The 57,671-nt window shown below is 70.0% G+C and carries 40 protein-coding genes (2 of these 40 cut by a window edge); 24 read left to right on the top strand and 16 right to left on the bottom strand.

Annotated features, from left to right (window positions below; all coding sequences use genetic code 11):
- The 3 genes in view from ABZ477_RS17680 to ABZ477_RS17670 are tightly spaced (at most 22 nt apart) and all read right to left on the bottom strand, a layout consistent with a single transcriptional unit that may run on beyond the window.
- A protein-coding gene (locus ABZ477_RS17680; RefSeq protein ID WP_360135878.1) for a hypothetical protein crosses the window boundary here: on the bottom strand, window positions 1–2,733 show its beginning. The gene continues 3,534 nt to the left of window position 1, outside the view; 2,733 of the gene's 6,267 nt are visible here — the first part of the coding sequence; it begins with the start codon at window positions 2,731–2,733; its stop codon lies beyond the left edge, outside the window.
- Between the two features lie 22 nt (window positions 2,734–2,755).
- A complete protein-coding gene (locus ABZ477_RS17675) occupies window positions 2,756–5,941 on the bottom strand; it encodes a hypothetical protein (RefSeq protein ID WP_360135876.1) in 3,186 nt (1,061 codons plus the stop codon).
- Window positions 5,934–14,555 carry a DUF6603 domain-containing protein gene (locus tag ABZ477_RS17670; RefSeq protein ID WP_360135874.1) on the bottom strand — a complete coding sequence of 2,874 codons (8,622 nt, stop codon included), beginning with the start codon at window positions 14,553–14,555 and terminating at the stop codon, window positions 5,934–5,936. The genes ABZ477_RS17675 and ABZ477_RS17670 overlap by 8 nt, the downstream gene beginning before the upstream one ends.
- 215 nt (window positions 14,556–14,770) lie before the next feature.
- Between ABZ477_RS17670 and ABZ477_RS17665 the strand changes: the two genes are divergently transcribed.
- From ABZ477_RS17665 to ABZ477_RS17645, 5 genes are all read left to right on the top strand, one after another.
- Window positions 14,771–16,519, top strand: coding sequence for a hypothetical protein (locus ABZ477_RS17665; RefSeq protein WP_360135872.1), 1,749 nt, complete (start codon window positions 14,771–14,773; stop codon window positions 16,517–16,519).
- 11 nt (window positions 16,520–16,530) lie between these two features.
- The gene (locus ABZ477_RS17660; RefSeq protein WP_360135870.1) at window positions 16,531–16,797 is read left to right on the top strand and encodes a hypothetical protein; all 267 of its coding nucleotides are present in this window, start codon (window positions 16,531–16,533) and stop codon (window positions 16,795–16,797) included.
- A 137-nt stretch (window positions 16,798–16,934) separates the two neighbouring features.
- Window positions 16,935–18,647 (top strand): response regulator transcription factor, encoded by a 1,713-nt coding sequence (locus ABZ477_RS17655; RefSeq protein WP_360135868.1) that lies wholly within the window; start codon window positions 16,935–16,937, stop codon window positions 18,645–18,647.
- A 20-nt stretch (window positions 18,648–18,667) separates the two neighbouring features.
- Complete coding sequence (locus ABZ477_RS17650; protein ID WP_360135866.1) at window positions 18,668–19,132, top strand: SRPBCC family protein; 465 nt, start codon at window positions 18,668–18,670, stop codon at window positions 19,130–19,132.
- Window positions 19,129–19,542, top strand: coding sequence for an ester cyclase (locus ABZ477_RS17645; protein WP_360135864.1), 414 nt, complete (start codon window positions 19,129–19,131; stop codon window positions 19,540–19,542). The genes ABZ477_RS17650 and ABZ477_RS17645 overlap by 4 nt, the downstream gene beginning before the upstream one ends.
- 72 nt (window positions 19,543–19,614) lie before the next feature.
- Here the strand turns inward: ABZ477_RS17645 and ABZ477_RS17640 are convergent, their stop codons facing one another.
- The 4 genes from ABZ477_RS17640 to ABZ477_RS17625 all read right to left on the bottom strand — a co-directional run bounded on the left by ABZ477_RS17640 (window position 19,615) and on the right by ABZ477_RS17625 (window position 22,759).
- On the bottom strand, window positions 19,615–19,884 hold the full coding sequence (locus ABZ477_RS17640) for a hypothetical protein (protein WP_360135862.1): 270 nt from the start codon (window positions 19,882–19,884) through the stop codon (window positions 19,615–19,617).
- 88 nt (window positions 19,885–19,972) lie between these two features.
- Complete coding sequence (locus ABZ477_RS17635; protein ID WP_360135860.1) at window positions 19,973–20,728, bottom strand: hypothetical protein; 756 nt, start codon at window positions 20,726–20,728, stop codon at window positions 19,973–19,975.
- Between the two features lie 56 nt (window positions 20,729–20,784).
- Complete coding sequence (locus ABZ477_RS17630; protein ID WP_360135858.1) at window positions 20,785–22,092, bottom strand: HAMP domain-containing sensor histidine kinase; 1,308 nt, start codon at window positions 22,090–22,092, stop codon at window positions 20,785–20,787.
- The gene (locus tag ABZ477_RS17625) at window positions 22,082–22,759 is read right to left on the bottom strand and encodes a response regulator transcription factor (RefSeq protein ID WP_360135942.1); all 678 of its coding nucleotides are present in this window, start codon (window positions 22,757–22,759) and stop codon (window positions 22,082–22,084) included. Before ABZ477_RS17625 ends, ABZ477_RS17630 begins: the two co-directional genes overlap by 11 nt.
- A 202-nt stretch (window positions 22,760–22,961) precedes the next feature.
- On the opposite strand from ABZ477_RS17625, the gene ABZ477_RS17620 reads away from it, so the two are divergent.
- The 5 genes from ABZ477_RS17620 to ABZ477_RS17600 all read left to right on the top strand — a co-directional run bounded on the left by ABZ477_RS17620 (window position 22,962) and on the right by ABZ477_RS17600 (window position 30,397).
- The gene (locus tag ABZ477_RS17620; RefSeq protein ID WP_360135856.1) at window positions 22,962–24,254 is read left to right on the top strand and encodes a hypothetical protein; all 1,293 of its coding nucleotides are present in this window, start codon (window positions 22,962–22,964) and stop codon (window positions 24,252–24,254) included.
- Window positions 24,255–24,474: 220 nt separating this feature from the next.
- Complete coding sequence (locus tag ABZ477_RS17615; protein ID WP_360135854.1) at window positions 24,475–25,308, top strand: SRPBCC family protein; 834 nt, start codon at window positions 24,475–24,477, stop codon at window positions 25,306–25,308.
- Window positions 25,309–25,525: 217 nt separating this feature from the next.
- Window positions 25,526–26,563, top strand: coding sequence for a Gfo/Idh/MocA family oxidoreductase (locus tag ABZ477_RS17610; RefSeq protein WP_360135852.1), 1,038 nt, complete (start codon window positions 25,526–25,528; stop codon window positions 26,561–26,563).
- A 230-nt stretch (window positions 26,564–26,793) separates the two neighbouring features.
- Window positions 26,794–27,183 carry an ester cyclase gene (locus tag ABZ477_RS17605; RefSeq protein WP_360135850.1) on the top strand — a complete coding sequence of 130 codons (390 nt, stop codon included), beginning with the start codon at window positions 26,794–26,796 and terminating at the stop codon, window positions 27,181–27,183.
- Between the two features lie 178 nt (window positions 27,184–27,361).
- Complete coding sequence (locus tag ABZ477_RS17600) at window positions 27,362–30,397, top strand: peptidoglycan DD-metalloendopeptidase family protein (protein ID WP_360135848.1); 3,036 nt, start codon at window positions 27,362–27,364, stop codon at window positions 30,395–30,397.
- Window positions 30,398–30,462: 65 nt separating this feature from the next.
- On the opposite strand, the gene ABZ477_RS17595 is transcribed toward ABZ477_RS17600, so the two are convergent.
- Window positions 30,463–31,911 (bottom strand): hypothetical protein, encoded by a 1,449-nt coding sequence (locus ABZ477_RS17595; protein ID WP_360135846.1) that lies wholly within the window; start codon window positions 31,909–31,911, stop codon window positions 30,463–30,465.
- A gap of 83 nt (window positions 31,912–31,994) precedes the next feature.
- Window positions 31,995–32,282: a hypothetical protein gene (locus tag ABZ477_RS17590; RefSeq protein ID WP_360135844.1), complete on the bottom strand. Its 288-nt coding sequence runs from the start codon at window positions 32,280–32,282 to the stop codon at window positions 31,995–31,997.
- Between the two features lie 156 nt (window positions 32,283–32,438).
- Here ABZ477_RS17590 and ABZ477_RS17585 point away from each other — a divergent pair, with 156 nt between their 5' ends.
- Window positions 32,439–34,901 carry a LuxR C-terminal-related transcriptional regulator gene (locus tag ABZ477_RS17585; RefSeq protein ID WP_360135842.1) on the top strand — a complete coding sequence of 821 codons (2,463 nt, stop codon included), beginning with the start codon at window positions 32,439–32,441 and terminating at the stop codon, window positions 34,899–34,901.
- Here ABZ477_RS17585 and ABZ477_RS17580 read toward each other — a convergent pair.
- The 5 genes from ABZ477_RS17580 to ABZ477_RS17560 form a co-directional block, all read right to left on the bottom strand.
- On the bottom strand, window positions 34,871–36,007 hold the full coding sequence (locus tag ABZ477_RS17580; RefSeq protein WP_360135840.1) for a Gfo/Idh/MocA family oxidoreductase: 1,137 nt from the start codon (window positions 36,005–36,007) through the stop codon (window positions 34,871–34,873). The genes ABZ477_RS17585 and ABZ477_RS17580 overlap by 31 nt on opposite strands.
- Window positions 36,004–36,789 (bottom strand): ThuA domain-containing protein, encoded by a 786-nt coding sequence (locus ABZ477_RS17575; RefSeq protein WP_360135838.1) that lies wholly within the window; start codon window positions 36,787–36,789, stop codon window positions 36,004–36,006. Before ABZ477_RS17575 ends, ABZ477_RS17580 begins: the two co-directional genes overlap by 4 nt.
- A 71-nt stretch (window positions 36,790–36,860) precedes the next feature.
- On the bottom strand, window positions 36,861–37,730 hold the full coding sequence (locus ABZ477_RS17570) for a metal-dependent hydrolase (protein ID WP_360135836.1): 870 nt from the start codon (window positions 37,728–37,730) through the stop codon (window positions 36,861–36,863).
- A gap of 25 nt (window positions 37,731–37,755) precedes the next feature.
- The gene (locus ABZ477_RS17565) at window positions 37,756–38,103 is read right to left on the bottom strand and encodes a hypothetical protein (RefSeq protein WP_360135834.1); all 348 of its coding nucleotides are present in this window, start codon (window positions 38,101–38,103) and stop codon (window positions 37,756–37,758) included.
- A gap of 173 nt (window positions 38,104–38,276) precedes the next feature.
- Window positions 38,277–39,584 (bottom strand): D-alanyl-D-alanine carboxypeptidase, encoded by a 1,308-nt coding sequence (locus ABZ477_RS17560; protein WP_360135832.1) that lies wholly within the window; start codon window positions 39,582–39,584, stop codon window positions 38,277–38,279.
- Between the two features lie 255 nt (window positions 39,585–39,839).
- Here ABZ477_RS17560 and ABZ477_RS17555 point away from each other — a divergent pair, with 255 nt between their 5' ends.
- Window positions 39,840–40,565, top strand: coding sequence for an alpha/beta hydrolase (locus ABZ477_RS17555; RefSeq protein WP_360135830.1), 726 nt, complete (start codon window positions 39,840–39,842; stop codon window positions 40,563–40,565).
- Window positions 40,566–40,691: 126 nt separating this feature from the next.
- On the opposite strand, the gene ABZ477_RS17550 is transcribed toward ABZ477_RS17555, so the two are convergent.
- On the bottom strand, window positions 40,692–41,303 hold the full coding sequence (locus ABZ477_RS17550; RefSeq protein ID WP_360135828.1) for a TetR/AcrR family transcriptional regulator: 612 nt from the start codon (window positions 41,301–41,303) through the stop codon (window positions 40,692–40,694).
- A 328-nt stretch (window positions 41,304–41,631) separates the two neighbouring features.
- Here ABZ477_RS17550 and ABZ477_RS17545 point away from each other — a divergent pair, with 328 nt between their 5' ends.
- The 12 genes from ABZ477_RS17545 to ABZ477_RS17490 all read left to right on the top strand — a co-directional run bounded on the left by ABZ477_RS17545 (window position 41,632) and on the right by ABZ477_RS17490 (window position 56,969).
- Window positions 41,632–43,476: a phosphoenolpyruvate carboxykinase (GTP) gene (locus ABZ477_RS17545; protein ID WP_360135826.1), complete on the top strand. Its 1,845-nt coding sequence runs from the start codon at window positions 41,632–41,634 to the stop codon at window positions 43,474–43,476.
- A gap of 112 nt (window positions 43,477–43,588) precedes the next feature.
- The gene (locus ABZ477_RS17540; protein ID WP_360135824.1) at window positions 43,589–44,014 is read left to right on the top strand and encodes a hypothetical protein; all 426 of its coding nucleotides are present in this window, start codon (window positions 43,589–43,591) and stop codon (window positions 44,012–44,014) included.
- Between the two features lie 194 nt (window positions 44,015–44,208).
- Entirely contained in the window at window positions 44,209–45,057 is an 849-nt protein-coding gene (locus ABZ477_RS17535; protein WP_360135822.1) for a sugar phosphate isomerase/epimerase family protein, read from the top strand.
- A gap of 45 nt (window positions 45,058–45,102) precedes the next feature.
- Window positions 45,103–46,278, top strand: coding sequence for a Gfo/Idh/MocA family oxidoreductase (locus ABZ477_RS17530; protein WP_360135820.1), 1,176 nt, complete (start codon window positions 45,103–45,105; stop codon window positions 46,276–46,278).
- On the top strand, window positions 46,275–47,408 hold the full coding sequence (locus ABZ477_RS17525; RefSeq protein ID WP_360135818.1) for a Gfo/Idh/MocA family oxidoreductase: 1,134 nt from the start codon (window positions 46,275–46,277) through the stop codon (window positions 47,406–47,408). The genes ABZ477_RS17530 and ABZ477_RS17525 overlap by 4 nt, the downstream gene beginning before the upstream one ends.
- Window positions 47,405–48,262 carry a sugar phosphate isomerase/epimerase gene (locus tag ABZ477_RS17520; RefSeq protein WP_360135816.1) on the top strand — a complete coding sequence of 286 codons (858 nt, stop codon included), beginning with the start codon at window positions 47,405–47,407 and terminating at the stop codon, window positions 48,260–48,262. The genes ABZ477_RS17525 and ABZ477_RS17520 overlap by 4 nt, the downstream gene beginning before the upstream one ends.
- A gap of 254 nt (window positions 48,263–48,516) precedes the next feature.
- The gene (uxaC, locus tag ABZ477_RS17515) at window positions 48,517–49,920 is read left to right on the top strand and encodes a glucuronate isomerase (protein WP_360135814.1); all 1,404 of its coding nucleotides are present in this window, start codon (window positions 48,517–48,519) and stop codon (window positions 49,918–49,920) included.
- The gene (locus ABZ477_RS17510) at window positions 49,917–51,305 is read left to right on the top strand and encodes a mannitol dehydrogenase family protein (RefSeq protein WP_360135812.1); all 1,389 of its coding nucleotides are present in this window, start codon (window positions 49,917–49,919) and stop codon (window positions 51,303–51,305) included. The genes uxaC and ABZ477_RS17510 overlap by 4 nt, the downstream gene beginning before the upstream one ends.
- A 74-nt stretch (window positions 51,306–51,379) precedes the next feature.
- Window positions 51,380–52,768, top strand: coding sequence for an MFS transporter (locus ABZ477_RS17505; protein ID WP_360135810.1), 1,389 nt, complete (start codon window positions 51,380–51,382; stop codon window positions 52,766–52,768).
- 30 nt (window positions 52,769–52,798) lie between these two features.
- A complete protein-coding gene (uidA, locus tag ABZ477_RS17500; protein WP_360135808.1) occupies window positions 52,799–54,610 on the top strand; it encodes a beta-glucuronidase in 1,812 nt (603 codons plus the stop codon).
- 9 nt (window positions 54,611–54,619) lie between these two features.
- On the top strand, window positions 54,620–55,858 hold the full coding sequence (gene manD, locus ABZ477_RS17495) for a D-mannonate dehydratase ManD (RefSeq protein WP_360135806.1): 1,239 nt from the start codon (window positions 54,620–54,622) through the stop codon (window positions 55,856–55,858).
- Window positions 55,859–55,928: 70 nt separating this feature from the next.
- Window positions 55,929–56,969: a LacI family DNA-binding transcriptional regulator gene (locus ABZ477_RS17490; RefSeq protein WP_360135804.1), complete on the top strand. Its 1,041-nt coding sequence runs from the start codon at window positions 55,929–55,931 to the stop codon at window positions 56,967–56,969.
- Between the two features lie 33 nt (window positions 56,970–57,002).
- On the opposite strand, the gene ABZ477_RS17485 is transcribed toward ABZ477_RS17490, so the two are convergent.
- Window positions 57,003–57,671: the end of a phospholipase D-like domain-containing protein gene (locus ABZ477_RS17485; protein ID WP_360135802.1), read on the bottom strand. The gene runs 1,014 nt beyond the window's last position; the window shows 669 of its 1,683 coding nt (coding positions 1,015–1,683); its start codon lies off the right edge, out of view; it ends in the stop codon at window positions 57,003–57,005.

The raw sequence follows: 57,671 nt of genomic DNA, 5'->3' as shown, positions 1-57,671 counted from the left end.
GTAGGCGTGCTTCACCGAGGGACCGCCCGATTCGCCCCTGCGGATCGCCGTCCAGTCGGCGTGCAGCTGCCGGAACAGCCCGAGGACGGTGTCGTCGAACCGCTGCTGACGAGCCCGCTCGCTCGCAGCGGCGGCCTCGGATCCGGAGTCGCGCAGGTCGGTCCGGAAGCGACTGAGGGCCGTCGCAGGAAGCACGCCGTAGGGCTGATCGTCGACCCGGATCGCAGGTCGCGATCCGCGCGCCGACACGTCGGCGAGCGCGAACGTGCGCAGCCGCTCGCGCGCGTCGCGGGTGATGAGTCCCGAGGTCAGCTCCTCGAGGGCATGACCGATCGTCCCCGGATAGAGAGCACGATTCGCGACCTCGGCGTCGCTCGCGTCGGTGCCGTCAGCGCCCTCGATGTGAGCGAGGACGTCCTCATCGATCCCGAGCGCGGTGGCGAGACGGCTGCCGTCCGACCCGCTCGAGATGAGGGGCGCGCCTCGTTCGATGGGGTACGCGCGGTCGGGATCATCCGTGCTCGAGAACCCCGCCCGGTCGTCTTCGGTGTTGTTCGTCGGCGTCCCGATCGGGAGGATCGACAGCCCGTCGCCGGTGTAGTGGTGCGCATCGAGCAGTGCGGTGAGCCGCGTGTCGCCGTCGTCCGCATCGCCGCCGGAGAGTCCGACCACGAGCAGTTCGTCGAACCCCTCCTCGGCTTCCTGCGCCGTGATCGTCAGCCGCAACGCCATGCCCTTGTCGACTGCGTCGTCGAAGTCCGTCATCCAGCGGATCGAGTCGGGCACGACCAGGAGACCGTCATCATCGAGGCTGAACGTGTCGCCCTTCGGGTCGACGCCGAGCTTGAGGTCCTGGGGTATCGGCCGTCCCGCCGTCACCTTCCCCGCCGTTCCTGCCCTGACCGTGAAGACGGCGAACCGGTCGGGGAGCACAGTCGACGACGCCGCGCGGGTCCACGTGCCCGCGCGTGTGCCGATCTCGGGAGCGGTCGGCTCGGGCGGGGCTTCGACCGGGATCTTCGAGACGCCTCTCGCGAGCTCGTGGAGCGACCGCGGCCACTCGCGGGGGACGTTGCCGAATACGCGGGCGAGGGCCTCCACGGTCGCGGACTGCGTCTCCAGCCGTGGAGCGAGGGTCGTGATGGCGCGCGCGGGCAGGGCGTCCGCGGCCTCGACCGCCGACCGCACCTGCTCGATGGCCTTGGCCACCGCGTTGATCTGTCGGTCGGTCAGCGTGCGGGCGGGGAGGGGCGGACGAAGACGGATGGGCCGTTCCCCGGGAGGAGTGCGCCCGGGCTCGAGTTCGGCGAGGCGCTTCTCGAGGACGGTGATTGCGTCGCCGATGCGAACGGCGGCGTCTGCGCCCGGTGTCGGCCCGGCCTCGTCGGGCTCGACGGGAGCCGTGACGCGCGCGATCCATGCCGCGCGGCGCGTGCTGCGACCGACGCAGAGCGCCCGCCATGCTCCCTTGCGCAGCTCCTCCGCCGCCCCTGCCGCGGCGGTCTCCGTCCAGAAGGCCGACCCCGCCGTCTTCTCAGCCTCGGTGAGGCCGTCTTCGTGGCTGTCGACGGCGAGAGCTTCGGGATAGATCCGCACGAGAAGCTGATGTACGGTCTTCGTCTGTTCGGTCAGGGCGAACACCGTGGTCGCGAGTCGGTCGGGCACGCGGATGTCGAGGTCCGGGCGGTCGCTCGGCGTGGTCTCGATCTCCGCCCGCAGCCGGGGGGCGCCGGGGCGTGCGGCGACCGCGTCGATCCTCGCGAGGAGTTCCGCCTTGAGGGACCCGGGCAGCACGGCGATGCCGGCCGCGGCCGAGATAAGGTCGGCCCCGATCGCGCCGGACCGCGCCGACAGCCCCGCGACGATCGTCTCCGCGGCTTCTGCGGCGGCGATCAGCTCGGCGCGGTCGAGCTGCACGATCCGTTCGGCGCCCAGGGCCTGCGCGCTTGTGCCGTCGTCGAGGATGATCCGGTGCTTCGGGCTCCGCGTCGTCGTGGGATCCGGCCCAGGCCGCCCGGCGTCGACCGGCAGGGCTTCGCGCCGACGCGGGAGATCCGGACGCAGCTCGCGGCCGCGCGGGGTGAGTCCTCGCTCACGGGCTGCCTGGGCCCCTGTTCGCAGTCCGAGCTCCGCGATCAGCCGGAGCGCCGGTCGCACTCGGCGATCGATCAGCGTGAGGAGCGCGTCGATCGCGGCCGCGTGCGCGTCGAACTGCCCGAGATACTTCTCGCGCTGGTAGTCGGACCTCAGACCGGAGAGCGCCGCCCGCGCAGTCCCGAGCCCTTCCCGCACGGCCGGCACGAGCGCGGCGAGTCGGCGCTGCTGCTCCGGTGTGGCAGACGTGATCGGCTGGTCGAGGGACGACCGCGTCCCCGCCAGAGCTTCGCCGAGAGCGGCGAGATCCGATTCGATCGCCTCGTAGAGCGGCTGCTCCTCCTGCAGCTTGACTTCAGCCTTCTGCTTGACGTTGCCCAGGAGGACCGTGTGGTACTCCCGACCGCTCAGTCGCCGCAGGAGCGCATCGATCCGTGCGAGCAGGTCGAGCAGGCCGACCACGTGATCGGTGGGATCGGACACCTCGACGGTCGTGAACCGCGTCTCGATCCTCACCGGGATCAGAACCGCCGGCACCGCGGTGTCGAAGGCCGACGCGACGGACTCGAGTGCCGTGACGGCGGCGTCGGCGGCAGGATCGCGGGTCAGTGTCGACCAGTCGACGGTGTTGGCGGTCATCGCGGATGTCTCGCGTTTCGCATCAGTCGATCGGGAGCATGTCGGTGGCGTGCCGAGCGAGCCACACCGGGTTCTGACAGAGGATCGAAGCCATGTGCGCAGAGGTCAGGCCCCACGGGGTGAGGTCGGGGGTCGTCGGCGTCAGGCCGGCGTTCTCGGTGACGAGCACTTGCGCCGGGAGGGCCGCTGCATCCGCGTGCAGATGCTTCCAGTTCAGGGCGTTCCAGTCGGGGAGCTCGGGCTGCTCGGTCGTGGGATCCTCGTCGAGATCGAGTCCGAAGCGCAGCTGCCCGGGTCGCTCCATGAAGCAGAAGAAGTAGCCCGCGTCGTCCGGACCCTCGCCGGCTGCGTCTTCGGCCGTCAGTTCGAAGCCGAAGAGCGAGATGTCGGGGTCGAGCTTTCCATGGATGACCGGATACTTGACGACACCGTCCTTCCGAAGCGTGCGCTTGCGGCTCGACCCGGTGCCCGAGTATTCGCCTTCCTGCGCGAAGACGACGGTGTCGGGGAACTTGACGAGCAGCTCGGCTCGGACCACCAGCACGAGCAGGCCCGAGAGCTGCGGGGAGTTCGCCCCGAGGTCGTGCTCCCACTCATGGATCTTGGGGATGTCGGGCGGCCGGTCGGTGCCGGCATCCGCCGCGTCGAAGAACCGCGCGAAGTAGGTGCCGCGCTGGTCGGTCGGGAACTCGTTCCACAGGAGCTCTCGGGCGAACTCGGTGCTGACTCCGGCGAGCATCGATTCGATGAAGCGCGCATTCGGCACCATGAGGGCGATCGACTCTTCGGGGAGGTTCGCGATGTTGGGGATGATGTAGTCCTGTCCCAGCTGCCGCAGAGGCTCGAAGAGCGGATCGTCGAACTCCGGATGGGCCATCGCCGGGCTGAGCCTGCGGGTTTCGTCGAATCCGGCCCGGAGATCGCCGACTCCGCCGATCACCGTGGCGACCTTCGCCAGCAGGGCCACGCGCGGTCGAAGCTGCGCGAGGACCTGATCCGCGAGCCCTGCGGGGGCGGTGAGGGCGATCGGGGGTTCCGGCAGCAGCCGGGACGAGGCGAAGGTCGTGAAGCTCGACATGGCGACGGCGAAGTCGGCCGCCATGTGCAGACCTGCACTCGGAGCGACGGTCGCACGTTCCGAGCCCTCCGGTGCGATCACCGTTCCGAGATGGCTCTTGCCGTCGATCGTGGTCCCGTAGTACTCGGCGAAGGTCGGCGCGTCGATCTCGAGCACCGTCGGGTCGTCACCCGTGCCGACGATGAGGCTCTTCAGTCGACTGACGGCGACGCCGTCCACGTCGTGCGCGAGAAGATCCTCGACCTCCGCGCGCAGCGCGTGATTCGCAGCCTCGCTCTCGGGGTACACCTCGTCCAGGCGAGCACCGAGCGCCGCGCCGAGGGCCTCGAGTGCGGTGGCCGTCGTCGCTGAGGAGAGGGTACCCGCGCCTCGTCGGGCTTCGACCTCCTCACCTACCAGTACGGGGAAGACGTCTCTGCCTCGCGGGAGCTGCGCGGCGACCGCGTCGACGGCCGACTGCACGTCGCTCTGGTCGACGGCGAGCGCGGGATCCGGGGCGGGGGGCGCGGTGGATACTGCGCTGCCGGGCTCGTCGTTGAGTCGCGTGATCAAGTGCGCGGTGAGGCCCGTCTGATCCAGAACGAGGGACTTCTTCAACGGCGTCGCGGGTCGCAGCAGCGGGCTCGCCGGCCGCGTGATGCGGCGGAAGGCAGGCGCCTGCGCCGCGGCGGGCACGCGGCTCGCGTCCACCTCGCCCCGGATCGTGATGTCTCCGGTCGCGCGGGCGCGCAGCGCGGCCTGAGCGCCGGCCGTCAGGCCCAGGAGGCGGTCGACGCTCGAGTGCGCGACGTGCTTCGCGAAGACGCGCTCGTCGGCGGTCAGCGCGAGTTCGGCTTCGCGAAGCCGCTGGTTCACTGCGTTGAGCTCCTCGACCTGCGCCCAGGCACGTTCCATGTACTCCTCGTCGCGCTGGCGCACGATCTCCGCGCCCAGACCCGCCGCCGCCCGGTTGCGCGGGTCGAGATTGAGCTCGGCCACCCACCGGGTCGCACCCGTCGCGTCCGCGACCTTGCGCAGTCCGGCGTGCTTGCGCGCGTACGCCGGCGGAGTGACGATCGGGTCTTCGTCGTCCTCGATCCCCGTGACGCGGAAGTCGACCGCGAGGTCGATGACCTCCTCCACCTGGTCGGCCACGTCCGTCCCCGGCGACGACGGGTATTCGACCCGGCTGTCGAAGTCGACGGGCGCCAGGGCTCCTTCGAACGCGACCGTCGTGCCTTCGTCCACCTCGAGGCCCGCTCCGGGATCGGAGATGTCGAGCTCGCGCGTGCCGAAGCCCTCCGCTTCGATCCGGAACGCCTTCGGCCGTCGCGCGAGCACTTCGAAGTCGGCGAGTTCGCCGGTGCGGAAGCTCCAGTCGTGCAGCACGGGGAAGCGGCGCGGCTGACCTTGGCCCCACGAGGGCTGTTGCGCCGGGACCCCGACCGACGGGAAGGGCTCGCGCAGGCCGGCGAGCCGGCCGGTCTCCATCGCCGGTACGACGAAGGCGTGATATCCCGTGTGCAGATCCAGACGCCGCGGCGACAGGAGCCGCGACAGCGCGAGGTTCGGCGCCGCGTCCACATGAGCATTGAGCAGGTCGCCGGGGTCTCCCAGACCCAGGTCGCCCTGGGTCTGGACATGGGCCCATGCCCACGTCTCGGTGACGGGTGGCAGCGGCGCAGTGACGGCGACGGTCAGGATCGCCAGCTCACCGGGGACGCGGGTCAGCGTGTACTCGCCGTCGGCGAGGACGAACAGCGCGATCCACGGGCGGAGCTTGTGAGCCGTCGTCGCGTGGGCGGGCGTGTACCGCCACGGGAACTCCTCGTCGTAGAACTCCACGTACGCCAGCTCACCCGGGGTCGCGTTCACGCTGCCGGGCACCGGCATCGACCGCAGCACGGCGTCGGGAGTGAAGCCCTTGATGTCTCCGGGGCCGACGAGCGACACCTCCTGCGTCACCGTGACAGGCGCGAGCGGCGGCGCTCCGGGGACGGGCATCGAGCTCACCGCGACCGACGCCGTCATCGTGGCGCGATCCTTCGGGCCTTCGGCCGGGTTCGCACCGAGGTGATCAGGCTGATCGATGCGAACGGCGATCCCGCGTCGGGACCACGGCAGGAACGTGTACTCAGGCAGCTCAGCCAATCTGCACTCCCGGAACGATCTGGAAGCGGCGCCCGTCCGACGGGAGCGCCGCCATCAGCTGCTCCGCGTCGGTGCGCGACAGGAGCACGGCGTCGTCGGCCGGCTGGCCGTTCGTCGCGAGCGGGACGAGCACGTCCTTGGTGGTGACGGCGTACAGCGGCTCGCCGACGACCGCGGAGCGCACCTTGCCGCGTTCGGCGAGCTTCGCCTGCGCGCGTGCGGCTGCCGACGCGCCGATCGCGCCGCCGGAGACGAGCGCCGAGAAGTCCAGCGGAGGAGTCCCGGCGACGCGCTCGGGCATCGGCGCGTCCGGATCGGGATCGTCGATGACGATCATCTCGTAGCTCTGCGCGTGGTGGAGCGCGAAGTCGGCCTCGAGCGTCCTCCCGGCCGTCGCCTGGATGCCGTTGGGGCGGTCTTCGAAGGCGGGCGCCTTCAGGAGGTCGGGGCTGGTTCCCGATGACCCGGCGAAGGTCGACGGTGAGAACGGTGCCGTGACATCGTCGAACGGGGCATCGAACGGGGGGTTCAGCGGGTCGTCCAGGCGGCCGAAGAAGAGATCCGTGATCTCGACCCGCTTGACGTCGCTGGGGGGCGTCTTGCCGACGAGCCCGATGTCGGTCTCCAGCGGGATGAGATTCTGCCGGGCCGACAGCATCCCTCCGGCATCCACGACGAGCTTGCCGCTGGGCAGCGGGAGCAGCGTCACCCCCGCGGATGCCGACGCCGAGAGCGCGGCGGTCCAGTTCAGGGGATCGCGGAACTGGTCGAGCACCTTCCCGAGCACCGGCTCGGCGGGGATGAGGGTCTCGTGGGCTTCCCCGAACGTCGCCTCGACTTCGATGCTGACCGTGAAGAACAGGATCTTGAAGCTCGCCTTGCCGTGGGCGTACCAGGGCGTCGGTCCGCGCAGCACGAGGTCGAGGCTGATCGAGCAGATGTCGGCGCCGCCGGCGGTCACCGCGAGCTTGCCCCACATGTGCGCGTCGATGAGGAAGGGGACGAACTGCACGAGCACGTCGAACCCGAAGTCCCCGCTGATCGAGAAGCCGTCGACGCCGGCGAAGAACTCGAGCCGCGCTCCGAACTGGATCGTGTTGCTCGTCACGGCGAAATAGAGCGACAGTGTCAGACGCGGGTTGTCCTTCAGCAGCGACAAGCTGAGACGGCGCATCGCGGGCAGCTTGAGGTGGGATGCGGGCGTGTAGCTCGGGTGGAATCCTCCTACCGAGACGACGAGGTCGGGCTTGGCCCCCCAGCAGAGCCTGATCGCGATATCGCCTTCGAGGCTCAGCTTGAAGTCGGCGTAGCCGATGAACGAGTCGTAGATCGCCGCATCGAAGTAGAGGAGGGATGCCGCGACGTCGATGCCGCCGATGAAGGCGACCTTGAGATCGACCACCGCTTCGTCGGGTGTGGGGAGTGCGAGCCGCAGAACGCCCAGGAGAGCGACGTTCGGCTGCGGGGCGATCTCGAGGATGATTCCGACCTTGAGCGTCACGAGCGCCGGGTTCATCCACTGGATCATCGCCATGGGCGCGATCAGGAAGTGCCCCTCCTGGGCGGGGAACGACTCTTCGAGATCGCGGACGATGACGTCGATGCGGTTGATGATGTCGGTGGGGAAGAGGATCGAATCGGCCGTGCCGGTGCGCAGGCCGTCTCTGATCCGGTCGACGTCCATGCCGCGGTTGAGGCCGAGGAGACCCCCCGCACCGGAGAAGAAGAATCCGTACCCGAGCGGGATCGGCACGGGCAGCGTCACCGTGATGAGCATGAGAAGCGAGAACCCGGGCGACCCGTCGGGGTTCTTCGTCGTGATGATGCCGATCGCGGTCAGAGCGAACTTCTGGAGCACGGCGATCTCGAGCGCGCCGACGTACCGGCCGCGAGGCTCGTCGACGAGGAGGAACCCGCCCAGCCGGATGGTCGAGGCATCCAGCGAGAATCCGAAGCCGTCCGGCGGCTTGAACGAGAGCACGGCGCCCGAGTCGGTGATCGTGACCCGCAGCCCCACGCGGTCCACGACGACGGCGATGGGCCCGAGCTCGGCGTTCCCCGAGAGCGCGGCGACGATGTCGGTCCGGTCGCCGAAGACGGCGGCGAGGTACAGCTCGCGCAGGAAGATCACGTCGAGGATGTTGAGGTTGAGCGGGAACGTCAGCTCGATGCCGTTGTCGAGATCCCCGGGCCCTCCGTGCACCTCGAGGCGCCCGTCGCGATAGGCGATCGCGGTGGTGAAGCCGCCGGAGAGCTCCTGTGGGATGAGCTTCGCGACGAAGAAGTCGCCGTCTCCTCCGTTGACCCGGATCGCGGTGTCGATGAGCTCGATCGCTCCGCCGAGGCTGTCGACCTCGAACCGGGCACTCCCGGTCGCGGCATCCCAGAAGGAGAACTCCCCGAAGAACAGCGCGCTCACACCGCCGAGCTGCACGACGTCGTCCTCGTCGCCGAACAGCGGGGTGTCCTCGTCTGCGCCCGCGATGCGCAGTCCGACGCCGACGACGTCGAGACCGGGCGCCGGCGCGACCGGCAGGGCGGGGTCGGCCGACGGTCCGACGACCCACGCGGTGACCCCCGCGGCGTCTCCGATCCAGTCATGGTCGCCGAAGAGCAGCGTCACCGAGACGTCGCCCGCGAAGCGCATCGAGCCCTTCAGTCTGATGCCGAGCCTGCCGGCGTCTTCGGCGAAGCCGAGCTTGAGGTCGTCGCTGACGTCGATCTCGATCCCGCCGAGTGCGGTCTTGAGCGCACCGAGCCCGATCACCGGCGGCTCAGGGAAGACGGCGACGATCTGGAGCGCCCCGTCGGCGCTCGTGACGAGCCCGGCCCCGTTCAGGATCTCCTGCGCGTTCGGCCCGCCCGCCCACAGGTCGGTGCGCAACAGCGACTCGACCTGCGGGATCACGAAGCGAGTGGTCAGCGGGAGCAGCCAGGATCCCGCGAGTCGCAATCCGCCTTCAGGCGTGAGGGTGAGGGCGGGTGCCGGCACGAGGACGACTTCGACTTCGCTCGCGGCCGCCGGCCCCAGCGGAAGGATGCGGAACCCGAGCCGGTCGCCGGCGAGGGTGAACTCGACTTCGGGCGCGAACCACTCGAGCGGCTCGCCGACGTCGACCTTCGCGCGGACAAGGCCCTCGAACTCTTCGAGATAGCCGATGCGCACCTCGGTGATCGTGACAGGTCCGGTGTCCAGCCCCGTGACGGTGACGAGCACTTGGGGATGCCCCGACGCCGACCAGCCGAGCTCGGCGCCCAGTTCGCACCCGTCGAAGAGGTCCATCTCCCACCGCAGGCGGTTCTGCACCCGTTCGATCCGATGCCCGGCGGGCAGCTCGATCGCCCCGGGGTTCGCCCCGCTGCCGAAGAGACCCTGGACAAGGCCGATGACGAATCCCGGATCGGCGATGTGGGATTCGAGCCACCCGATGTCGAGCATGTTCCGCAGCTGCGCCGCCTGCGCGGCGTCGGTGAACCCGCTCCCGGCCGGGTCGTAGATGCCGAGCGCTTCGGCGATCTCGAGTGCGACATCGAGGATCGGATGCGGTGGCGTGAGCGCATCGACGATCTCCTGCAGCACTTTCGGGACGAGCGCGGTGACGGCGGTGCCGAGCAGCTCGCCGAGGCCCGTGACGGTCGGCAGGAGCTGGATCGGAGCGACATTGTCGGGGGTCACGACGAGCCGGACGCCTGTCGAGTCGACGCCGAAGGCGATCGTGAGGTCGCCCCACTCACCGGGCAGCGTCAGGTCGAGCGTGATCGTGCCGGTCGGGGCCGCGCGCACGTCCCTGGGAAGCGGGCCCGTCGTCGTCAGGTCGACGCCGAGCGCCACGGTCGCGCTCACGGTGTCGGAGTCGTCGCCGAACGTGCCCTCGAGCTGCGCATGCAGCGGCGCGCTTCCGGATGCCGTCAGGAGGAAGCCGCCCGGAAGGCCCAGTCCGTCGGCGGCGTCGAGGCCGAGCGCACCGGCGATCGTGCGCAGCAGGTCGTTGATCCTCGCCCCGTCGAGGAGACCCTCCGGCGTGCCGAGGGCGGCAGGGCTGCGCAGCCATCCGACGGGGTCGCGGATGAGGGCGCTGACCGGAAGCACGGCTCCGGCTCCCGACGTGAGATCGCCGAGAACGGCGCTCACGACAGCGGACACGGCGAGGTCGGGGACCAGCTCGAGCAGCCGTGCCCGCAGGCCGACGGCGTCGAACGGCCGCAGCGCGATCGGCGCGGTGAGCCACTGCGGCGCCGACACGGTGATCGAGGTGTCGGCCGCGCGGCGCAGCGTCACCGGCCCGCTGATGAGCGAGACATCGAGCGTGGATGCCAACGTGCGGGTGTCGAAGTCGAGGCGACCGCCGATCCGGAACGGTCCGGCCAGCGCGATGTCCTGGGTGGTCTCCAGCCGTACGACCATGGTCACGTCGTCGAGGGTCACCCGCAGGGGCAGCTCGGGCAGGCCGATCGACAGCGCGCCGGGATCGAGGCCGCCCAGATCGGTGCCCGTCGTGTCGGGGTCGCCGAGCATGTCGCGCACGACGGCGAGGAGCGCCGCGCGGCGTTCCGTGAGGATCCGGCTGGGGACGCTCGCGAGATCGGCGAGCCCCTGGATCGATGCCCGAGGTCCCTCGGTCGTCGAGATGACGGCACCTGCGGCTTCCAGGAGCTCGAACGCCACGCGGGCGGCAGAGTTCGTCGCGAGGGCTCCGTCGAGCTCGGCGAGCACGGCGTCGAGGGCGTCTCGAAGCCCGTCCTCGCCGAGGCCGATCGCCTCCATGGCAGGCGTCGGTTCGACCGATGCGTCCAGCAGTCGCACCCAGGGACGGATGCCGAGACCCCCGGTCGCCGACGATGCCGCCGCGCCGGCCGCCGCCGGAGTGATGGTGACCCCCGCCTCGACGGCGCGCACGCGGGCCGTGACCGCTCCGTCGGGGAGAGTGCCGTCGCCGACGAGCCACCCATCGCGCCGGAACGTCGTCGTGCCGAGGCTGAGAGCCGTTGCGGGCCGCGCCGGCTCCGCGGCATCCGGAACCAGACGCACCCGAGCGAGGTCGACGCGCGCGTCTGCCGCGAGGAGGATCGGCTCGTCGCCGCTGCCTGCCTCGGGTTGCGGCGTCGTGAGGCCGAGACGGATCCCGAACGCGACGTGGGTCGGCGGATCCGACGCGGTGAGCGCGGAGACCGTCGATCCGGCGAGGAGGCCCAGAACGTCTCCGCTGAGCTGCGAGCCGATCGCGAATCGGGGGACGACGTCGACGAAGCCGTCCGCGACGCCGGCGAACCAGCTGGGACGCACGGGTCCGCCCAGCGGGCCGGCCGCGCCGTCGAGCAGCGCCCTCAGCCAGGCGACGGTCGCCCCGATCGCGCTGCCTTCGATCGAGGCCGAGACGGAACCCGCGAGCCGCACGGCATCGGAGGCGACCGCGTCGACCAGCGGGGTCAGATCCGAGCCGGCGTGCGGTGTTCCGAGCGTGATGAGCTCGGAGATCCGTTCCGAATCCGCGGCGGCGAGCCTGCGTGCGACGACACCTGCGGTCGAGTGGCCGAGGAGCCGCACCCGTTGACCGGTGAGGGACTGGATGCGCTGCACGACCGTCCGCAGCTGATCGATCTCGCTGACGGACGCGCCCGTGCTGAGGTCGGCGGTGTAGACGCCGGCGACGGACACGATCCGGGTGAGATCGACGTCGGAGGGGTCGGGGACGGCGCGCAGATCGAAGTGACGACCGCTCACCGGCGCCGCCCCGGTGATGGCCTCGATGAGGTCGTCGAAGATCGTGTGGTCCGCGAACGGCGGCGACACGAGGAGCACGGGCCCGCTGCCGCCTGCCAGGCGGGTCACGACTTGGCTGATGACGGCCGGATCCCGGGGCAGCAGGGGATGCGGTGCGCTGACGGTGGCTCCGTGCGTCCAGCCGGCGGGCAGCTGCGACGACAGCGGCACGAGGCCGTCGCCGGCGGTGAGCCAGTCGGCGAGGTCGTCGAATCCCTGGGAAAGCGCGTCGAGGTTCCGGCCGCGCAGGAGGGTCCCGAGCTGGGGCCGGAACGTCGATGCGAACGAGAGCATCTCCGTGAGCTTCGAGCCCTCGCTCACCGCGTCGGCGAGGCGGCCGACTGCGGCGATCCACTCCGCCGGCGGACCCGCGGGGTCGAGCCACACCAGGCCGTCGACCGCGCTCACGCCCTGCGCGGGCTCTCCGGTGGCGCTGACGATCGGGATCGACCACGGGTCTTCGTACGTTCCGTTGCCGGTGATCGACCGAAGCCCCAGGATTGCGTCCCCGTCGAGCGCGAAGCCGGAAGGGAGCAGCCGCCCGATCAGCTGGAGCGCAATGCTGCTGAAGGGGGTGCCGTCCGCCGAGATGGCGGTGAACAGGTGCCGGAGCTGCGCCCGCAGGGCGGAGGCGGGGTCGTCCAGCAGCTGCTCGAACCGACCCGCCCCTGTGAACAGGTCGCCCAGCGCGGGCCAGTCGGCGCTCAGCTCCGGCAGGTCGCGATGGAGCCCGAGGAGGGCGGTGAGCACGTACGCGGACTCGCCGGCCCAGCCTCGCAGCGCCGAGCTGAGGAGCCGGCCGAGCACCTCGATCGCCTCGGAGCCGAGCCCGAGGTCGGGCTCGAGTCCGGGCAGGGAGAAGTCGTACGGGCCGAATGTCTGCCCGTCCGCGGTCACAGTGATGTCGGGGACGGTCACATTCCACGTCGGCTGTTCCCCGGGTCGCCAACTCGCGGTGGCCGTGGTCGGGCCTGCCGCCAACTCGAGCCCCGACAGGTCGAGCGGTCCGTCGGGGGTGACGGTGATCCCGAGCTGCGACCGGCCGACGAGAGACACCGTTCCTGAGCCGGTCTCGGGCAACTCGATCGCGAGCAGTTCGACGAGGAGTCCCCCGTTGAAGACGCCCTGCGACGCGCCGGCCATGAGGCCGAGCCGGAGTCGCTGCATCCCCTCCGGATCGGAATCGACGCGCGCATTCCATGCGGCGAGCGAGAGGCTGGCGGCGCCTGCGGTCGCGATCGGGGTCACCCACGGGTCGCCGGGCAGCCCTGTGCCCGTGACGGCGGGGGTGAGTCCGATCAGGATGGCGACCTGCCTGAGCATGTGCGACCACGTGTGCTCTTCGTCGCCGAGCACGCCACGGTGGAAGTCGGCGAGGGCGATCGTCGGGCCGCGGCCGAGGGTCGCAGCGTCGAGCGTCCTCTCCCAGTCGGGATCGGAATCGGGCTTGCGCAGGCCCAGGAGAGTGAGCAGAGCGCGGGCGACCGGGCTGTCGCCGAACGCGTCCTCGAGCACGCCGAGTGCGGCTTCCGCCACCACTCCGACCACCGCGTCGGCATCGGTCAGATCGACGAGGCCATGCTCGTCGCCGTTGATGACGACGTCGGTGATCGCAAGCCACGGCTGCAGATCGCCGCCGGTCAACCGGAAGCCGGCCCCGACCTGGCCGATCTGCAGATCGGGTGCGTTCGAGACGAGATCGCCAGCCGTGGGGGCGACGAGGCCCACGGTCACTTCGGGGACGAAGGCTGTGACCCGCGCCGGGGCGCCCGGGTCCACCGGAACGCCCGGAAGACCCGGCAACGGAATCCGCAGGACGGTCACGACCGCCGAGAGGGCGACGGGTCCAGCATCCACCCGGATGTCGAGACCGATCTCGAGTTCGCGGGTGTCTGTCGCCTGGAGGACCAGGAACAGATCCACGATGTCGGAGTCGAGGAGCCGGGCTCGGAACGGATCTCCCGGTCGGCCGAGTCCCTCGACGGGCAGGTCGTCGCCGATGAGTCCCGCCAGGTGTGTGGCCCACGCCGTCAGGCTGCCCGGGCTGTCGACGATGTCGATCAGCCAATCGAGCAATGCCTCGGGGCGGTCGAAGAGCTCCTCGATCGGGAGAGGCGGGATGGCGGAGGCGTCGTCGGCGCTGATGCCGAGCAGTGCGAAGAAGTGGTCGGCGAGGCGGGTCAGCTGCTCGTTGCCGCCCGCTTCGGCGACGAGGAGGTCGACGACCTCCTGGAGGAGCAGCCGCAGCGCGCTGATGAGGTCGGCGCCGACGGTCGCCGAGTCGATCTCCAGGTCGACCGGGTCTCCGTCGCCGAGGTTGAAGTCGTCGATCGTGATCCGCACGCCGGCCTGCACGCCGAGGAGGGCGTCATCGTCGAAGTGCACGCTGACGGCGGCGCCGATCCTCGACAGCGGGAAGTCAGCGCCCGTGAACCCGACATCGACCCCCACGAGGATGGGTCCGTCAGCGGTCCCTGCGATGGCCACGACGTCGTTGGCCATCCTCACGAGCGGAATGCGGACGGACCCCTGCACCTGGCCGACGCCTGAGCCCAGTTCGCCCGTGTGCAGAGCCGCCGCGAGACCGATGACGTCGTCTTCGACCGTCAGATAGAGGTTCCCGGCCTCGGTGTCCAGGAGCGGGTGCCACCCGGGAAACGACGGATCGGCGGGGAGCAGATCGTCGAGCAGCCTCAGGAGCGCGGCGCGCTGCGTCGGATTGGACAGCACCCGGCGGATGGCGGCGAGCGGATCGTCGAACCACTCCGCGACGAGCTGCCCGTCGTCGTCGGTGACGCCGATCGCGGTCAGCAGCGACGCGGTCTGCGGGTCAACCCCGATGTCGAGACTCATCACCCGCCTCCGGTCGGAGGGAGATTCGGCAGTTCGCAAAGGATCGCTGGAGCCCGGAGGTGCAAAGGAGGGACCGCGATCGTCAGGTCGGCCTCGCGACGGACGCCGATCACGCGAAAGCCTGCCACGGCGGACCGGGCGTCACAAGGGGTCCACGGTTCTAGCGGACGGTGAGGAAACGGGCGAGAATCGTCGCCAACGACGGGGGGTGATCCGTGGGCATCATCGACGACCTCCTGCGGTTCTTCAATCTCGCGCCGAGTGCAGGGTCGCCGGTCGCGGGTCTGCTCGAGGAGACGCAGTGGATCGACCAGCCGGTCATCGTCGACTCGGTGTCGGGATCGAACGACGCCTTCACGATCACGTCCACGCAGATCGATCTGTTCGCCGCTCTCAAGGCGGCCTATCCCGCACGCGTTGCGGCGATCGACGGCACGTTCGTGCGGGCCAACCCCGTGGATGCCACGAAGTATCAGTTCCTGCGTCGGCTGCGCATCGTATATCCGGCGGATGCCAAGGACACCTCGAAGGTCAACGGGACGGGGCGCCTCCCGCTCGCTGTGCTCGTGCACGGGCAGCACGAGTCCTGGCAGGGCGGCGTAGAGGTCCGGAATCACGACGGCTACAGCTACCTCCAGGAGGCGCTCGCCGCGGAGGGCATCGTCTCCGTCTCGGTGGACACCAACTGCGCCAACTACTTCGGCTCTCTCCTCGAGATGCGTGCACTGATCATCCTCGGGGCTATCGATGCGCTCAAGGCGATGGATGCCGACTCGTCGAACCGCCTGCATGACCGCATCGACCTCACACGTGTCGCGCTGCTCGGTCACTCGCGAGGAGGTGACGCGGTCGTCCGCGCGGCGATCCTCAACAAACCGAACAAGCACGCCGGAATCAAGTGCGTCATCTCGCTCGCGCCGACGGATTTCAGCGGCGCCCTCGCGGTCGCCGCGAACCGGATGTCGCTGGATGCCTCGACGGCCGGTTTCTACTTCGTCCTCTACGGCGGAATGGATGGCGACGTCTCCGGCGTGGGCGGTGCGAGGTCGTTCGCGGGCACGGGATTCCGGCTCTACGACCGGGCGGTGCAACCCAAGGCGATGGTCTACGCCCCGGGTTGCACGCACAACCGATTCAACAGAACGTGGTCGGCCGACGAAGACGGGATCCGTCCGGCGGACCTCGTGGCGATCCACAGCCGCGGCGACCACGAGGCTCTGCTCACCGAGTACGTCGTCGGCCTGCTCATGTGGCGGCTCCTGGGGAACAGCAAGAAGCGCGGGCTCTTCGACGGCTCGATGACCAATTCGAAGGGACACGCTGCCTCCCTCCAGTGGACGCACGGCAATGCGCTGCTCGAGGTGGACGGGTTCGAGGTTGCGGCGGCCTCATCGGTCGGTCCGCGAACCGTCGTCGGCGCCGACGTCCAGTCGATCGCCGACGTCGTGTTCAAAGGTGTGACTCTGGAGATGCACACCTCGCATCAGACCGGGGCCCTCGCGATGCAGGAGAGCCTCATCGGCCCCGCCCCGCCCGTGGTGGAGATCACCGTCGACGCCGCTCATCGCGATTGGTCGCGTTTCGACCTGCTCCAGTTCGGGCTCGGCGTGAGCTTCGACGTCACCAGCGCCGCATCCATCGCCGCCGGCAGCGGTCTTCCCGTCTTCACGGTGGGGCTCATCGACGGAGCAGGCACGAGCCGTGTCGTCGACTCGGCCACGTTCACGACCGTCAGCGTGCCGGGAAAGCCCACCCTGCATCGCGCGATGGTCGACTTCGGCATGGGCCCCGTCGACACCAACGTGACCTTGCACCGGCTCGCGACGGTGACCGTCAAGCTTTCGAAGTTCGCAGTGGGAGGTCCGGCCCTCAACCTGGCCGATGTCCGCACGCTGGAGATCGGGCCGACGTACGGGTTCGCGCAGCGCACACTTCTGGATTCGGTCTGGCTGGTGAAGTCATGAGAGTGGATGCTGTGACCTTCGAGGTTCTCGCCGAGCCCCCGATCCCCGAGTGGATCGTGCGAGTGACCGTGACCGGGACCGGCTTCACGATCACCTCGATGCCGTCGGTCGCCCGGGTCGGATCCGTCCCCGTCGAGGGAGTGTTGGAGGACGCCGGCGGGCTCGGGTTCATCGGCTATCTGCGCGAGGTGCCCGCCGACGGTGCCCACCTGTTCGTCGGCAAAGTCGCCGGGGCGCTGCAGGACACGGGGTTCGCGTTCGAGCCGGGAATCGTGTGACGCGCCTCCCGCGAGGCATCCCGGGTCGTAGGGCCCACTTCCGCATCGGCTGCGCTGCTGCCTGACCGTCTCCTCCGTGAGCGCTGGATCGACGCCTGCGGTCGCGCGATGATGGTGCCATGCCCGGGGAGGATCCGGTGAGCCGCGGGACCGCCGCGCTCGCCGTCGGGGACTGGATGTCGGCGAAGGAATGCTTCGCGCTTGCCGTCGAACAGGCTGGTTCGCCGGAGGCGTTGGACGGCCTAGGTCGCGCGGAGTGGTGGCTCAAGGATGTCCGCGGCGCGATCGTGACGCGGGCCCGCGCGCACCGCGGCTTCAAGCGCCTCGGCAGGTTCACGGAGGCCGCGCTCGTTGCGGTGTGGCTTTCGCGTGAGCTTCGTCCCCTCCTGAGGAGCGATGCCGCCGCCGAAGGATGGCTCGCAAGGGCGGAGACTCTGGCGGCGGCGGCGGGCGATGCCTCCTTGCTCGGATGGATCTCGCTCGCGCGCGCCGAAGCCGCGTCGGATGCGATCGAGGCGATCGCGCACTGTCGGTCCGCGGTGGAGGAGTCCCGCCGGCGCGACGATCCGGACTTGGAGATCCAGTCCCTGGCCCGACTGGGTGTGCTCGAGGTCGCCGCCGGCAGGGTGGACGAGGGCGTCACTCGGCTGGATGAGGCCATGGCGGCTGTGAGCGCAGGCGAAGCCCGGGATCTTGCGAGCGTAGGGATCGTGTTCTGCGCCCTGATGGAGCTCGGGGAGCTTCTCGGGGACAACGCACGATTCGCGGATTGGACCGCGGCGCTGGTGGAGGTCGGAGGGGGCCATGGCTTCGGACCCCTCGACGGCTTCGGCGCCGCCGCCGGGTACGGCGTGCTTTCGTCCTTCTGCGGTGCGTGCTGCGGTGGGCTGTATCTCGTCACCGGGCGCCTCGACGAAGCGGAGGGCGAGCTGCTCGCCGCGGTCCGTGATCTCGAGACGCACGAGATGGGGTTCCGATGTGTGCACCCCATCACGCAGCTGGCTGAGCTTCGCGTGCTCCAGGGGCGATTCGAGGAAGCCCGCGAGCTGCTCGGCAGCTACGAGGATCTTCCCGAGGCGGTGCGCCCGTTGGCCGTGCTCGAGATCGCAGTCGGATCGCCGGAGGCCGCCGCGGCGCGCCTGGAACGGCGGATCCATGAGCTCGGCGGGCTGACGGTCGCGGCGTTCCCGCTCCTGACGGTCCTCGTGGATGCGCACCTCTCTATGGGAAGGTCAGAGGCGGCGGCCGAGGCCGTCTCGAAGACAGCGGTCGTCGCGGGGCTCACCCGGAGCCGGCGTCATCGGGCCGAGGCGCTCTTCGCCGAGGGGAAGCTCGCCGCCATCGCGACGCGCGACGACGCATCGTCGCTCCTCCGCCAGTCCGCGGAGGCGTTCAGCGATGCATCCCTTGCACTGCAGGCCTGCCGCGCCAGGCTGGAGCTGGCGCGCACGCTCGTCGAACGCGACCGCCCGGTTGCGATCGCGGAGGCACGAGCATCCCTCGCAGCATTCGATCGGCTCGGCGCGGTCCCCGATGCCGACGCAGCAGCCGCGTTCCTCCGCGAGCTCGGCGTGAAGGGCCGGACCGGCCCGAAGGATCTCGACCTCTTGAGCAAGCGAGAGATCGAGGTTCTCCGGCTGGTCGCCAATGGGCTGTCCAACGGCGAGATCGCCTCGCGCCTGTTCATCAGCACGAAGACGACAGGCCACCACGTGAGCAGCGTGCTGTCCAAGCTCGGCTTGCGCAGCCGAACCGAGGCAGCAGCCTTCGCCGCTATCCATCTTCGAAGCGATCAGTCCGGAAATAGGGAGAATGCCCCATCCTTCGTCCCGCCCGCAGGCGCACGCTGAGAGGAGGAAGGAGCAGTGCCATGGTGCATCTGAAGACAACGATCGTGATCCGCAGGACGCAGGAGGAGACCTTCGACTACATCACCGACCTGAGGAACGCGACGGAATGGGCGGCCGAGCTCGTCGACATCACCTACGACGGCGATCTGCGGCTCGGTGCCACCGGCGTGGAGGTCCGGCGTCGAGGGAAGAAGGAGTTCACCTGGCCGTGGACGGTGACAGCGTACGAGCGGCCGAATCGCATCATCCTCGAGTACGGTCGGCCGTATCCCGCGATCGCCGAGTTCACCTTCGTCCGCGACGCCGACGGGACGCGCTTCACCTGCGACACCGAACTGCGGCTCGAGGGACTCCAGCGGATGCTGTCGCCCCTGGTCGCCGCGGAGGGACGGCGGATCGACGCGGCCCAGTTCCGGAAGGCGAAGGAGATCCTCGAGTCGCAGGGCACGGCGGCAGACCACGCACGGGAAGGCAGGAAGCCGTGAGCGAGGATCCGAAACAGGTCGCCGAACGGTTCTACGACATCATCAACGAGGGGTCGCTGGAGAGACTCGACGACGTCTGCGCACCGGACGTGAGAGGTCACGCGGGCGCCGGTGCGGACCTCCCCGAACTCAAGCGGTCGATCGGGAGCCTGGTCGAAGCGTTCCCCGGCTTGACGGCGACTCCCCGGCATGTCCTCCAGGAGGGCGGCCTCGTCACCACGTGGGTCACGTACGAGGGGATCCACCGAGGATCGTACGCCGGGGTGCCGGGCACGGGTCGCCGAGTGCGCTTCATGGCATGGGACCTGTTCCGCGTGGAGGACGGGCGGATCGTCGAGATCACCCAAGCCTGCGATCTGTTCACCCTCATGAACCAGATCGGCGCGTTGCCCACGACCGCGCCGGCCTGAGCAGGTGGATGGCAGGGCGATCGGAGCTTGATCGAGCGAGAGGTCGGGGTGGCCCACCCATCTCCCTCGCCGCTACCAGATCGTGCCGCCGCCGACCGAGATGCCGCCCCAGGTGAGCGCGATGAAGATCGCGGCGAACACGACCGGAGCGATGCCCTTGCCGTTGCGTGCGAGTCCCTTGAGGAGGCCGATCACCGCGAGGACCGCAGCGACGATGGAGAGCGCGCCGCCCAGGATCAGCCCGATGAACAGCGGGATGGGCATGAGCACGAGACCGGCCAGTGCGACCCAGAACGCCGCCCAGGCAGTCGGGTTGGAACGGCGTTCGACGGAGGAGGACATTCGTCCATTATGTCGAGTCGCCGCGAACGGCCCGGGGAATCGCGGATCCAGCGAGTCCCCGGGCCGTTCGGCGTCCTCGGTGCTCGAATCAGTCGTCGGTGCCTGCGGAGGAGCTGCCGACGACGGCCATGCTGGAGTCGAGGGCGATTTCGACGAGCTGGCCGGCGCCTGTGATCACTGTGACTTCGTACGGGGAGGCTCCGTCTTCGTCCGCCTCGATCTCGAGGATGCGGCCATCCGCCTCGGCGAGTGCCGCGGTCACGATGGCCTCGATCGATGCGGCATCCAGGACGCTCCGCGGCGCGGTGTCATCGGCGTCGGCCGGGTCGCTCGAGGTGACAGACGTCTCGCCGCCGGCGGTCACCCGGACCTCGGTCTCGGCGCCGTCACCGGTCTCGAGCGTGACATCCGCGCTCCCGTCCGCCTTCAGCTCGATCGCCACCGCCTCACCGTCCGCCGCGGCGGACGCGGCGTCGGTGAAGGCGGTCAGCTCGTCCGCGGAGTCGGTGCCGACACCGGTCAGGTCGGCCGGCGTCGCGTCGTCGGCATCGTCGTCGTCACGCTCCTGGGTTCCGCCGGTCGTGCTGTCGCCGTCGTCGTCGGTGTCCGTCGCGGAACTGCCGCGATCGTCGTCATCGTCGGCGATCGCAGCGCCCACCGCGACGCCCCCGCCGGCGAGCACGACGGCTGCGAGCACGGCTCCACCGGCGAGGAGCAGAGCGCGAAGGAAAGCTCGATTGCCCACGCGGCCTCGCGCCCCTTCGGATGCGGGCGCCGGGGTCTCACCGAGGCCGTCGGCTCGGGGCGTGGAGGAGGGGTCGGGGATGCTGTTCGTGTCGTCCATGATCCGATCGTGCCGACCGGGGGCTGAAGCGATCCTGAAGCGACCTGAAAGAGCGTTCAGGATGCCGCCGGCAGCGTGACCGTGAACCGCGCTCCGCCGCGTGGTGAGTCCTCCACCCGCACCGTGCCGCCCTCCGCCTCGGCGATCGCGCGCACGATCGCGAGCCCCAGGCCGCTGCCGCCCGCGTCTCGCGATCGCGCCTCGTCCAGCCGGACGAAGCGCTCGAAGATCCGGTCTCGCTCTTCGGGCGGGATGCCGGCCCCGTCGTCGTCGATCTGCAGGGTCACCGACCCCCCGGTCGGGAAGACTGCGATCGCGACCGCGCTCGACGCGTGACGCGCCGCGTTGTCGGCGAGGTTCCGGACGAGCCGGCCCAGCAGGCGGGGGTCGCCGAGCACGCGCGCGGCGCGGATGCCGCCGGCATCCACTGCCGTGCCCGCCGCGCGGAGCCGCGTCACCTCCGCCAGCGCGAGGTCGTCGAGATCGACATCCTCCCGGCGCAGCGTGACGCGCTCGTCGAGGCGCGCAAGCAGCAGCAGCGCATCGACCAGCTCCTGCATCCGCAGGCCCTCGTCATGCACGACATCGGCGAGATCGTCGACCGACGTCGCCTGCGGGTGCGCTTGGGCGAGTTCCGCGTGCTGGCGGATGGTGGCCAGAGGGGAGCGGAGCTCGTGCGAGGCATCCGAGATGAACCGCCGCTGCGCGGCGGCGGCGGCGTCCAGTCTGTCCAGCATGCGATTCATCGTCCCGGCCAGCGCGGCGATCTCGTCGCCCGAGTCCGGCACGGGAATGCGCCGGTCCAGGCGATCGGCGGTGATCTCGTCGACCTGGGCGCGGATCTGCGTCACCGGGCGCAGCGCGCGGCCGACGACCCACCATGTGATGGCGGCGACCAACGCGACCACGATCGGCACAGCGACCGCCAGGAGCACCGCCACGGTGCCGAGGGTCTCCTGCTCGTCCTCCAGGGGGACGCCGAGCAGCAGCGCCCCGTCCCCGTCGAGGTCCTCCCTCACCACCAGCACGGACTCGTCGTCAAAGGCGACGACAGGCGTCCCTCCGGAATCCGGCAGGGCGCCGCCGCCGGCGTCTTCCGAGGCCGCGACGACCTGCCCCGACGCATCGACGACCTGCACGATGACATCGTCGAGCTCGGAGACGACCTCGGCACCCTCCTCGTCGACTCGCGCGGCGAGCTGCTCGGCGCGGGACTCCGCGTCGCGGATCGCCGCGTCCCGGATGCTCACCGCCAGGACGCCGTAGAAGGCCAATGCGCCGATCAGCAGCGCGACCCCGACGACCATGGTTGCGGCCGCGGTGATCCCCGCCCGCAGCGACCTGCCGCGCCGTTCAGCCGCCATCAGCGTCCAGTCGATAGCCGGCGCCGCGCACCGTCTCGATCGCTGCGCGGCCGAACGGGCGGTCGATCTTGCGCCGCAGATGACCGACGTACACCTCGACGATGTTCGGGTCGCCCTCGAAGTCGTCGTTCCACACGCCGTCGATCAGGTCTCGCTTGGAGAGCACCTGGCCGCGGTGGCGCATCAGATGCTCGAACACGGAGAACTCCCGCGAAGTCAGTTCGATCGGCACCTCGCCGCGCCAGACTCTGCGCGAGCCCGAGTCGACCCGCAGATCTCCGGCCTCGAGCACGACCGGCCGCTCCACCCCACCGCGGCGGATCAGCGCACGCAGCCGGGCGACCAGGACAGCGAACGAGAACGGCTTCGTGACGTAGTCGTCGGCTCCGGTCTCCAGTGCCTCGACCTGGTCCCACTCCCCGTCCTTCGCGGTGAGCATCAGCACCGGCGTCCAGTTCTGCTCCGCCCGCAGCGCTGCGCAGACCTTCCACCCGCTCATCCCGGGCATCATCAGGTCGAGCACGATCGCGTCGTACCGGGTCTCGCGCGCCCGCCACAGCCCGTCCACGCCGTTGTGAGCGACATCGACGGCGAAACCCTCGGCCTCCAGCCCACGCCGGAGACCCTCGGCGAGGCGCACCTCATCGTCGACCACCAGAATCCGCATCACGTCCAGTGTCGTCCCCTCCGCCTGAATCCGGCCTGAAGCGCCCATCGCCGGCACCGAGCCGCGGCTGCAGCGGGTCTCTCAGACGCAGCGGCAGGGCCGGCTCGAAGTCGACGGAAAGCAGGGTCGCGGCATCCTCTCTGCTCTTCGTATCACGGCGCACAGGCTCGTGCTCTTGTCCTTCCGAGACCCTGGAGGCGCCATGAAGCAGGTCAAGGACAGGACGGTCGAAAGCTCCGGCACGACTCCGCAGTCGAGCGGCGGGGGCGGCGGGCCGTCCAAGACATGGTCGATCACGGGCACGCTGCGGGTGCGCGAGAGCGAGTTGGAGGGCACCTCGAAGGACCGCCCGCTCAAGGGCATCGAAGTGAAGGTGCAGGCGTCCGACGTCGGCGCGAGCGGACCGTGGAGCACGTGGGGCACGACTCGCACCGACGCTCAGGGCGCGTGGCGACTGACCGAGGCCAACAACGGCAGTACTCGCTTCTTCCGCGTTCAGGCGCGTCTCGTGGCGTCCGACCTCACAGTCGAAGACGGGTCGCTCGTCGATCTCAACCAGGTCGACCTCGCCGACCGCAACTGGCGCACGATCTGGAAGTCCGGCCGGCAGCTGGCGGGCCCGGGCGTGACGGTGGGGACGAGGGTGGTCGCCAGCGGTCAGGCAGAGGATCTCGGCGATGCCGAGTTCCGCCGCCAGGCATTGCTCTGGTACGTCATGCGGACGACGATCGACACGCTCGCGAGCAAGGATGCCTGGTTCGCGCTCGAAGACCAGCTCAAGGTGCTCTATCCCGCGCGGAGCGGGATAGGGGTCTCGTACCGCAGCTGGTCCACCATGCACCTGCAGGAGGGCTCCGACGACTGGAAGCCCGACACGGCCCTGCAGTACTTCTGGCAGGCATGGCACGACGACCACACATCGACGAGCCGCAGTGAGCACTTCTCGACCGGTTTCGGGGCCTTCGCCACGATGGCCATCACTCACGAGCTGTGGAACGGGCGCCTGCACAAGCCCTACAACCGGCGCTACGTCGCGGCGGGGCTCTCGATCAGCACGATGGAGGAGCTCGAGAACGAGCCCCTGGGCGTGCAGCACGCGCTGCGTCTGCTGCGGTACGACGGACGGCGCGGCTGGTGGAGCCATCTCTTCGGCACCGCTCAGCGCTATCCCGCGGGGCGCGAGGACGCGGACGGCGACGGCTCGCCGGACTTTCCGGCCGAGCCGGGCGTCAAGCACCGGCTCGCGGGGCGGGTCGTCCCCGGCGACGAGCCCGATCACCTCACCCTGTGGGAGATCCTCCAGACGTTCCGGGCCGACCAGGCGCGCGGCTGGCCGCGGGACTTCGCACTCCAGGACGACGACGACGGCCTGCTGACGTTCTTCGACCGTGTCGTGAGCATCCACGGCCTGTCCGAGAACACCCACGCGATGCTCCTCGATGCGCTCGACCCTCTTCGCACCGAAGAGCCGTTCGAATGGCTCCCGACCGCGTAGCAGCAGCTCCGCCACGCGTATCGATGACCCCCACCGTCGCGGGACGCGACCCGATGACCTGCCCGCTCGGCGCGCACAGAGGGGCGGGTCGCGGAGCACGAGCAGCGCGATCATCGTCGGCCTTCGCGACAGATGCAAGGGGGTAGGTCCCGTCGTGGAGCGTGCATAACGTCCTCCACGCGTGCATGCGCATGACCGAACCCGATAGGAGGAAGACGCAATGAGCACGAAGGTCGACAAGAGGGTCCTCGTCAATGTTCCGATCAGCGTCGCGTACAACCAGTGGACGCAGTTCGAGGAATTCCCTCATTTCATGAGCGGGGTCAAGTCCGTCAAGCAGCTCGATGACCAGAACCTGGAATGGGTCGCGGAGATCGCGGGCGTGAAGCGGCAGTGGAAGGCGCGCATCCTCGAACAGGTGCCGGACGAGAAGGTCTCGTGGGCGGCGACGGAGGGTGCCACGAACGCCGGCGCGGTGAGCTTCGAGGATGTCGGAGGCGGGCAGACCCAGGTGCACCTCGTCCTCGAGTACGAACCCGAGGGAATGGTCGAGAAGATCGGCGACAAGCTGAACGTCGTCGAGAGGCAGGCGGAAGGCGACCTGGACCGCTTCAAGGAGTTCATCGAGTCCGAGGGCTATGCCACCGGCGCATGGCGGGGATCCGTGGGCGCGGCGACGGGTGCGGAAGAGCCCGGGATCGAGGCGGCCGCCGACTCCCGTGGTGACAGCGGCAAGGCCGGGGTCTCCGGCAAGGTCGCGGCAGGCGTCGGGCTCGCCGCCGCCGCTGCCGCCGCCGCAGGTGTCGCGGCGGCCAAGAAGAGCTCGGACGACACGGATGTGGAGCCCGGTGCCGCGGCCACTCCCGTCTACGACACGGTGTCCGAGGCGTACGGCACGTCGGAGCCCAGATGGACGGATGACTCGGCCGACACCGCGCTTCCCGCGGGAGCGATCGAGCCCGACGTGAGCCAGGCCCGGTCGACCGAGTCTCCCCTCGACGTGGATGAGGATCACCTGGCGCGCAAGGACCGGACCACCGGCGACCCGCTGTGAGCGCCGGATCGCGACAGTGATGCGCGGACCGTCGCCCGACGGTGGAGCCGTTCGCGCGGACCGGTGACCCGCCATCGGCCGGCACACGGCGTTGAGACGCCGTCGTGCCGGCCGATGTCGTGCCGGCCGACGACATCGAGCATGCGGACCCCTCGGCCCTCTAGGTTCGAAGGGATGCCGCGTCGCGCGGCGCTCGCGACGGAAGGATGCTGTCCTCATGCCCGAACTGACTCTCCCCGCCCCGCGCCCGTGGCCCGAGGCTCGCCCGCTGCGCTGGGGCGTCCTCGCACCAGGGGGCATCGCCGAGCGTTTCACGGAGGCGCTGCACCGCCGTACCGCCCAGCGCGTGGAGGCTGTCGGCTCGAGGTCGGCGGACCGCGCGCAGGCGTTCGCGGAGGCGCACAGCATCCCGCGCTCGTACGGCGACTATCGCGCGCTCGTCGAGGATCCCGGCATCGACGCCGTGTACGTCGCGTCGCCGCACAGCGCACATCTCGAGCTCGCTCTGCTCGCGATCGGGGCGGGCAAGCATGTGCTGGTCGAGAAGCCGCTCGCCACGACGGGCGCCGACGCGCGCCGCATCCTCGACGCTGCGCGTGCGGCGGGCGTCTTCGCGATGGAGGCGATGTGGACGCGGTACCTCGATCAGTCCGACGTCGTGCGGCAGGTGCTCGCGGACGGAGTCATCGGCGAGGTCACGAGTGTGGCCGCCGACTTCGGCTTCGCGATCCCCTTCATGCCGGAGCACCGGCTGTTCGACCCCGCGCAGGCCGGCGGCGCGCTGCTGGATGCGGGCGTGTATCCGGTGTCGTTCATCTCGTCGGTGCTCGGCGCTCCGGGCCGGCTGACCGCCCGCGGTTCGCTCGCGGAGACGGGCGTGGACGATCAGGCCGTCGTCACGTTCGAGTACCCGGACGCCATCGCGACGGCCGCCACGTCCCTCAAGTCGCACCTGCCGGTCACAGCGGTCGTCGCCGGGCGGACTGGCCGGATCGAGGTCGGGCCGGGGTTCATCGGGCCGAGCACCGTGCGCGTCACGCTCCCCGACTGGAGCGGCGAACCGACGGTCGGCGATTGGACCGATGAGGCCTTCGCCGGTCCCGGCCAGGAGGGACTGAGCCGTCAGGCCGAGGCGTTCGCCGGGTTCGTGGAGCAGGGCCTCGCCGAGTCGCCGATCCACCCGCACGATGAGGTCGTCGCGATCGTCGACGCGCTCGACCGCGCCCAGCGCCAGATCATCGAGTCGGCACGCTGACCGGTCACGACGGACAAGCTGTTCCAACTGGTCTTCCCGTGGCGCCCGAGGCGATCCGTCACGTTCTCGTGATGTCAGCGTCGCCGGGTGAGAGCGCGGTGGCGGAGGCGACGCCGAGGAGCTTGAGCGCCTGCTCGTCCGCGGTGCCGGGCTCGGCGGTGAGGACGGTGAGCTGGAGTCCGGGCTGGCCGAGGTCATGACCGACCCGCGGATCCAGCGAGAATGGGCGGATGCAGTCGTGGGAGATGCGCGAGTGGTTCGCCGACTACCTCGACGCGTGCAACCGCCACGATCTCGACGCGATCCGGTCGTTCGTCGCGCCGTCCGTTCGCCGGGCGCACCTGCCCGGGGGAGCCGACGCCTGGGTCGCGGATGCCGCGGACCTCTTCCACGGGTTTCCGGACTGGCAGTGGCGCCGCATCCAGCTCCTCGTCGAGGACGACCGCATCGCCGTGCACCTGCGCGCCGGAGGCACGCATCTCGGGCCGTTCCGCAGCATCCCGCCGACACGCAGACATGTCAACGTGGCGCAGTTCGCGATGTACCGCGTGACGGGCGGGCGCATCGCCGAGTTCACGGGGACGGGCGAGTCGGAGCTGATCGCGCAGCTTCAGGGCTGACGTCTCCCCGGGGGCGCCGACCCACCCGGGACGGATCCGGGTCGCCCTGGCGCCGGTCGGTGTGAGCCGTTAGTGTGTCGCCCGCGGGTCCGGCTGTGGATCTCCGGGCGCGACCGTCGAGTTGTGCGGTGGGTTGCCCGGGGATGAGGCTCCCTCTCGCACCGGTTCCGGGGGCATCATGGGGCGACCTTTCCGGGGTACGCGCGCGGCGCGTCCTGCTTCGGACCGGTCGTGGGCGTGGGTCGTCGCCGTCGCGACGTCGGTGCTGCTCGTGGCCGGCTCGATCACCGGCGGAGCATCGACCGCCGTTGCGGCGGGACCGATGCCGGTGTGGCAGCTCCCCTTCGAGGCGGGGCAGCGGTGGCAGGCGGGATCGCCGCACGCTTCGAGCTCCGTCGAGAACGCGCCGCGCGCCTCGCTCGACTTCGGCCCCGGCAGCAGCGGCACGAACTCGAGAGTCGTCGCCATGGCGGCGGGGACCGTGTACTCGATCACCTGCAGTGGAGGCTCGTACCTCGGAATCGACCACGGCAACGGCTGGCGGAGCACGTACTACCACCTGAAGAACCAGCAGACCGGCCTCATCGGCAAGTCGGTGTCGGTGGGGACCTACCTCGGTGACGCGGGCCAGACACTGCCGTGCGGGGGCAGCTCGACGTTCAACCATGTGCACGTCACGATCCTCGCCGACGGGCGCGCGGTGTCGGTCTCGGGCTTCCGCTTCGGCGACTACACCGTGTACAGCGCGGGCCAGGACTACTACGGCTACTGGAACAACGGGGCGGGTGCGCGGGTCGTCACGAACAACGGCGTGGCCATGTGCTGCCTCACGAGCACGACGAGCACACCGACGCCGCCCGTCCCCCCGGACGGCACGTTCGTCGTCTACCAGGGCAACGTCTATCGCATCGCCGGTGGTGCGCCCCTATATGTAAGCGACTGGAATGCCGTCGGCGGAGTGCAGACGTACCGCACGCTCAGCGACTCCGACTGGGCTGCGCTGCGGCGGCATCCGGCCGATGGGACGTTCATCCTCGGTGGTGCCACGGGTCACGTGTTCCGGATCGCCGGCGGCGCGCCGGTGTATGTCAGCTCGTGGGACGCGGTGGGCGGCGCCCAGACGCCCGTGACGGTCGACCAGGCGGTGATCGACAACGCGGACGGCGCCGCACCGTGGAACCGTCTGCGGACCTATCCGGCGGACGGGACGTTCATCAACGGCGGTTCGACGGGGCAGGTCTTCCGGATCGCCGGCGGCGCGCCGATCTACGTCGGCTCGTGGGCGGCCGTGGGCGGTGCTCGAGCGGTGACGACGGTCGATCAGGCCGCGATCGACAACGCGGACGGCGGTACGGTCTGGAATCATCTGCGCCGGTACCCGGCCGACGGGACGTTCATCAACAGCGGTTCGACGGGTCGTGTGTTCCGTGTCGCCGGCGGCGCGCCCATCTACGTCGGCTCGTGGGCTGCGGTGGGCGGCGCGAAGCCGGTGACGACGATCGATCAGGCCGCGATCGACAATGCCGACGGGATCGCACCCTGGAGCAATCTGCGGGCGCACCCCGCGGACGGGACGTTCCTCACAGTGCTGTCGGGCGAGGTCTATCGCACGGTCGGCGGGTCGCCGCGACTTCTCGGATCCTGGGATGCTGTCGGCGGGGCTCAGCCGTCGACTCTCGTCGACGCGGCCGCCGTCGCGAAAGCCGGTGGAGCGGCGCCGTGGAACCACCTGCTCGAGGACCCCATCGATGGCAGCTCGATCCTCACGAAGCCCAGCGGAAAGCACTACCGGTTCGACGGCGGCTTCTGGCGGGAGGCGACAGCATCCCCGTCCGCCGTGGCGATCGGAGACTCGAGCGAATACCCCTCGCAGGTCATTCCGGGCGTGCCGACGGTCACGGGCACCGCCAACGTCGGCAACGTGCTCACGGCGAATCCGGGCAGCTGGGCGCCGGCGCCGATCGCATTCGCCTACCAGTGGACGCGCGACGGCACCCCGATCTCGGGTGCGACGGCATCCAAGTACCGGTTGGCGACGCCTGACGCGGGCCGGAAGATCGCCGTCCAGCTCACGGGCTCCTCCACGGGAATGCGGTCTGCTGCGGCGACCAGTCCGGTGAGGACGGTCCGGCTCGCGTTCACGACAGCACCGACGCCGACGATCAGCGGGACGGCGAAGGTGGGGTCGACGCTGACCGCTGCGGCGGGGACGTGGTCGCCGACGCCGACGACGCTGACCTACCAGTGGAAGCGCAACGGTGCCGCGATCACGGGGGCGACCTCGCGGACCTACCTCCTGGCGAAGGCGGATGCCGGGGCGAGCATCACGGTCACGACGACTGCGGGCAAGCCCGGATACGCCCCGACCTCCAAGACGAGCGCGGCGAAGACGATCGCGACGCTGCCGTTCACGACGGCGCCCGTGCCGACCATCAGCGGGACGGCCAGGGTCGGGTCGACGCTGACCGCGATGGCCGGCGCGTGGTCGCCGACGCCGACCGCGGTGTCGTATCAGTGGAAGCGCAACGGCACGGCGATCGCGGGTGCCACTGCCGCCACCTACCTGCTCGCGGCGGCCGACGCCGGTGCCGGCATCACCGTCACAGTCACTGCGGCACGGTCGGGGTACACCACCACCTCCAAGACGAGCGCTGCGAAGGCGATCCCCCTGATCTTCACGGCGGCGCCGACGCCGACGATCAGCGGGACGGCGAAGGTCGGGTCGACGCTCACCGCGACGGCGGGGGTGTGGACGCCGACGCCGACGACGCTGTCGTATCAGTGGAAGCGCGACGGCGCGGCGATCACGGGTGCCACGTCGACCACCTATGTCCTCGTGGCTGCGGATGCCGGGACGAGCATCACGGTCACGACCAAAGCCGCGAAGTCCGGGTACTCGACCACCTCGAAGACGAGTGCAGTCACGGTGATCGCGACGCTGGCGTTCACAACGGCGCCGACGCCCACGATCAGCGGCGCGGCGACAGTGGGCTCGACGCTGACCGCGACGGCCGGGGCCTGGTCGCCGACGCCGACGACGGTGTCGTACCAGTGGGCGCGCGGCGGCACGCCGATCACGGGCGCGACGTCGGCGACCTACCTGCTCGTGGCTGCCGATGCCGGCACGACCATCACCGTGACGACCACCGCGGTCAGGTCCGGCTACACCACCACGTCCAGGACGAGCGTGGCGAAGGCGATCCCGCCGGGGTGACCTGCCGCCGCCGCGTGAGCGCATTGTGGGTGCCCGGCCGATACCGGGCACCCACATGGCTCCGGCTACTCGCTCTCGACGTACTTGACGACGAACGACCAGCTCAGACCGCGGTCCGCGACCGACGTGCATCCGACGTGCACGGCGCTCTGCCCGATCCCTCCGGAGAAGCCGTTCAGGGTGCCGCCGGTGTCCGCGCCCCAGTTGTTCCGCGCCTGGATGTAGATGATGGTGCAACCCGGGTAGCTCTTGTCCGCGTGCCTCGTGATCTCGTGGGCGAACTCCCAGTCGCCCTTGAGATCGAAGGCGTCGGTGCTCACTTCGACGTCGGCGGGAATGGCCGTCTGGTCCCCGTGCGTGCCGATGCCGGCTTCACCGCCGTGGGGGCCGGTGAGGTTCGACTTCCCGCCGTCACCCGCGCCGAGTATGCGCACACGGTGCAGGAACTCCGTGGCCCGGCGGGCATCGGCTGCCAGCTCCTGGGCCGCGGCGCTGTCAGCCGCCAGCGAGTCAGGGTGATCCCAGTACAGCGCGCCTTCCGCCTGCACCTTGGCATCGAGCGCCGTCTGCCGCAGCTTGAGCGACGCCGCGGCATCACGGGGGAGCAGTCCTTCCGCCAGGAGCCCGTGATAGGCGACCATCGCACCGACGAGGAGCGCGCGGTCGACGGCGAAGCTGGGCGGAACGGGCACTTTGTGCTCGAAACTCTTGACGAGCTTGTTGAAGTGGGTGAGCTCAGCAACGGCCCACCCGTCCTGATGGTGTGTCTGGAAGTCGGTGAACATCTGGAGGACCTGAGCCGGTGTGAGGCCCGTCGTGCTTCCCATCGAAGGTGCGGCGGTCGATGAGTTGCTGTAGACCGTCGCGGAGATGCTCACGTGATTGCTGGTCGCCGCCTGTGAGAACGCCGTGCTGCCATTCGTGCTGAAGACATCAGGCGTCGATGCGGACAATGAGGCCTTGAACTTGAGGAGGTCATCCCTCTTGACGGCGCTCATCTGGTAGACGGCGTGGAACTCGGCCCTCTGCAGGCCGCCGCTGATGAAGTAGTCGCCGTAGTCCAGCCGGAATTTCTCGGGATCGGAGCCCGCGAGGGCTATCGCATCCGTGTCCAGTGTCGGCGTCTTGATGCGGTCGAAGTGTGTCGAGTCGCTGTACCAGGAGAAGACGAGCGTCTCGCTGGTTTCGGAGAACCGCACGCTCTTCGTGAAGTCCAAGCTCGCCTTGACCGTCACTCCCTCGAGGTCGCCGGATCCCTCCAAGGACGCCTGGATGAGCTGGTCGAAGTCGTCCTGGCTCGTCACGTACTTGTAGTCGATCTTCGAGGTGGCGGCCGTCGGACGATCCACCTCTGTCGCCGGGATGACGGCACCCATCGATGCCTGCGTCATGTAGTCGTACCCCATGCCCAGTTCGAAACCCTGCTTCCACGGCACATACAGGATCATCGGCACGAGCGACTCGGTGCTGTTCGTGTTCACCGCCCCGTTCGGGACCGTCTGCGTATCGGACATAGCGAACTTCCTCTCTTGCTGTTGCTGAACCCGCTGCGGCGCTCGTCGGCGCGCATGCGGAGGCGATCGATGGCTCGTCGCGGCTATTGAGCCGTGACGGTGAGACGCAGCGCCGAACCGGACGGCAGCGTCACCTTGCACGCGAAATCGCTGAAATCACCGAGCACATTGATGTCCGTGGACGCCGAGGCGACCCCGAGCCGGTTCGTGCAGTGCGCGTTCAGCGTCAACCGTCCGCTGCCGGACTCGCTCAGCGTTCCGCTGGCGCCCGGAGCGAGAGAGATCCTCTGCTCCCCGATGACGACGTCGACATTGACCGCCTGGTATCCGTTGGCACCGGTGGCGTTCTCGGCCCTGACTTTCCATCCCATCGTCCGCCCCTTCCAGGAGACGTGACCCTCGCGCCGGCTACGCCAGGTCATGGGGGTCAGCCTTCGACGGGTGAGCCTAGGGTGGCCGCGAGACGGGCGGCCATAGGGCATTTGCCCTACCCTGAGACCCATCGGGTGCTCGGCGGTGGAGTCTTGATGGGCACCCGCGGGGCGACCGGCACGGCATCGGGGGTCGTGACGGCGAAAGTGCGAGGACGCATGACGCTGCTGGGGAGACAAGCCGAGTTGGCGGAGCTCACGCGCCTGCTGCGCCGTGGCACCAGGTACATCGGGGTCGCGGGCCGCTCGGGTGTGGGCAAGTCGGCCGTGCTCTCGGAACTCGCCGGCTCCCCGCCGCCAGGCATGGAGGTGTGGGATGTCGACCTCGCCGGCGCGCCCGCAGGGACTGCCCTGCTCGATGAGGCGGCTCGGCGACTCGGACTGGCCCGGAGGGCGGACTCACCTGGCACAGACGGAGTCGACGCGATCGCGGCTCGGGTCGGCCGGCGACGCGTCGTCCTCGCGCTCGACAACTCCGATGAGCTCGCGCTCGAGCCCGACCCCGCCCAGGCGCTGTTGCGGCGATGCCCCGGCCTCACGCTCCTGGTCGCTCGGCATCGACCGCCCGGTGAATCGATCGCGCTCGTCCATCTGCGTCCCCTCGAGGTGCCGGATGAATGCGCCTCCCTCGACGAACTGGCGGGGAATCCGAGCGTGGGCCTCTTCGTCGATCGAGCCGCTCGTACCGACCCCCGGTTCCAGCTGACCGGCGAGAACGCGCGCGACGTCGCAGAGATCTGCCGACTCGTGGGCGGGCTGCCCCTCGCCATCGAACTCGCTGCAGCGCGAGTGCGGATCGTGTCCGTCGCAGGACTCGTGCGTGAGCTGCGGGATGGCGGCGCGGGGCGAGGCCTCGACCTGCTCACAGCCCCGATCGACACCGTCCATTCGGGGATCCGCGACGCCCTCGCCTCCACGTGCGCGGATCTCGCGCCTCGCGAGCGCAGGCTGCTCGAACTGCTGTCCGGCTTCACCGGTTCCTTCCCGTTCGAGGCTGCCGTCTCGCTGAACGGCCGGGCCGCGTTCGAGACGCTGGACGATCTGGAGAGACTGGTCGACCTCCGCCTCATCGAGCCGCGGACGAGCGTCTCTGGCGAGCGGGTGTTCGGCCTGCTTCCCATCGTGCGCGCATACGTGCAGGAGGTGTCGACGCCTGTCGAGGGGGATGACCGCCGACGTCGAGTCGTGCTGGCTGATCTGCTCGTTCAGGCGGCATCGGCGGCGCGATCCGCGGGATCGATCGCCGATGTGACCCCCGCTCAGGTGATGCGGCGCGATCTTGCGTACGAGGCCAGGCGACTCGTGGATGAAGGGGAAGCGGGAGCGGCCTCGTGGCTGGTCGACTGCGCCGAAGTGCTCCACGGATTCGCGGAGGGGGCGGCGGTCAGCGAGCTCCTCGACCGGCTGATCATGTCGCGCGACCTCGCGTCCCTGGACCAGGAGACCCGCGCCCGGGTGTTCCTCTGGAGCTCCTACCTGTTGGCGATGTCACCGGACGGAAGTGGCCTCGCTGCGACTGTCCGGGGCAGATTTCGTGCGGCCTCCGACTTGATCGACGCCGACACGTGGCCGCTGATCTCGTTGCAGACGAAGTTCTTCGGCATGATGTCGCACGTCGTGACCGGAGATCTGCCTGTCGCGATGCGACTCGCCGCGGAGGGCGCCCAGGAGGCCGAGTCTCTGCCGAGCCCCGTGTGGGCGGCACGATTCGCCGTCTGGCTGGCAGCCGCCGCACATGCCGTGGGAGATCTGCCGAGGGCGATCTCGATCGCGGTCGGCGCGCTGGAGCGCGGCTCGAGACTCCACGACTCGTACACGCTGGTCGGCGCAGCCGTCATCCTCCATACGCTTCCACCCGGGTCGCTGTCCGATGACATCCCTCTTCCGCCCCTCGAGGATGCGCTGGCGCTCGCACGGGCCCGCAGCGATGTCATTCAGGAGGGCTTCGTGCTCGCCACACTCACGAGCGTGGAGATCGATGCGGGGCGCTTCCGCGCCGCGGCCGGCTGGTGCGCCGAGCGGCTCGCGCAGGGGGCGAAGCGCGGATGGTCGCTGGAGTCGGAGATCTCGTTGGTACAGACGGTTCTGATCGCAGCCGGCCTCGGCGATATGCGGTTCGCGGCACGGATGCTGGGGGCTGTGCGCGCCGATCGCGAACGCGTGCTGCGGGCGATGGCGCCGCGTCACCGCGAAGCGATCGACGCCGCCCAGAAGCACGTCGTGGATCGGCTGGGAGCCGCTGCGTTCGATCTCGTCGGCGCCGGGCAGCTCCTCTCCTCGGAAAGGGCCGGCGAGGAGGCGATCGGCTGGCTGCGCTCCCAGGCCGCTCAGCGGGAGTCGAGGACGAGGTCAGAGGCGCCGACACTGACGCCTCGAGAGCATGAAGTCCTGCGGCTGCTTGCCGAGGGGGACTCCAACAAGCAGATCGCCACTCGACTGGGCCTTTCGGTGAAGACCGTCATGCACCACTCGGTGTCCATCTACCGAAAGCTCGCGGTGCGCGGTCGGGCGGAGGCCACCGCGTATGCCTACCGAGGCGGACTGCTGACCGACCCGTGACCGATCCCGGTGCCCCGATCACCCGCCCAGCTGCGCAGGACCCCGGCGATCTCGGGATCCCTCTCGTCCGCGATGGCCTTCTGGAGGGCCTCGTCGACGACGTCCTGGAGGATGACGCGCTCGCCGCGCTCGGCCGACAGCACCGCAGCTTCGACCATCGCGAGGCTCGCGAGATTGCCGCGGGCGGAGTTCGGCGTGGGCGCGCCCGTCCGCACGGCCGCGACGAACTCGGCGAGCGAGCCCGCGATCTCCTCGGGGATCTCGCCCGGATCGACGGCGGAGATCTCGGCATCCCCTTCCCACGTGGGCGCCGACTCGCCGTCCCACCGAGCCGTTCCGCGGGCGGCGCTGATCCGCCAGTCGCCGTTCCACGACGTCTCCAGCCCGTCGGCGCACCACGAGCCGGTGTAGACGAACCGCGCGCCCGAGCGCAGCGTGAAGGTCGCCACGACGCTCGCATCGCCGCGGTACCAGCTCCACGCCGGGTTGAACTCGTCGCAGTAGACGGCGACGACCTCGTCGTCGACCAGGTAGCGCATCGCATCGAAGGCGTGGATCGCCATGTCGATCAGCAGCGGGTGCGCCATCTCGTCGCGGAAGCCGCCGAACCGGGGCGCCTTGAAGAAGTCGGCCCTGATGAGGCCCACCTCCCCGAGACGGTCGACGACGCTCTTGAACTGGTCGAGCGTCCGGTAGTAGCGGCGGGACTGGCTCACCATGAGCAGGTGACCGGATGCCTCGGCCGCCGCCGCGAGTGAGAGCGCCTCCGAGACAGTCGGCGCGAGCGGCTTCTCCGTCAGCACGGGGTAGCCCGCGCGCAGCGCCTCCGTCGAGACCGCGTGGTGCGCCGCCGGGACGGTGACGTTGACGACGACGTCCGCGTCGAGGCCGTCGGGCAGCTCGGAGATGCGCTGAGCGACGGCGAGGCCGCCGAGGCCCAGCTCCGCCAGTGCGGACGTGGCCGCGTCGAGGCTGAGGTCGACGAGGGCGACCGGCTCGACGTCCTTGGAGTCCTGGAGGTTGCGCAGCCACCCGCGGCCCATCGGACCTGCACCCACGACGATCGCCCGGAGCGGGCGCCCGGTGTAGGGGATCAGGCGGGTCACGACGCGGGCTCGTCCGCCGCGACGGGCCAGACGAGGGGCGCGGAGAACTCTCCGACGTCGTACCGCGCGATCTGCGGCGCCTCGCGCCGTCGACGCTCTCCCGCGGCCCAGACGACGCCGTTGGAGAGGACGCGACGGATATCGGGGTGGTGGTACACCGGGTAGTCCTGGTCGCCCGGGCTGAAGTAGAACACGCGGCCGAATCCGCGCTGGTACGTGATGCCGCTGCGGAAGACCTCGCCGCCGCTGAACGAGCTGATGAAGACCACCTCGTCGGGCGTCGGGACGTCGAAGAACTCGCCGTACATCTCCTGCGCCTCGATCACGATCGGGTTCGAGACGCCCTGTGCGATCGGGTGGCTGGGCGCGATCGTCCACACCAGCTCGCGGTCATCGCCATTCCGCCAGCGGAGCACGCACGACGTGCCCATGAGCCGCTGGAAGATCTTCGAGAAGTGCCCCGAGTGCAGCACGATGATGCCCATGCCCGCGAGCACCGCCCGCTGCACGCGGTCCACCGTCTCTTCCGTGACGTCGCCGTGCGCCATGTGCCCCCACCAGAGCAGCACGTCCGTCCGCTCGAGCAGCTCCTCCGTGATGCCCTGATCGGGGTCGTCGAGCGTGACCGTCGTCACGACCGCCCGCTCGCCGAGGTTCTCCGCCAGGCCCTCGGCGATCGTGGCGTGCATGCCGTCGGGATAGATCGCGCGGACCTTCTCGTCGAACTGCTCGTGCCGGTTCTCGCCCCACACGAGGACGTTCAGCGGTGCGGACTGGTGCATGTTCGGTCTCCTGTCTGAAAGTGAGTCTCGGCACTGCGCGGGCCGCCCGGCCCTCGTCCGGCCGGGCGCTTCTACGGCATCCGCGCGGTCGTGGTCATGGTGACCTCGCGGCCGCCTTCGACCTCGGCAACGGCGAGCGACACCGAGATGGCGGCGAAGTCGCTCACGTCGTGCACGTGGGTCCCGCCGCACGGGATGCTGACCGTGCCCTGCGGCAGCTCGCAGACCCATGCTCGGCGGGCGGAGAGCGCGGCATCCGTGCGCTCGATGCGGATCACACCTCCGGCGGCGACCCAGTCCGCCAGGTGGGCGTTCGCCGCGGTCGCGATCGACTCCAGGTCGTCCAGGACGGCGGGGTCGAATCCCTTGCGCCGGAGCGACTTCCCGATCCGGTAGCTGTCGACCGAGCCGTGGGGCGTGATCCGCGAGGACTGGATGGCGAGCGAGTCGAAGGCGGGGTTGCCGAGCCCGTCGACGGGGGCGGGTTTCGTCCACGCGCCGGCGAGGGCCGCATCGAGGGCGAGCGACGCGAGGTGGCACGCGGTGTGTCCCGCCGACAGCGCGGCACGGTGGTCCTCGTCGACGGCGACGCGGACGGTGCTGCCGACCGCGGGCGGTTCCCCCTCGACGAGGTGCGCGACGACGAAGGTCCATCCGTCCGTGCCGGTGCGCACGGGGAGGTCCCCACCCAGGTGCAGCCGACCCTCGTGGATGCCGCCCGTGACGGCCTCGACGATCGGCCGATCCCCGTCCGCAGTGTGGAGGGCTCCGCGGTCGGCCGGCTGATCGGGCCAGGCCGTGTCGACGGGGTGGAAGGCCGTCGTGTCGAGCAGGACGGCGGCGCGACCGCCGTCGACGGGCTCGACGTGCAGGACGGTCCCGGTGGAGCCGGTGGCGCCGTCGGGGTAGGTGACGTGGGTGTCGACGTCGGGGAGAGGCATCCGATTCATCCGTTCGATCGAGCCGCTACTGCGAGGTGCTGCCGAGGCGGATCCGGCCGCGGAGGAAGGGCAGCGCCGGTGCCTGGTACACCAGGGCCGGAGTGTGTGCCGGTTCGATGGCGAAGTCCGCCTGCCCGAACCGCCAGAGCCGGTTGAAGAGGAAGACGCCGATCGTCACGGTGTCCTCCGACGGGATCTGCCACGTGCCGACGCCCCATTGCACCGGCTGCCCGCGACCGCCGATCACGAGAGTCGGTCGGACGCCGGCGTAGAGCGCGAACCAGGGCCTGTGCAGCGTCAGCTCGATGCGCCGGGTGGGCTCGTCGTCGTGGCTCACTCGACCGGACCCCGCGTGGATGGCGCTGTGTCGCACATGGAACTCCTGCGGTCGGGGTGGGGCCGGGATGCTGCGCGAGAGCCCGACGAGACGTGCACGCTCAAGCCTGCCATGGGAGCACGGCGCGGGCCGCGCCGTGCCGTGGGCGCTCGTCGGCCGGAAGGTGACAGCATCCCGAACGCGGACCGTCGGATGCGGCACCTCGGGGCCTACTGCGCGAAGAGCTCGGACGGGTGGGTGAGCCGCCACCATGCGGTCGGCGGCTCGATGCTGCCCTCGACCTCCACGCTCGCCGTCGCGGTGTTCGGCCCGGCAGTCCACGTGACGGTTCCGACCGGCTCGCCGTCCTCGTACGTCTCGGGTGTCGTCGTCGACATCGTGGCGGTGACGGAGGTGTCGGACCACGCGAAGATCGAGGCGTCCTCCGCGAGGACCATCTGCGCCTCGGAGCCCCACGGCGTCGTGAACGTGCCGATCTGCTGGCCGCTCGTGGCGAGCGGCACGTCGCGGAAGCCGTTTCGGATGCTGTCGAGCAGCGCAAGCACCTCTGAGTCGACCGACTGCCGCGACGCGCCGCCGAGCATGACCCCCGTCACGGTGAGGGGCTGCGCCGCGCCCACGTCGAGGGATGCCGTGTAGAGGAGGTTGAAACTGCCGGAGCCCAGGTTGCCGGTCTTGAGTCCCGTGATCCCGTTGCGGCCGAGGAGGTCGTTGGTGTTGAGCATCGGGCCCGGACCCGGCAGCGACAGCGACGGGGTCGCGACGATCCCGGAGACGACGGGGTTCGCCGCCGCGAGCTTGCCGATCGCGATGAGGTCGGCGGGCGTGCTCGTGTTGCGCGGGTCGAGGCCCGTCGGCTCGACGATCGTCGTGCCGGTGAGGCCATGGGCTGCGAGCCACGTCGCGGTCGCGCTGAGGAACGCGCTGCGCGAGCCGAACGCCCACGTCGACATGGCATCGGCGTAGTTGCTCGCCGAGGGGATGAGCATCGTGGCGAGCGCGTCCCGCAGCGACAGCTCGGTGCCCGTGGGCATCGGCGCGATCGTGGCGCCCCGCACGTAGTACGCGTCGTAGAGGTCGTGCGCGGCCTTGCCGAAGACGATGGTCGGCCCTCGATCGTGGGCGTCGGCCAGCGGCTTCGCGTCGAGGATGACGAGCGCCGTGATGAGTTTTGTGATGCTCGCGATCGACCGCGGCGCGGCATCCCCGCTCGAGGCCCAGATCCCGCTCGCGGATGGCCCGAGGTAGTCCTCGCCGCCCTCGATGCTGAGGGCCGACGCGCCCTCGGAGGGAAGGGCGATGACGGCGGGCCTCGGGGTCGCACCGGCGGGAGTCTGCGAGTTCGCGACCGGGACGGGGAGCGGTGCGGTGAGCGCCCAGCCCGTGTAGCCTCCGACCGCCAGCAGGATCACCGCGAGCACGATCGCCGTGATGGTCAGGCCGCGGCGGCGCCGGCCGCGCCGCGCGGTCGGATCGATCTGGGAGCCGTGGTCGGCGGACTCTCGACTCTGGCGCATCAGCTCTGCGAAATCGGCGAACTCATCGGTCGACTGTGGCTGCGTCGTAATCGTGGGTCTCCCGTCCGGATGCTGTCCTCATCATCGCGGACGCCGCGAGCATCCGGGCCTGCGGCGACCGATATATCGCGTCCGGGCGAGAGCGATCGGTTTGCATCCCCGACGGAACGAGTGTGCTTGACAGTGTCAAGTGAGGTGTGCGATCATGACTTCCATCAATCACTTGACAATGTCAAGTCTATCGGAAGGAACAGTATGAACCCCACCTCCACCACGCCCACCGCCGTCCTGGTCCACGGCGCGTTCGCGGATGCATCCGGCTGGGCCGGCGTCATCCGCGAGCTGCTCGCGCGCGGTCACCGCGTGATCGCCCCGGCCAACCCGCTGCGCGGCGTCGGCTTCGACGCCGCGACTGTGCGCGCCGCCGCCGCGGCGATAGAGGGACCCGTCGTCCTCGTGGGGCACTCCTACGGCGGCGCCGTCATCACACAGGCCGCGGAGGGCCTCGGCAACCTCGCGGGCCTCGTCTACATCTCGGCCTTCGCGCCCGCGGCGGGCGAGAGCGTCGGAAGCGTGCAGGAACCGTTCCCGGCACCCCTCCTCGCGAGCACCGTTCGCCCGACGCCCTACGACGCCGTCGGCGCCGTGGGCGGCCCGGACCTCGTGATCGACGCGACGCAGTTCGCCGAGACCTTCGCCGCCGACCTGCCCGCAGCGGATGCGCAGGTGATGGCCGTGTCGCAGCGACCCCTCGCCGCCGCGGCCGCGGGAGAGCCCCTGAGATACGCGGGCTGGACCGAGAAGCCGACCTGGTACCTCGTCTCGGCCGAGGATCACGCGATCGCCCCGGAGGCGCAGCGCTTCATGGCGCAGCGCATGGGTGCGGTCACCGAGGAGATCGACGGCAGCCACGTCGCCTTCATCGCGCGCCCGGCCGAAGCGGCCGCATTCATCGCGCGCGCGCTCGACGCGGTGGCCTGAGCCGGGCCTTCAGCCAGGGCGTCCGTCGAAACGGGCCGAAGCGTCCGAACCCATGCCGCGCGATGTGCTCGACTCCCCGTCGAGCACATCGCGCGCCGCTGTTCCCGCGAGGAGGCGCGCGCTGAGTCAGCGCCGGGCGATCGAGGCCAGCCCCTCGCCGTACACCGCCACGAGCCGGCGGGCGAGGTCGGCGGCAGCATCCGGATCATTCTCGGAGACCCTTGCGAGCACCCCCTCGTGCACCAGCGAGACGAGGCCGTGGACGACCGCCCAGCTGACGAGCGACCACTCCTCGGCATCGGGATCGGCATCCGCGCCCGCGAGGTCGGCGACCGCCGCCCGGATGCAGCCGAGCGCCGATCGCTGCGCCTCGATCAATCCGGCGTCGTCTGGGTTCAGCTCGGACCGGCGGAACATCAGCTCCATCAGGGCGGGATGCTCGAGCCCGAAGTCGACATACCCCCGCCCCAGCGCCTCGAGCACCGGCCGCCCCGAGTCCGTCGCATGCCGCGCGGCGTCTTCGAGCGCTCGCGACAAGGCAGCGAAGCCCTCCGTCGCGACGGCTGTGAGCATCCCGGCCCGATCGCCGAAGAAGTGGGCGGGGGCCGCGTGGGAGACGCCTGCGCGCCTCGCGACCGCCCGCAGGCTCACGGCCGCATGGCCCTTCTCGATCAGCTCTTCGTTCGCGGCCCGGAGGAGGGCGTCGCGAGCGCTGCCCGCCGGGGAGATCTGCTCCATGCGAGAATCCTCGCCGAATCGCTTGACAGCGTCAAGTCGAGATGCTCGCACGGGACTTCTCGGCAGCCACGACGGCCCGTGCGCTCGGCGTCGACGGAGGGCTCGTGCCCACGATCCTCCCGTGACCCCGCACCGCAGAGTCGCAGAAAGCCACAACGTCACACCGACACGCCGCACTCGGCTGTGACGAAGCGGCGATCGGCGACATTGCGGCGGGGCGGATGCTGTCACCCGGCGCCGCCCGGAGCGCCCAGCATCCCGGTGCCGCGCGGCTGCGCGCGACGGCACACGTCTGGTGCCGAAGAGGGAGGCAGGGGATGCTCGGATCATGAGCACACCGGAGTGGATCCAGCATCGCGGGCTCGTCGCCTGGGTGGAGCAGATGGCGCGGCTTTGCACGCCGACCGACGTCGTGTGGTGCGACGGCTCGGACGAGGAGTACGACGCGCTGTGCGAGCAGCTCGTCGAGGCCGGGACGTTCATCCGTCTCGACGCCGGGAAGCGGCCGCGGAGCTTCCTGGCCCGCAGCGACCCCAGCGATGTCGCGCGCGTGGAGGAGCGCACGTTCATCTGCGCGCGAAGTGAGGAGGACGCGGGTCCGACGAACAACTGGATGGACCCGCGTCACATGAGGCGGATCTTGAAGAGCCTGTTCACGGGGTCGATGACGGGCCGGACGATGTACGTCGTGCCGTTCAGCATGGGCCCGCTCGGCTCGCCGATCGCTCAGCTCGGCGTCCAGATCACCGATTCGCCGTACGCCGTGGTGAGCATGAAGATCATGACGCGCATGGGCAGGGCCGCCGCCGAGGTCCTCGGTGCGGACGGCGCCTTCGTGCCGTGCATGCACACGGTGGGCGCGCCGCTGGCCGAGGGCGAGCAGGATGCCGCGTGGCCGTGCAACCCGACGGAGAAGTACATCGTGCACTTCCCGGAGTCGCGGGAGATCTGGTCCTACGGGTCGGGGTACGGGGGCAACGCGCTGCTGGGCAAGAAGTGCCTTGCGCTGCGGATCGCGTCCACGATGGCGCGCGACGAGGGGTGGCTGGCCGAGCACATGCTGATCCTCGGGGTCACCGACCCGGAGGGGGAGAAGACGTATGTGGCGGCGGCGTTCCCGTCCGCGTGCGGCAAGACGAACTTCGCGATGCTCGTGCCGCCGCCGGCGTTCGCCGAGGCGGGGTGGAAGGTCACGACGGTCGGGGACGACATCGCGTGGATCAAGCCGGGGGAGGACGGCGCGCTGCGCGCGATCAACCCGGAGGCGGGCTATTTCGGGGTCGCGCCGGGCACGTCGTACGCGACGAACCCGAACGCGATGGAATCGATCCGGTCCGACACGATCTTCACGAATGTCGCGCTCACCGACGACGGGGACGTGTGGTGGGAGGGGATGGACGGGCCCAAGCCGGCGCACGCGATCGACTGGCAGGGCAACGACTGGACGCCCGAGTCCGGCACGAAGGCGGCGCACCCGAACTCCCGGTTCACCTCACCCGCGACGCTGAACCCGGCGCTGGACGAGGCGTGGGACGACCCCGAGGGGGTGCCCATCCGGGCGTTCGTGTTCGGCGGTCGCCGGGCGGGCACGATCCCGCTCGTGGTGCAGAGCTTCAACTGGGCGTTCGGGGTCTACATGGCCGCCACGATGGGCTCCGAGACGACCGCCGCCGCGTTCGGCGAGCAGGGGGTCGTGCGACGGGATCCGTTCGCGATGCTCCCGTTCTCGGGCTATCACATGGGCGACTACATCAACCACTGGCTCGCACTGGGACGGAAGGTCCGCAACCCTCCGCGCATCTTCGAGGTGAACTGGTTCCGCCGTGACGGCGAGGGGCGGTTCCTCTGGCCCGGGTTCGGCGAGAACATGCGCGTGCTGCAGTGGATCGTCGCCCGCTCCCGCGGCCGCGCCCTGGGCATCGAGAGCCCGCTGGGCTGGATGCCGCGCTATGAGGATCTCGACTGGAACGGCCTGGACTTCTCCGACGAGGACTTCTTCGCCTGCATGGCGATCAACCGCCGGGACTGGACCAGCGAGCTGCTGGACGTCGAGGAGCTCTTCATGAAGCTCTACACCCGCCTCCCCAAGGAGATGGAGATGATCCGATCCCTCACGACGAGCGCACTGTGGCGGTCGCCCAAGAACTGGGAGATGAACGCCGACCCGACCTGAGTGCCCGCGGTTCAGCCGGGGGACGATGATCTGCAGTCCGGCCGGACGAGTCGCTGGCCCATACTGCAGTCGTGGGGAACAGTTTCGCCTCGCCCGGTGAACGGCGGCGACGGTGACCAGGCCGCGCAGCCGACGCGCGATCGCCGCCGCGGTCCTGGTCGCGGCGGTCCTCGTCCTGATCGCGGTCATCGCCTGGTCGGTCGCCTCGCGCGACGAGGGTGAGGCGGCCGAGGAGCTGAAGGTCGACTGGGCCTCCGGTGAGAGATACGCCGCGTGCGTCTACGACCCGGCTTCCGGCACGGTGGCGGCCGCGCTGAGGATCACGGGGGAGTCCTCGCGACCTCAGGAGGTGACCGTCATCGTGACGGCGTACACCGACGAGAACACCTCCCAGCCGGTCGGGTCCGCCCGCAAGAGCGTGTCGATCGACGGGCCGGTGGATACGGTCCTGCGCTTCACCATCCGAGTCGACTCGACCCCGCACGTGGGTGAGGACGATGTCGCGGCCTGCCGCCGGGAGGTCGAGTACAGCCGCTGACGGAACGGGCACGCAATCGTCGTGTGCGGTGTCAATCGATTTCGCTTGGCAGTCGCATCACGCTCCGATCGATTCTGAATCAGTTCGAAGCTTCGGGTGGCAATCGGTTGCCTTTCTGGTTCAGAACCCGTAGAGTTTCCACGCGTCCACCTGGCGAGCGCTCCAGGATCAGCAATCAGAGAGGATCGCGACGAATGCCCGACCTTGAGCCCACTTCCTGGAATCTGTCCGGCTTCGGCGACGAGATCCATCCGAACCCCGAGCTGCAGGTCGCCGTGCTTCAGGCGCTCGGCGCACGATTCATCGAGGTGCGCAGCGCGTGGGGCGTGAACGTCGTCGACCTCGACGACGAACGGCTCGAAGAGCTGGGCGCGATCCTCACGCGGTCCGGCATGGGCGTGTCCGCCATCGGCTCTCCGATCGGGAAGGTCGCCCTCGACGGCGACCCCGATGACGAAGTCGCGCGCCTGTCGCGCATCGTCCGCGTCGCGCACGCACTCGGGACGCCCAGCATCCGGATCTTCTCGTTCTTCCTCGAAGGACAGGTCGCAGAGGACGCGCGTGACGCCGTCCTGACGCGGATGTCGCTGCTCGCGGATGCCGCGCAGCGCGCCGGCGTCGTGCTGCTCCACGAGAACGAGAAGGGCATCTACGGCGACACCCCCGAGCGCGTGCTCGACCTCGTCGAGTCGGTCGGCTCGCCGGCGCTGCGGGTCGCGTGGGACAGCGCCAACTTCGTGCAGGTGGGCGTCGCGCGCCCGCACGACGAGGGCTACGCGCTCCTGCGCCCCTACCTCGACTACCTGCAGGTGAAGGACGCGCTCTCCGCCACGGGCGAGGTCGTGCCCGCCGGGCAGGGCGACGGTCAGGTCGCGGCCACGGTGCAGGCGCTCGCCGCCGACGGCTACACGGGCTTCGCGTCTCTCGAGCCGCACCTCGCCGACGGCCACGAGCTGGGCGGCTTCTCCGGACCCTTCGCGTTCGGCGTCGCGGCCCGCGCCTTCCGCAGGATCGCCGACGACGCCGGCATCGTCCTGCGCTAGACGCTTCCCGGACGCACGACCTCACACGGAATCAGGAGACATGACATGACCGACACCGTCCGCCTCGGCATCATCGGACTCGGCGCGCAGGGCTCGATGTACGCGAGCTTCATCGCCGACGGCCGCGTGCCCGGTATGACGATCGGCGGGATCGCCGACACCGACCCGGCTCGACTCGAGATCGCGCAGGCGCGGTACCCGGACGTGCCCCGCTACGACGACCACCTCGCACTGCTCGACTCCGGCCACGTCGACGCCGTCATCACGTGCGTGCCGCACTACCTGCACCCCGAGATGGCGATCGACGCGCTCGAGCGCGACCTGCACGTGCTCGTCGAGAAGCCCGCCGGCGTCTACAGCGGCCAGGTCGCGCAGATGAACCGGATCGCGGCGGACAAGCCGCACCTGCGCTTCGCCGTCATGTTCAATCAGCGCAACAACCCGCTCTACCAGCGGATCAAGCAGATCGTGGATGCCGGCGAGATCGGCCGCATCATCCGCTCCAACTGGATCATCACGACGTGGTGGCGCCCGCAGGGCTACTACGAGCAGAGCGCCTGGCGTGCGACGTGGGGCGGCGAGGGCGGCGGCGTGCTCGTCAATCAGGCGCCGCATCAGCTCGACCTCTGGCAGTGGATCTGCGGAGTGCCGGCATCCGTCTTCGCGAAGGTCTCGTACGGACTGCAGCGTGACATCGCCGTCGAGGACGAGGTCACCGTCCTCGCCGACTTCGGCGAGGGAGCCACGGGCGTCTTCGTCACGGCGACCCACGACCTCGTCGGCACCGATCGCCTCGAGATCCAGGGCGACGCCGGCAAGATCGTCGTCGAGAACAGCAGCACGGCCGTCGTGACGCGCCTCAACAGTCCCGAGCGCGAACTGAGCGACGGGATGGGCATCGACGACGTGCGGCGCCTGTTCATGGGCGAGCTGGATGCCTCGTCCCTCTACACGCAGGAGACGATCGGGTTCCCCTCGGGTTGGGGCGATCAGCACGTCGGCGTGCTGGCGAACTTCGCCGCGAGCATCCTCCGCGACGAGCCGCTCATCGCGCCCGGTGCGGACGGGATGCTGGGCGTCCGGCTCGCGAACGCGATCCACCTGTCGAGCTGGACCGGGCGCGAGGTGCCGATCGACTTCGACGACGACGAGTTCCTCCGGCTGCTCAACGACCGCATCGCGGATGAGGGGCTGTACCCCGTGCGTCAGGAGTCGAGGTGACGGCGCTGCGCGTCGCCCTCGTGGGCGCGGGGGTGATCGCCCGCACGCACGCGCGGATCGCGCACACGCACCCCGGTCTCGTGCTGACCGCGATCATCGATCCGGTGCTTCCCGCCGCGCAGGCGCTGGCGGACGAGGCGCCCGGCGACGCGCCGGCGGTGTTCGGCTCTCTCGCCGACGCGCTGGCCGCGGCATCCTTCGACCTCATCGTCATCACGACCCCCAGCGGGAGCCACGCGAGCCTCGCGGAGGAGGCGCTCGCGGCGGGATGCCACGTCATCATCGAGAAGCCCGTCGACATCGATCTGTCCCGCGCCCGTCGGCTCGCGGCACGCGCCGAGCGGTCGGGCCGCGTCGTCAGTGTCATGACGCAGCGCCGCTTCGCGCCGGCCGTCGCGGCCATCTCGCGGGCCGTGCGGGATGGGCGGTTCGGCGCGATCACGTCGGGCACCGCGACGCTCGCCTGGTGGCGCGACGACGACTACTACGCGTCGGCCGCCTGGCGCGGCACGTGGGCGAGCGACGGCGGTGGCGCGCTCATGAACCAGGGCATCCACACCGTCGACGTGCTGCTGTCGCTCATGGGGCGGCCGGTCAGCGTCTCGGGCATGGCGGTCACGGTCGGGCACGACCGCCTCGAAGTCGAAGACGTCGCGGGCGCGCTCATCTCGTTCGAGGGCGGCGCCGTGGCCACGCTCCTGGCGAGCACGGCGGCCTTCCCCGAGAACTCGACGCGCATCCAGGTGCACGGGACGCGCGGGTCCGCGTACGTCCAGGACGGACTCCTCGAGTACTTCCATGCGGACGACGCCCACGACGGCGCGTCACCGCGGGGCTGGGCGCGCGCGGGCAATCAGGCCGGGCGCGAGGTCGGGGCCGCCGATCTGCCGGGCGGCGACGGTCCCGTGCCGGACCTCTTCGACGACCACCTGCGCCAGTACGAAGACGTCCTCGCCGCCATCCGCGACGGACGCGAGCCCGCCGGGTCGGTCCGCGACGCCGTGCTGGCCCTCGCCGTCATCATCGCGGTCTACGTCTCGAGCGCCCTGGGGCACCCGGTGCGGGTCGACGACGTTCTCGCCGGCATGTACGACCACTTCGACTACACGGAACCAAGGAGAATCGCATGACGCGCATCGGCGTGCAGGCCATGATGCTGAAGGACAGCGTCGCGGAGATCGGGGCGTTCGAGACGCTCCGCCGCGTGCGCGACATCGGATACCGCGCCGTGGAGGTGTCGCAGATCCCGATGATCGAGGCGAACGTCGCGCAGCTGCAGCGCGCGAAGGACGAGTTCGACATCGAGATCGCCGCGCTGTCCGCGGGACTCAAAGCAGGGCCGGGCGGCAACGACTCGCTCGAGCAGGACCTCGACAAGATCGTGGCCGACAGCCGGCGGCTCGGGACGCAGATGGTCCGGATCGGGATGCTGCCCTTCGAGGCGATGGCTTCGCTCGAGGCGGTTCTCGACTTCTGCGACCGCACCGATGCCTATGCTCGACAGCTGGCCGACTCCGGTATCCGCCTGTACTACCACAACCACCACGTCGAGTTCGCGAAGTTCGACGGGAGGCTGATGCTCGACATCATCGCCGACCGTGCGCCGAACGTCGGGCTCGAGCTCGACGTGCACTGGCTGCAGCGGGGCGGTGTGAGTCCCCAGGCCGTCATCGAGCAATACGCGGGGCGCGTGCGAATGGTCCACCTGAAGGACTATCGGATCGGGAAGATGCCGGACAGCGCGTTCGAGTCGCTCGCCAAGGGCGACGTGACAGGCTTCATGGCCGCCTTCAGCGGCGTGGTGCAGTTCGCGGAGGTGGGGGAGGGCAACCTCGACTTCTCGGGGATCATCCCGGCGTCGATCGCCAGCGGTGCGGAGTACCTGCTCGTCGAGCAGGACGACCTCTACGGCCGGACGGTCTGGGAAGCGCTGCAGACGTCGCACGACAACCTCGTGGAACTGGGATTCGCCGACCTGTTCTGACGCATCGTGCGCCGCTCGGCGCGCTCGGGTGGCAGGTCCTGCGGGGTCGCGCGCAGGGAGCCCGCAGGGTCTGCCACTCGAGCGCGCCGAGGGCGGGCCGGATGCCGCAGGCCGGCGCTCCTCGCCTAGCGCAACCGCTTGCACTCGACCGCCCCCTCCGATGTTCGGAGGGGGCGGTCTTCGCTTTGTCTGCATAAGCAAAGAAAGTCTGGCAATCGGTTGACAAACGTCGCAATCGCGCGCATACTGGTGTCATGTCAGGGACGACCGAGATCACCGCAGCCGCACTCATGCCGGCCGACGAGCGCACGCGCGAGATCGCCGAAGACCTCTACCAGGAGGTGGCGGCCGCGCCGATCATCTCCCCCCACGGCCACGTCGACCCGGCGCTCCTCCTGACCGACGAGGCGTTCCCCGACCCGACGGACCTCCTCATCCGCCACGACCACTACGTCACGCGGCTGCTGTTCGCCTCGGGCGTCTCGTTCGCCGAGCTGGGTCTCGACCGTTCGCACCCGGCGGATCCGCGCGACGTGTGGCGCCGCCTCGCCGAGAACTGGCACCGCTTCGCCGGCACGGCGAGCGGCTACTGGCTGCAGCACGAGCTCGCGACGCTGTTCGGCGTGCACGACGAGCTCTCCGAAGACAACGCCGACGAGGTGTACGACCGCATCGCCGGCGTCCTCGGCGAGCCCGGCTTCCGCCCGCGGGCGCTCTTCGACCGCTTCGGGATCGACGTGCTCGCGACGACCGACGACCCGCTCGACGACCTCGCGACCCATCGCGCCCTCGTCGCGACCGGCGCGGTCTCGGGGCGCGTCATCCCCACCTTCCGCCCCGACGCCTACCTCGATCCCGCCGGCGCCGACTTCGCCGCCCGGGTCGACGCGCTCCTCGACGCCACCGGCCGTCCCGGATCGTTCGACGGCTACCTCCGCGCCCTCGAGGACCGCAGGGCCCACTTCATCGCCCACGGCGCGGTCTCGACCGACCACGGCGTGCTCGAGCCCTTCACCGCCGACCTGTCCCGCGAGGATGCCGACCGGCTCTTCCGGGGGGCGCGCGAGGGCCGGCTCGATGCAGCCGAGCAGCGGCTCTTCCGCGGGCACATGCTGTTCCAGATGGCGCGTATGAGCGCCGAGGACGGCCTCGTGATGACGATCCACCCCGGAGTGAGCCGCAACCACCACGAGCCGACGTTCACCGCGTTCGGCCCCGACACGGGCCACGACATCCCGGTGCGCACCGAGTACACCCAGAACCTCCGGCCGCTGCTGAACGCATTCGGCACGACGCCCGGCTTCCACGTCGTGCTGTTCGCGGTGGACGAGACGGTGTACTCGCGCGAAGTCGCACCGCTTGCGGGCTTCTACCCGAGCGTCTTCATCGGCGCACCCTGGTGGTTCCTGGACGCGCCCGACGCGATCCTCCGCTTCCGCAGCGCCGTGACCGAGACGGCGGGCCTCTATCGCGGCAGCGGCTTCATCGACGACACGCGCGCCTTCCTTTCGATCCCCGCCCGTCACGACATGGCGCGCCGCCTCGACTCGAGCTTCCTCGCCCGTCTCGTCCGCGAGGGCAGGGTGAGCCTGCCCACGGCGCGTCGCATCGCGCGCGACCTCGTCGACGCCGTCCCCCGGAAGGCGTTCAAGCTGTGACCGCGCTGCCGCTCAACGACCGCACGCTCGCCGAGCGCGGCGGCCCTGCCCGCCCGGACCGCGTGCGCCTCGTGCACCTCGGCCTCGGGAACTTCCACCGCGCCCACCAGGCCTGGTACACGGCGCATTCGGCGGATGCCGCGGACTGGGGCATCGCCGCCTTCACGGGTCGCTCACCGCTCCAGGCGGAGCTGCTGCGGGCGCAGGGCGGGCTCTACTGCCTCGTGGTGCGCGGCGAGGACGCGGACCGCGTCGAGGTCGTGCCGAGCATCCTCGAAGCGCACGACGCGTCCCGCATCGACCGGCTCGTCGAGCTCCTCGCCGATCCCGCCGTCGCGGTCGTGACGCTGACGCTGACCGAGGCGGGCTACCGCCTCACCGCGGCCGGAGACCTCGACCCGGCGGACGCCGTCACGCGCGACGACATCGCGGAGCTCACCCGCGTCTTCACAGGCGGCCGTCTGCAGGATGCCGCTCCCCGCGCAGCGCTCGCCCGCCTGCTCGTCGGTCTCGAGGCCCGCCGTCGCACCGGCGGGGCACCCCTCGCGATCGTGCCGTGCGACAACATCCCCGACAACGGCGCCTACCTCTCTCGCGGACTCCGCGCGCTCGCGGCGCCTGTGTCGGACGAGCTCGAGGCCTGGATCGGATCGAGCGTGTCGTTCGTCGGCACGTCGGTGGACCGCATCACGCCGCGGATCGACGGCGACGTCGACGCAGTGCGCGACGCCGGATGGACCGACGCGTCGCCCGTCGTGACCGAGCCGTTCGCGGACTGGGTGCTCTCGGGCGCCTTCCCGGCGGGACGGCCCGCGTGGGAGACAGCCGGCGCGCGCTTCGTCGACGACCTGGAGCCGTGGGAGAACCGCAAGCTGTGGCTCCTCAACGGCGCGCACAGCATCCTCGCCTTCGCCGGGCTCGTCCGTGGCCACGACACCGTGTCGGCAGCCATCGCCGACCCGGAGTGCCGCGCGCTCGTCGAGGACTTCTGGCGCGAGGCCGTGCAGCTGCTCCCCGAGGAGATCGAGCACGTCGACTACCGACGCGCTCTGCTCGACCGCTTCGCGAACCCCCGCATCGTGCACAGGCTCGCGCAGATCGCGGGGGATGCCACGACCAAGGTCCGCTACCGGTTCGCGGCCGTCGCCGAGCGCACGCTCGCCCGCGGCGGCGAGCCGACCGGATCGGCCGGCGCGATCGCGGCCTGGATCGAGGCCGTGCGGCTCGGCGTCGTGCCCGCGGACGGCTTCGCAGACGACATGGCGCAGGCCCTCAGCGCACCCGCATCCTTCCATCCACTCATCGACCTCATCTCACCCCGCCTCGCGACCGACGACGCGTTCCTCGAACTCGTCACGGCCGCATCACACCCCATCACCGCGTAGAGCGCCGCACCCTCGGCGCCGCATGACCAAAGGAGACCCCATGCGCACGACACACGACCGTTCGGCGGTCCGCAATGACTGAGACGAGCAAGCCGCTGGACGCCACGCAGGCGCAGCGCACCTACGGCACCGACACCGGCACGACCCGCGTCGACAAGGTGAAGGGCCGCGGCGGCGGCCTCGTCGCCCTCGCCTTCGCGAGCATCGTCGACGGCTTCGAAGGCGGCCTCGTCAACACGCTGTTCCCTGTCATCCGCGACTCCCTCGGACTGCAGACGAGCGCCCTGGGAATCATGACGGCGATGAGCCGCTTCGCGCGCATGCTGTTCGGCCCGATCTGGGCGGCCCTCGCCGACCGCTTCGGACGCAAGCGGATCCTCTTCATCGCGACGGGACTGTGGGGTTTGTGGACCGTCGCAGCCGGCCTCGCACAGAATCCGACGCAGCTGTTCATCCTGTACGGCATCGGCGTCATCGGCACCGTCGCAAGTGAGCCGATCACCAACGGCCTGATCGTCGACATGTACCGGTCGAAGGAACGCGGTCGTGCCTTCGGCACCCTGCGCACGATCGCGTTGACCGCATCCGTCTTCGCGACGCCGCTCATCGGCCAGTTCGCCAACGTCGAGGACGGCTGGCGCTACGGCATGTTCGCCATGGGCGGCATCAGCGTCGTGTCCGGCATCCTGATCCTCCTGCTCGTGCACGAGCCGACGAAGCACACGCCGGTCGGCGCGATCGACCCCGATGCGATGAAGTTCAACTTCCGCGACGCCGTCGGGCTCCTCCGCAACCGCACGATCCTCTTCATGGCCGTGCAGGTGATGCTCACGACGAGCCTCGTGCTGTTCGCCTTCTTCGTCGTGTACTGGGTCGACGAACGCGGCTGGACGACGGCGGATGCCGCTCTGCTCATGTCGGCCTACATGCTCGGCGCGGTCATCAGCAGCTTCGCCGGCGGCCTGCTCGGCGACTGGTTCGAGCGGCGCTTCGGCTATAAGGGCCGCGTCATGATGATGCAGGGCTATCTCGTGGCCTATGCGGTGTCGACCTTTCTGCTGTTCCAGATCGACTGGGGCACTGGTGCCGCTGTCTACGTCGCGGTCTTCGTGACGGGCCTCTTGAGCTCGCTCGGACACCCCGGAGCCGTCCTGCCGATCGTCGGATCGGTCGTGCACAAGAGCGTCGTCGCGACGGCATACGCCCTCATCTTCTCGTTCATCCAGGGCCTGTTCGCGGCGATCTTCAGCCTCGCCTTCGGCTTCCTCGCCGATGCGCTGGGTCTGCAGTCGCTCATGTTCTGGCTCATCTCGGTGCCGTACGCGATCAACGCCGTCCTGTGGACGCTCATGTACCGCATCTACCCGAAGGATGCCGCAGCCCAGCGCGCGCTCGACGATCAGGAGGAGGCGGCGCTCGCCGAGGCATCCGCCGGCTCCGCCGACTCCGACGTCCGCGCCTGACCCGCGCCACGAACCCCGAAAGGATTCCCGATGCTGAAACCTCGCTCCACCGCCACGCGGGAGCTCGTCCGACTCGACGGGCTGTGGCGCTTCGCCCTCGACACGACGGTCGGCGACGCCCCGTGGACCGCGACGCTCGACACCGCGCTCGAGGCCCCCGTCCCCGCCAGCTACAACGACCTCTTCGTCGACACCGCGATACGCGATCACGTCGGCTGGGTCTGGTACCAGCGCCGCGTGCGCGTGCCGCGAGGCTGGGCGGGGGAGCGGGTCTTCGTGCGGGTGGATGCCGCGACCCACGCGGGTCGCGTGTACATCGACGACGCGCTCGTGGCCGAGCACGTGGGCGGCTACACCCCGTTCGAGGCCGACATCACGGACCTCGTGCGGCCCGGGGAGGAGTTCCGCCTCACGATCGGCGTGGACAACCGCCTGTCGAATGAGACGATCCCGCCGGGCTCGGTCACGGTCGACGACCGCGGACGCAAGAAGCAGACCTACCTGCACGACTTCTACAACTACGCCGGCCTCGCGCGGTCGGTGTGGCTGTACAGCGCGCCGGCCGTCCGCGTCGACGACCTCACGGTCGTCACCGACGTGGAGGGCGCAGCCGGAGTCGTCACGTACGAGGTCGTCACGAGCGGCGACGCCGACGTGCGGGTGCGGATCCTGGATGCCGCCGGCGACGAGGTCGCCACGGGCGAGGGCGCGCGTGGCGAGCTCCGCATCGCGGACGTCAACCTGTGGCAGCCCGGTGCTGCGTATCTGTACGAGCTCATCGCCGAGGTCGTGCAGGACGGCGACGTCGTCGACACCTACCCGCTCGCGATCGGCGTGCGCACCGTGAAGGTCGAGGGCAATCGATTCCTCATCAACGGCGAGCCCTTCTACTTCACGGGGTTCGGCAAGCACGAGGACACCGCCGTGCGCGGCAAGGGCCACGACGACGCATACCTCGTGCACGACTTCGAGCTCATGCACTGGATCGGCGCCAACTCGTTCCGCACCTCCCACTACCCGTACGCGGAGGAGGTGCTCGAGTACGCCGACCGGCACGGCATCGTCGTCATCGACGAGACGGCGGCGGTCGGCCTGAACTATTCGATCATCGGAGGGCTGCTCGGCGGGCCGATCGTGCCGACCTTCGGACCCGACCAGGTCAACGATCAGACCCAGAAGGCGCACGCGCAGGCGATCCGCGAGCTCATCGCCCGCGACAAGAACCACCCCAGCGTCGTCATGTGGTCGATCGCGAACGAGCCCGACTCGGGCGTCGACGAGGCCCGGCCCTACTTCGAGCCGCTTGCGGCCCTCGCGCGGGAGCTCGACCCCACGCGGCCGATCACGTTCGTGAACGTCATGATGGCCCGGGTCGGCACCGACAAGATCTCCGACCTGTTCGACGTCCTCTGCCTCAACCGGTACTACGGCTGGTACGTCGACACGGGCGACCTCGAGGCCGCCGAAGCGCACCTCGAGGCCGAGCTGCGCGGCTGGGAGGCCGAGTACGGCAAGCCGATCATCATGACCGAGTACGGCGCCGACACCGTCGCGGGCCAGCATTCGGTGTTCGCCCAGCCGTGGACCGAGGAGTACCAGGTCGCGTATCTCGACATGAACCACCGGGTCTTCGACCGGATCGAGTCCTTCGTAGGCGAGCAGGTGTGGAACTTCGCGGACTTCCAGACCGCCGTCGGCATCATCCGCGTCGACGGCAACAAGAAGGGCGTGTTCACCCGCGACCGCAAACCCAAGGCCGCCGCTCACGCTCTGCGGAGCCGGTGGACGAACCTCGACAAGACGCACAGCGGGGCGAGCAGCAGTCGCCCCGTCGACGAGTAAGGCATCGACATGATCATCGAAAAGGCAGAGGTCATCGTGACCAGCCCGGACCGCAACTTCGTGACGCTCAAGCTCACGACCGACGAGGGGCACACGGGCCTCGGGGACGCGACCCTCAACGGGCGCGAGCTCGCGGTCGTGGCGTATCTGACCGAGCACGTCGTGCCGCTGCTGATCGGCAGCGACGCATCCCGGATCGAGGACACGTGGCAGTTCCTGTACCGCGGCGCGTACTGGCGCCGTGGTCCGGTCACGATGGCCGCGATCGCGTCGGTCGACATGGCGCTGTGGGACATCAAGGGCAAGGCTGCGGGGATGCCGGTCTACCAGCTGCTGGGAGGCGCCTCGCGCAACGGGCTCATGGCGTACGGCCACGCGTCGGGCAAGGAACTGCCCGAGCTGTTCGACTCGATCCGCGCGCACCAGGAGAAGGGCTACAAGGCGATCCGCGTGCAGACCGGCGTGCCGACGCTCAAGGCGATCTACGGCATCGCGGCGCAGGGCGCCGACGTGGGGGACGCGACCGTCCGCTACGACCACGAGCCGGCCCGGCGCGGCGCGAAGCCCGTCGAGGAGGACTGGGACACCCGCGCCTACCTCAACCACCTGCCGGGCGTGTTCGAAGCCGTCCGCAACGAGTTCGGCCCCGACATCCCGCTCCTGCACGACGGGCACCACCGCATGACGCCGATCCAGGCGGCGCGGCTGGGCAAGGACCTCGAGCCGTACGACCTGTTCTGGCTCGAGGACTGCACGCCCGCCGAGAACCAGGAAGCGCTGCGGCTCGTCCGCCAGCACACCACGACGCCGCTGGCGATCGGCGAGATCTTCAACACGATCTGGGACTTCAAGGACATCATCCGCGACCAGCTCATCGACTACGTCCGCGGCGCCGTCACCCACATGGGCGGCATCTCACCGCTGAAGAAGACGCTCGACTATGCCGCGATGTACCAGATCAAGTCGGGCATGCACGGGCCGACGGACATCTCGCCGGTCGGGATGGCGGCCGCGATGCACCTGGGGCTGGCGATCCACAACTTCGGCATCCAGGAGTACATGCAGCACGGCGCGCGCACCGACCAGGTGTTCCAGCAGTCCTTCACCTGGATCGACGGCTACCTGCACCCCGGCGACAAGCCGGGCCTGGGCGTCGAGCTGGACGTCGACGAGGCGGGCAAGTACCCCTACGAGCAGGCCTACCTCCCGTACAACCGGCTCCTCGACGGGACCGTGCACGACTGGTGACGAGCGGCGAGGTCGGACGCGCCGCCGCCGGCCAGTAATGTCGAGACGGCAACCATGTGGATGGAGTCGTATGGCAGGTGACGCGGGCCAGCAGCGTGCGAGCCGGAAGGCCGGCGCGGCGACCATCTACGATGTGGCCGAGCTCGCCGGCGTGAGTCCATCGACCGTCTCCCGGGCGCTCGGCAAGCCGGGGCGGATCAGCGCGGCGACGGAGCAGCGCATCCGCGCGGCAGCCGAGGAGCTGAGCTTCCGCATCAACCCGATGGCGCGCGCGCTGCACACGGGCCGCACTCATACGCTCGCCCTCGTCGTCGCCGACATCACGAATCCCGTCGTCTTCGGGATCGTCCGCGGCGCCGAGCAGACGGCCAGTGCGGCCGGGTACACCCTCGTCATCGCGGAGTCGCAGGAGTCCGGGGAGGCCGAGGCCGAGGCCGTCGGCCGCCTGCTGCCGAGCGTCGACGGAGTGATCCTCGCCACCACGCGACTCGCCGACCCCGCCATCGCCGAGCTCGCGGAGAAGAAGCCCGTCGTGCTCATCAACCGAGCTCTGGACGGCGTCGCGGCGATCCTGCCCGACGTCCAGGAGGGGGTCGCCGCGCTCCTGGCGCACCTCCACGACCTGGGGCACCGATCCATCGCCTACCTGTCTGGCCCGACGACCTCGTGGGTGAGCGCCAGGCGATGGGAGCACCTGCTGGAGGAGAGCGAGCGGCGCGGCATGTCGCTCGTCGAGATCGGTCCGAACACGCCGACGATCGACGGCGGCCGCGAAGCGCTGCGCCGCGTGCGCGCGGCGAATGCGACCGCCGTCGTCGCGTTCAACGACCTCATCGCGATCGGGCTGATGCAAGCACTGGCGGTGGCCGGCGTACGGGTTCCCGATGACGTGAGCGTCGCCGGCTTCGACGACATCTTCGGCAGTGAGCTCATCGTGCCCCCGCTCACGACAGTGCGCAGTCAGCTCGAGCTGGCCGGCAAGCGCGCCTCCACGCATCTGCTCGCGCGGCTGCGCGGCGAGAGCGTGAGCCCGGAGGAGGAGCTGCTGTCGACCCAGCTCATCGTGCGCGGCTCGACGGGCCCCGCCGACGGGGCGACCGGCCGTTCGTAGGCCCGCCGCGGGCGTCCCTTGGGGCCGGCGTCGTCAGCCGGTGCCGGCGAACAGGTGTCGCTGGCGGGCACGCCAGCCGTCGAGGTACAGCGTGATCCAGCTGCGGTCCTCCTTCAGCCCGCGGTCGCCGCTGGCGGCAAGGCCGGGGGTGGACGGCTGGCCGAACGCGCGGAAGACGTGGTGCATGAAGAGCCGGTGGTACTCGGTCAGGTAGATGTCGCTGATCCGCTGCATCGCCGCGGCGGAGGTGATGCCGTTGGGCGTGGTCTGCAGCACGAGCGTGTTCTCCTCGTTGTCCTCCGTCGACGCGTCGGAGTAGTTCGCGGAGCCCGTGAGCAGGGTGGGGGTCTCGGTGAGCGGGTCGATCAGGATCGTCTTCAGGTGGATGTACGGGACGTGGCCGTTGAAGCCCGTGAGCCTCTCGGCAGCCCAGTGCTCCAGCTGCGAGGTGAGGTGCGCACCCCACACGATCCTGACGTTCTCGTCGTCGCGCGGGATCTCGCGCTTGTACGGCGGCTGCTTGTCCAGGAGGACGGTCCGCGGATATCCGCGGGGGATGCCGAGCCGCCCTCGGAAGACCGCGTTCAGCCCGAACGCCCCAGTCAGGTGCACGCTCGAGGTCGCGGAATCGAAGAGGTCCGCATACACGGTGAGGAGGTCGCTGCCGGTGCGCCGCGGGGAGAACACCCCGATCGGCAGGGG

It is taken from the genome of Microbacterium sp. NPDC019599 (assembly GCF_040632175.1).
Classification (GTDB): domain Bacteria; phylum Actinomycetota; class Actinomycetes; order Actinomycetales; family Microbacteriaceae; genus Microbacterium.
Note: the sequence above shows the minus strand (reverse complement) of the source record. Positions and strands in the feature narration are given on the sequence as shown.

Bases quoted from the DNA above. Each gene is read 5' to 3' on its own strand.
- ABZ477_RS17530 (WP_360135820.1), top strand. From the start codon at position 45,103: ATGACCGACACCGTCCGCCTCGGCATCATCGGACTCGGCGCGCAGGGC.
- uxaC (WP_360135814.1), top strand. From the start codon at position 48,517: ATGTCAGGGACGACCGAGATCACCGCAGCCGCACTCATGCCGGCCGAC.
- ABZ477_RS17640 (WP_360135862.1), bottom strand. From the start codon at position 19,884: ATGTCCTCCTCCGTCGAACGCCGTTCCAACCCGACTGCCTGGGCGGCG.
- ABZ477_RS17505 (WP_360135810.1), top strand. From the start codon at position 51,380: ATGACTGAGACGAGCAAGCCGCTGGACGCCACGCAGGCGCAGCGCACC.
- ABZ477_RS17615 (WP_360135854.1), top strand. From the start codon at position 24,475: ATGAGCACGAAGGTCGACAAGAGGGTCCTCGTCAATGTTCCGATCAGC.
- manD (WP_360135806.1), top strand. From the start codon at position 54,620: ATGATCATCGAAAAGGCAGAGGTCATCGTGACCAGCCCGGACCGCAAC.
- ABZ477_RS17670 (WP_360135874.1), bottom strand. From the start codon at position 14,555: ATGAGTCTCGACATCGGGGTTGACCCGCAGACCGCGTCGCTGCTGACC.
- ABZ477_RS17590 (WP_360135844.1), bottom strand. From the start codon at position 32,282: ATGGGATGGAAAGTCAGGGCCGAGAACGCCACCGGTGCCAACGGATAC.
- ABZ477_RS17600 (WP_360135848.1), top strand. From the start codon at position 27,362: ATGGGGCGACCTTTCCGGGGTACGCGCGCGGCGCGTCCTGCTTCGGAC.
- ABZ477_RS17625 (WP_360135942.1), bottom strand. From the start codon at position 22,759: ATGCGGATTCTGGTGGTCGACGATGAGGTGCGCCTCGCCGAGGGTCTC.
- ABZ477_RS17635 (WP_360135860.1), bottom strand. From the start codon at position 20,728: ATGGACGACACGAACAGCATCCCCGACCCCTCCTCCACGCCCCGAGCC.
- ABZ477_RS17595 (WP_360135846.1), bottom strand. From the start codon at position 31,911: ATGTCCGATACGCAGACGGTCCCGAACGGGGCGGTGAACACGAACAGC.
- ABZ477_RS17620 (WP_360135856.1), top strand. From the start codon at position 22,962: ATGAAGCAGGTCAAGGACAGGACGGTCGAAAGCTCCGGCACGACTCCG.
- ABZ477_RS17490 (WP_360135804.1), top strand. From the start codon at position 55,929: ATGGCAGGTGACGCGGGCCAGCAGCGTGCGAGCCGGAAGGCCGGCGCG.
- ABZ477_RS17520 (WP_360135816.1), top strand. From the start codon at position 47,405: ATGACGCGCATCGGCGTGCAGGCCATGATGCTGAAGGACAGCGTCGCG.
- ABZ477_RS17545 (WP_360135826.1), top strand. From the start codon at position 41,632: ATGAGCACACCGGAGTGGATCCAGCATCGCGGGCTCGTCGCCTGGGTG.
- uidA (WP_360135808.1), top strand. From the start codon at position 52,799: ATGCTGAAACCTCGCTCCACCGCCACGCGGGAGCTCGTCCGACTCGAC.
- ABZ477_RS17605 (WP_360135850.1), top strand. From the start codon at position 26,794: ATGCAGTCGTGGGAGATGCGCGAGTGGTTCGCCGACTACCTCGACGCG.
- ABZ477_RS17570 (WP_360135836.1), bottom strand. From the start codon at position 37,730: ATGCCTCTCCCCGACGTCGACACCCACGTCACCTACCCCGACGGCGCC.
- ABZ477_RS17550 (WP_360135828.1), bottom strand. From the start codon at position 41,303: ATGGAGCAGATCTCCCCGGCGGGCAGCGCTCGCGACGCCCTCCTCCGG.
- ABZ477_RS17560 (WP_360135832.1), bottom strand. From the start codon at position 39,584: ATGCGCCAGAGTCGAGAGTCCGCCGACCACGGCTCCCAGATCGATCCG.
- ABZ477_RS17575 (WP_360135838.1), bottom strand. From the start codon at position 36,789: ATGCACCAGTCCGCACCGCTGAACGTCCTCGTGTGGGGCGAGAACCGG.
- ABZ477_RS17650 (WP_360135866.1), top strand. From the start codon at position 18,668: ATGGTGCATCTGAAGACAACGATCGTGATCCGCAGGACGCAGGAGGAG.
- ABZ477_RS17555 (WP_360135830.1), top strand. From the start codon at position 39,840: ATGAACCCCACCTCCACCACGCCCACCGCCGTCCTGGTCCACGGCGCG.
- ABZ477_RS17610 (WP_360135852.1), top strand. From the start codon at position 25,526: ATGCCCGAACTGACTCTCCCCGCCCCGCGCCCGTGGCCCGAGGCTCGC.
- ABZ477_RS17535 (WP_360135822.1), top strand. From the start codon at position 44,209: ATGCCCGACCTTGAGCCCACTTCCTGGAATCTGTCCGGCTTCGGCGAC.
- ABZ477_RS17630 (WP_360135858.1), bottom strand. From the start codon at position 22,092: ATGGCGGCTGAACGGCGCGGCAGGTCGCTGCGGGCGGGGATCACCGCG.
- ABZ477_RS17585 (WP_360135842.1), top strand. From the start codon at position 32,439: ATGGGCACCCGCGGGGCGACCGGCACGGCATCGGGGGTCGTGACGGCG.